General features: G+C 71.6%; 42 protein-coding genes, 1 tRNA gene and 1 pseudogene (1 of these 44 only partly in view). 11 read left to right on the forward strand and 33 right to left on the reverse strand.

Annotated elements, in window-relative coordinates; genetic code table 11:
• Positions 1 to 46: 46 nt before the first annotated feature.
• The 3 genes from EES42_RS19360 to EES42_RS19370 all read right to left on the reverse strand — a co-directional run bounded on the left by EES42_RS19360 (position 47) and on the right by EES42_RS19370 (position 3,516).
• A complete protein-coding gene (locus EES42_RS19360; protein WP_124719524.1) occupies positions 47 to 1,285 on the reverse strand; it encodes a serine hydrolase domain-containing protein in 1,239 nt (412 codons plus the stop codon).
• Between the two features lie 141 nt (positions 1,286 to 1,426).
• On the reverse strand, positions 1,427 to 2,530 hold the full coding sequence (locus EES42_RS19365; protein ID WP_124719525.1) for a winged helix DNA-binding domain-containing protein: 1,104 nt from the start codon (positions 2,528 to 2,530) through the stop codon (positions 1,427 to 1,429).
• A complete protein-coding gene (locus tag EES42_RS19370) occupies positions 2,527 to 3,516 on the reverse strand; it encodes an MDR family NADP-dependent oxidoreductase (protein ID WP_124719526.1) in 990 nt (329 codons plus the stop codon). Before EES42_RS19370 ends, EES42_RS19365 begins: the two co-directional genes overlap by 4 nt.
• 96 nt (positions 3,517 to 3,612) lie before the next feature.
• Here EES42_RS19370 and EES42_RS19375 point away from each other — a divergent pair, with 96 nt between their 5' ends.
• The gene (locus tag EES42_RS19375; RefSeq protein ID WP_124719527.1) at positions 3,613 to 4,569 is read left to right on the forward strand and encodes a helix-turn-helix transcriptional regulator; all 957 of its coding nucleotides are present in this window, start codon (positions 3,613 to 3,615) and stop codon (positions 4,567 to 4,569) included.
• A gap of 69 nt (positions 4,570 to 4,638) precedes the next feature.
• Here EES42_RS19375 and EES42_RS19380 read toward each other — a convergent pair whose 3' ends face one another.
• The 15 genes from EES42_RS19380 to EES42_RS19455 all read right to left on the reverse strand — a co-directional run bounded on the left by EES42_RS19380 (position 4,639) and on the right by EES42_RS19455 (position 29,056).
• Entirely contained in the window at positions 4,639 to 7,644 is a 3,006-nt protein-coding gene (locus EES42_RS19380; RefSeq protein WP_124719528.1) for a tetratricopeptide repeat protein, read from the reverse strand.
• A gap of 2 nt (positions 7,645 to 7,646) precedes the next feature.
• A complete protein-coding gene (locus EES42_RS19385) occupies positions 7,647 to 9,494 on the reverse strand; it encodes an HSP90 family protein (RefSeq protein WP_124719529.1) in 1,848 nt (615 codons plus the stop codon).
• Positions 9,495 to 9,584: 90 nt separating this feature from the next.
• Positions 9,585 to 10,571 carry a hypothetical protein gene (locus EES42_RS19390; protein ID WP_124719530.1) on the reverse strand — a complete coding sequence of 329 codons (987 nt, stop codon included), beginning with the start codon at positions 10,569 to 10,571 and terminating at the stop codon, positions 9,585 to 9,587.
• Between the two features lie 240 nt (positions 10,572 to 10,811).
• Entirely contained in the window at positions 10,812 to 11,339 is a 528-nt protein-coding gene (locus tag EES42_RS19395; protein ID WP_124719531.1) for a hypothetical protein, read from the reverse strand.
• 241 nt (positions 11,340 to 11,580) lie between these two features.
• A tRNA-Thr gene (locus EES42_RS19400) sits at positions 11,581 to 11,654 on the reverse strand.
• 118 nt (positions 11,655 to 11,772) lie between these two features.
• A complete protein-coding gene (locus EES42_RS19405) occupies positions 11,773 to 13,317 on the reverse strand; it encodes an alpha/beta hydrolase (RefSeq protein WP_124719532.1) in 1,545 nt (514 codons plus the stop codon).
• A gap of 133 nt (positions 13,318 to 13,450) precedes the next feature.
• Positions 13,451 to 14,656, reverse strand: a complete 1,206-nt coding sequence (locus EES42_RS19410) for a DNA polymerase III subunit delta' (RefSeq protein WP_124719533.1) — start codon at positions 14,654 to 14,656, stop codon at positions 13,451 to 13,453.
• 232 nt (positions 14,657 to 14,888) lie between these two features.
• A complete protein-coding gene (gene tmk / locus EES42_RS19415) occupies positions 14,889 to 18,047 on the reverse strand; it encodes a dTMP kinase (RefSeq protein ID WP_124719534.1) in 3,159 nt (1,052 codons plus the stop codon).
• Positions 18,048 to 18,270: 223 nt separating this feature from the next.
• Positions 18,271 to 21,135: a type I DNA topoisomerase gene (gene topA / locus EES42_RS19420; protein WP_124719535.1), complete on the reverse strand. Its 2,865-nt coding sequence runs from the start codon at positions 21,133 to 21,135 to the stop codon at positions 18,271 to 18,273.
• A 446-nt stretch (positions 21,136 to 21,581) separates the two neighbouring features.
• A complete protein-coding gene (locus EES42_RS19430; RefSeq protein WP_124719537.1) occupies positions 21,582 to 21,779 on the reverse strand; it encodes a hypothetical protein in 198 nt (65 codons plus the stop codon).
• Positions 21,780 to 22,302: 523 nt separating this feature from the next.
• Positions 22,303 to 23,817, reverse strand: coding sequence for a N5-glutamine methyltransferase family protein (locus tag EES42_RS19435; RefSeq protein WP_124719538.1), 1,515 nt, complete (start codon positions 23,815 to 23,817; stop codon positions 22,303 to 22,305).
• A 141-nt stretch (positions 23,818 to 23,958) separates the two neighbouring features.
• The gene (locus tag EES42_RS19440; protein ID WP_124719539.1) at positions 23,959 to 24,576 is read right to left on the reverse strand and encodes a prolipoprotein diacylglyceryl transferase; all 618 of its coding nucleotides are present in this window, start codon (positions 24,574 to 24,576) and stop codon (positions 23,959 to 23,961) included.
• A 356-nt stretch (positions 24,577 to 24,932) separates the two neighbouring features.
• Complete coding sequence (locus EES42_RS19445; protein ID WP_124719540.1) at positions 24,933 to 27,380, reverse strand: sodium-translocating pyrophosphatase; 2,448 nt, start codon at positions 27,378 to 27,380, stop codon at positions 24,933 to 24,935.
• 352 nt (positions 27,381 to 27,732) lie between these two features.
• Entirely contained in the window at positions 27,733 to 28,215 is a 483-nt protein-coding gene (locus EES42_RS19450) for an ATP-binding protein (protein WP_124719541.1), read from the reverse strand.
• 487 nt (positions 28,216 to 28,702) lie between these two features.
• A complete protein-coding gene (locus EES42_RS19455; protein ID WP_003967428.1) occupies positions 28,703 to 29,056 on the reverse strand; it encodes an STAS domain-containing protein in 354 nt (117 codons plus the stop codon).
• A 78-nt stretch (positions 29,057 to 29,134) separates the two neighbouring features.
• Between EES42_RS19455 and EES42_RS19460 the strand changes: the two genes are divergently transcribed.
• Positions 29,135 to 31,714 (forward strand): DEAD/DEAH box helicase, encoded by a 2,580-nt coding sequence (locus EES42_RS19460; protein ID WP_241196472.1) that lies wholly within the window; start codon positions 29,135 to 29,137, stop codon positions 31,712 to 31,714.
• Between the two features lie 40 nt (positions 31,715 to 31,754).
• On the opposite strand, the pseudogene EES42_RS47605 reads toward EES42_RS19460, so the two are convergent.
• The 7 genes and pseudogenes from EES42_RS47605 to ssd all read right to left on the reverse strand — a co-directional run.
• Positions 31,755 to 32,102 (reverse strand): annotated as a pseudogene (locus tag EES42_RS47605) (Rv3654c family TadE-like protein); the annotation flags it as partial.
• Entirely contained in the window at positions 32,099 to 32,539 is a 441-nt protein-coding gene (locus EES42_RS19470) for a TadE family type IV pilus minor pilin (RefSeq protein ID WP_124719542.1), read from the reverse strand. The pseudogene EES42_RS47605 and the gene EES42_RS19470, both read right to left, overlap by 4 nt.
• On the reverse strand, positions 32,526 to 32,726 hold the full coding sequence (locus EES42_RS19475; protein WP_124720133.1) for a DUF4244 domain-containing protein: 201 nt from the start codon (positions 32,724 to 32,726) through the stop codon (positions 32,526 to 32,528). The genes EES42_RS19470 and EES42_RS19475 overlap by 14 nt, the downstream gene beginning before the upstream one ends.
• 57 nt (positions 32,727 to 32,783) lie before the next feature.
• A complete protein-coding gene (locus EES42_RS19480) occupies positions 32,784 to 33,596 on the reverse strand; it encodes a type II secretion system F family protein (protein WP_124719543.1) in 813 nt (270 codons plus the stop codon).
• On the reverse strand, positions 33,593 to 34,456 hold the full coding sequence (locus EES42_RS19485) for a type II secretion system F family protein (RefSeq protein WP_124719544.1): 864 nt from the start codon (positions 34,454 to 34,456) through the stop codon (positions 33,593 to 33,595). Before EES42_RS19485 ends, EES42_RS19480 begins: the two co-directional genes overlap by 4 nt.
• A gap of 14 nt (positions 34,457 to 34,470) precedes the next feature.
• Entirely contained in the window at positions 34,471 to 35,619 is a 1,149-nt protein-coding gene (locus EES42_RS19490; protein ID WP_124719545.1) for a TadA family conjugal transfer-associated ATPase, read from the reverse strand.
• Entirely contained in the window at positions 35,616 to 36,677 is a 1,062-nt protein-coding gene (gene ssd, locus EES42_RS19495; RefSeq protein ID WP_241196525.1) for a septum site-determining protein Ssd, read from the reverse strand. Before ssd ends, EES42_RS19490 begins: the two co-directional genes overlap by 4 nt.
• A gap of 566 nt (positions 36,678 to 37,243) precedes the next feature.
• On the opposite strand from ssd, the gene EES42_RS19500 reads away from it, so the two are divergent.
• A complete protein-coding gene (locus EES42_RS19500) occupies positions 37,244 to 38,080 on the forward strand; it encodes an HAD family hydrolase (protein WP_124719547.1) in 837 nt (278 codons plus the stop codon).
• A 615-nt stretch (positions 38,081 to 38,695) separates the two neighbouring features.
• Here EES42_RS19500 and EES42_RS19505 read toward each other — a convergent pair.
• Positions 38,696 to 39,520: a Fic family protein gene (locus EES42_RS19505; RefSeq protein WP_124719548.1), complete on the reverse strand. Its 825-nt coding sequence runs from the start codon at positions 39,518 to 39,520 to the stop codon at positions 38,696 to 38,698.
• 102 nt (positions 39,521 to 39,622) lie between these two features.
• Between EES42_RS19505 and EES42_RS19510 the strand changes: the two genes are divergently transcribed.
• Positions 39,623 to 40,618 carry an ATP-binding protein gene (locus EES42_RS19510; RefSeq protein ID WP_124719549.1) on the forward strand — a complete coding sequence of 332 codons (996 nt, stop codon included), beginning with the start codon at positions 39,623 to 39,625 and terminating at the stop codon, positions 40,616 to 40,618.
• Between the two features lie 220 nt (positions 40,619 to 40,838).
• Here EES42_RS19510 and EES42_RS19515 read toward each other — a convergent pair whose 3' ends face one another.
• Positions 40,839 to 42,260, reverse strand: a complete 1,422-nt coding sequence (locus EES42_RS19515) for a polysaccharide deacetylase family protein (protein ID WP_241196526.1) — start codon at positions 42,258 to 42,260, stop codon at positions 40,839 to 40,841.
• 286 nt (positions 42,261 to 42,546) lie between these two features.
• Between EES42_RS19515 and EES42_RS19520 the strand changes: the two genes are divergently transcribed.
• The 6 genes from EES42_RS19520 (at position 42,547) to EES42_RS46225 (ending at position 51,205) form a co-directional block, all read left to right on the forward strand.
• A complete protein-coding gene (locus EES42_RS19520) occupies positions 42,547 to 45,291 on the forward strand; it encodes a SulP family inorganic anion transporter (protein ID WP_124719550.1) in 2,745 nt (914 codons plus the stop codon).
• Positions 45,292 to 45,517: 226 nt separating this feature from the next.
• On the forward strand, positions 45,518 to 47,515 hold the full coding sequence (gene acs, locus EES42_RS19525) for an acetate--CoA ligase (protein ID WP_124719551.1): 1,998 nt from the start codon (positions 45,518 to 45,520) through the stop codon (positions 47,513 to 47,515).
• Between the two features lie 241 nt (positions 47,516 to 47,756).
• On the forward strand, positions 47,757 to 49,163 hold the full coding sequence (nhaA, locus tag EES42_RS19530) for a Na+/H+ antiporter NhaA (RefSeq protein WP_124719552.1): 1,407 nt from the start codon (positions 47,757 to 47,759) through the stop codon (positions 49,161 to 49,163).
• A gap of 47 nt (positions 49,164 to 49,210) precedes the next feature.
• On the forward strand, positions 49,211 to 49,744 hold the full coding sequence (locus tag EES42_RS19535; RefSeq protein WP_124719553.1) for a phage holin family protein: 534 nt from the start codon (positions 49,211 to 49,213) through the stop codon (positions 49,742 to 49,744).
• On the forward strand, positions 49,741 to 50,895 hold the full coding sequence (locus tag EES42_RS19540) for an alpha/beta fold hydrolase (RefSeq protein ID WP_124719554.1): 1,155 nt from the start codon (positions 49,741 to 49,743) through the stop codon (positions 50,893 to 50,895). The genes EES42_RS19535 and EES42_RS19540 overlap by 4 nt, the downstream gene beginning before the upstream one ends.
• 106 nt (positions 50,896 to 51,001) lie before the next feature.
• On the forward strand, positions 51,002 to 51,205 hold the full coding sequence (locus EES42_RS46225) for a hypothetical protein (protein ID WP_124719555.1): 204 nt from the start codon (positions 51,002 to 51,004) through the stop codon (positions 51,203 to 51,205).
• A gap of 139 nt (positions 51,206 to 51,344) precedes the next feature.
• Here EES42_RS46225 and EES42_RS19550 read toward each other — a convergent pair whose 3' ends face one another.
• From EES42_RS19550 to nth, 3 genes are all read right to left on the reverse strand, one after another.
• Positions 51,345 to 52,550 carry a MarP family serine protease gene (locus EES42_RS19550; protein WP_124719556.1) on the reverse strand — a complete coding sequence of 402 codons (1,206 nt, stop codon included), beginning with the start codon at positions 52,548 to 52,550 and terminating at the stop codon, positions 51,345 to 51,347.
• 88 nt (positions 52,551 to 52,638) lie between these two features.
• On the reverse strand, positions 52,639 to 53,301 hold the full coding sequence (locus EES42_RS19555; RefSeq protein ID WP_241196527.1) for an NUDIX hydrolase: 663 nt from the start codon (positions 53,299 to 53,301) through the stop codon (positions 52,639 to 52,641).
• 338 nt (positions 53,302 to 53,639) lie between these two features.
• The gene (gene nth, locus EES42_RS19560) at positions 53,640 to 54,434 is read right to left on the reverse strand and encodes an endonuclease III (protein WP_323138579.1); all 795 of its coding nucleotides are present in this window, start codon (positions 54,432 to 54,434) and stop codon (positions 53,640 to 53,642) included.
• A gap of 364 nt (positions 54,435 to 54,798) precedes the next feature.
• Between nth and EES42_RS19565 the strand changes: the two genes are divergently transcribed.
• The gene (locus EES42_RS19565) at positions 54,799 to 55,473 is read left to right on the forward strand and encodes a Crp/Fnr family transcriptional regulator (RefSeq protein WP_014046869.1); all 675 of its coding nucleotides are present in this window, start codon (positions 54,799 to 54,801) and stop codon (positions 55,471 to 55,473) included.
• A gap of 127 nt (positions 55,474 to 55,600) precedes the next feature.
• Here the strand turns inward: EES42_RS19565 and EES42_RS19570 are convergent, their stop codons facing one another.
• From EES42_RS19570 to EES42_RS19580, 3 genes are all read right to left on the reverse strand, one after another.
• Positions 55,601 to 56,431, reverse strand: coding sequence for an MBL fold metallo-hydrolase (locus EES42_RS19570; RefSeq protein WP_124719559.1), 831 nt, complete (start codon positions 56,429 to 56,431; stop codon positions 55,601 to 55,603).
• A complete protein-coding gene (locus EES42_RS19575; protein ID WP_124719560.1) occupies positions 56,428 to 57,402 on the reverse strand; it encodes an NUDIX hydrolase in 975 nt (324 codons plus the stop codon). The genes EES42_RS19570 and EES42_RS19575 overlap by 4 nt, the downstream gene beginning before the upstream one ends.
• A 195-nt stretch (positions 57,403 to 57,597) precedes the next feature.
• On the reverse strand, positions 57,598 to 57,671 hold the final stretch of the coding sequence (locus EES42_RS19580) for a RidA family protein (RefSeq protein WP_093900512.1). The gene runs 397 nt beyond the window's last position; only the last 74 of its 471 coding nucleotides appear in the window; the start codon falls outside the window, past its right edge; the stop codon is at positions 57,598 to 57,600.

A 57,671-nucleotide genomic window follows, 5' to 3' on the forward strand; every position in this document is an offset into this window, starting at 1 on the left:
TCCCCCGCCCCCTTCCCCTCCCCGCGTCCCCTTCCCCCTCCTCGCGCTACCGCCCGGCGGGCTGGGCCGGCAGCGTATAGACGTGCTGCGGGGTCACGACGCGGGTGATCGCCTCGCCGAAGAGGGTGCTCGGTTCCGAACCCCGGTAGTCGGTGTCGGTGTTGAGGAGCACGACCAGGGTCGCCTTCGTGTCCGGCATGTGGACGACCAGCGACTCGTACCCCGGCAGCGAGCCGTTGTGCCCCACCCAGCCGTGGACGTCGAAGATGCCCAGGCCGTAGCCGGTGTCCGGAAGACCGCTCGGGCCCGTCCTCAGCCGCTCGGCCTGGGTGGCCGGGCTGAGCAGAGTGCCGGTGGCCAGCACCCGCGCCCAGATCCGCAGATCGCGCTGGTCGGAGATCGCGCCCCCGGCGGCCCACGCCCAGGAGGGGTTCCAGTTCGTGGCGTTCCCGGTCCTGCCGCTCGCGGTCTGGTCGGTGTAGCCCTGGGCGTGCGGGGCGGGGAACGCCGCGGTCCTCGGCAGGAACGTGTGGCTCATGCCCGCCGGCTCGAAGACGTTCCGTTCGAGGTAGTCCGCCAGCGGCCGGCCACTCGCCTTCTCCACCACGAGCCCCAGCAGAATCGCGTTGGTGTTGGAGTACTCGAACTTCTTCCCCGGCTGGAACCGCAAGGGGTGCTTGAAGGAGTACTCCAGCAACTCCCGCGGTGTGAACGGCCGTTGCGGGTCGCTCGTCAGCGCCTTGAAGAAGTCCGGATCCATGGAGTAGTTGAAGAGCCCGCTGCGCATACCCGCCAGCTCGCGCAAGGTGATCCGGTCCCCGTCGGGAACCCCCTTCACGTACTTCCCGATCGGGTCGTCCAGCCCGGCCTTGCCCTGGTCGACCAGGGTGAGCAGCGCCGTCACCGTGAACGTCTTGGTCACACTCCCGACCCGCATGTTGAGGCCGGCCGACATGGGCGCCCCCGAACTCTTGTCGGCGACCCCGAAGGCCCGGACGTAACTCCCCTTGCCCGGAACCCACAGCCCGACCGTGACCCCGGGCACCCGCGCATCCCCCATGACCTGCCGCACCGCCTGGTCCAGTTGCTCGGCCACGGCGGGGGTGAGCGGCGGGAACCCCTCGGACGGCGACGCCGACGAAGCGGATGGAGCAGATGAAGCGGACACGGGGGGTGTCGGGACCGTCTCGGGCCAGGCCGCCCCCACCGGCACCGTGACGGCCAACAGCCCGGCGGCCGCTGCGGCCGCGGCCGCCCTGCGCAGTCGTGTGTGCGAGCGCGCCATGGGCCGACTCCCGTCACGAGAGAACAGAGCTCCACAAGCAGCGTAGGTCCGGAGCACCGGTGGCGCACGGACGGGACCCGCCGCCGGGATCGGGACGCGGCGCCGCGTCCGCGCACGGTTGCGCCGCGGCACCCGGACCGCTCAGGACGACCAGTTCACCGCCGCACCGCCCACGAACGGCAACAGCCGTTCCGCCTCCTGCTCCAGGGCCGCCCGGTCGGGATCGGCAAGCGGGCGGAGCGGGGTGAGCCGCAGTGTGCCGGCGTCCAGGGACCACGTTCCGTGGACCCGGCCGTCGACCAGGAAGGTGGGGCGCACCCGGGCCTGGCCGGGCATCACGTGCTTGCGGTCCTCGTCGCTGATGACGCGGGTGCGGTCGGCGTGGCCGAGCAGGACGTTGTCGAAGGCCGGCAGCAGCCGCACCGGGGCGGGGGTCCCGGGGTCGGGCAGCTCCGCGTCGGCCAGGTCGAACAGTTCCCGGCCGTCCGGGTCGCGGTAGCGGCGCAGCTCGCCGCGCATCTCCGCGACGACCTCGCCGAGGCGGGTCAGCCCGCACCAGGCCTGGGCGTCCTTCACCCCGGCGGGGCCGAAGGCGGCCAGATAGCGGCGGATCAGCTCCTTCGCCGATTCCCCGGCGGCGGCCGTCGGCGCCGCGACCGCCATCGGGCGGCCCAGCCAGGCGTCGGCGGGCGTGACGGAGACCGCCGACCGATTGCCCCAGGAGCCCCACGCGCCGGTGGCCGCGCCATGGACGAGGGGGGTGCTCAGCTCCGCCTGGCCGGCCAGGATCCGCCCGTCGCGTCCCGGGTGGCGTCCGGCCAGCCGCCGGGCCAGCTCCTTGCGTGACAGGGTTCCGCCCGCGAGCAGGCCGAGCGCGTCGGACACCAGGGACGCCGGGTCCAGGCCGGTGCTGTTCCGGGTGAAGTGCGGCGAGGCCGCGGTGCGGTCGAGCACGGGTTGCAGCAGCGGCCGCAGCCGACGGAAGTCGTCGGCCGCGGCGAGGTGCTGGGTGCTGCGGAGCAGGCCGGACCGGACCACCCGCCGGTCCTCCAGCAGTGCGGTGAGCAGGGGCTGTGTGAAGCCGTCGATCCTGCTCCACAGCCCTACGTAGGCCCAGTTGGGCTCCTGCGCCTGGAGCGCGACCAGCCGCCCGATCACCTCCAGCGGTGTGCGATCGGTGCGGGCCAGCAGGAACTGGCGGTCCATCAGTGCCCGGTTCAGCGCCCGGAGGGAGAGGGTGGTCACGACAGCCGCACCGACACATTGCCCCGGTAGGACCCCTGGAGCAGGGCGAGGAACGCCGCCGGCACGTCCTCGATCCCGCCCTCGACGACCGTCTGCGGGTAGACGAACCGGCCCTCGGCCAGCCAGGTGCCGAAGTGCTCCTGCCAGGCCGCGATCTGATCGGGCGTGTGGTAGCAGGAGAACGGCAGCAGCTCCACGTTCCGGGCCTCGGCCGCCGCGCGGTCGGGCTTCGGGAAGCGCTCCGCGGCGTCACCGAGCTGGCTCGACAGCGAGCCGCACAGCGCGAAGCGCGCCCCGGGCCGGGCCACCTGCAACGCCGCCTCGTACTGCGCACCGCCCACGACGTCGAAGAACACCGAGACGCCGTCGGGCGCGAGCTCCCTCAACCGGTCGGCCACGGAACCGTCGTGGTAGTCGAACGCGGCGTCGTACCCGAGCTCGTTCACCAGGTAGTCGGCCTTCGCCGGGCTTCCGGCGCTGCCGATCACCCGCGCCGCGCCGAGGCACCTGGCGATCTGCCCGGCCAGCGAACCGATCCCGCCCGCCGCACCGGAGACGAACACCACGTCGCCCTCGCCCACGGCCGCCACGTCGGCCATTCCGTAGTACGCGGTCGGCCCCTGGCCGAGGTGGTGGCCGGGGTCGGGGAAGAGCCCGCGGTCGAGCTTGGCGTACCCGGAGGCCGGGCCCGCCGAGTACTCGCTCCAGCCGGTCATCGACCGGACCAGGTCACCGACCGCGAGCTCGGGGCTGTCGGACCGGACGACGGTGCCGACGGTGGCCACGCCCACCCGCTGTCCGGGCTGCCAGGCGGGCACCGGGATGGTGCAGTCGGCCCGCATCAGCTCCAGATACGTCGCGGCGAGCCCCACCTGGTCGGTCCGCACCAGGACCTCGCCCGCCACCTCCGTCTCGGCGACGGTGAAGTGGCCGGGCGTGGGGATGCCGGTGATCTGCGCGGCCAGCTGGATCTCACGGGTGATCATTTCTTGGTCCTCACGTCGGTCCTGTTCGGCCTTCGAGATCGACCCTAGGGAGGCTTCCGGTCACTTTCCGGCCGGAAGTCGCGAGAGGATCCCGGCATGGCGAACACCAGCTCACGGACGCTCAGACTGCTCTCGCTGCTGCAGACCCACCGCCACTGGCCCGGCCTGGAACTGGCCGGCCGGCTCGGGGTGTCCGAGCGGACCCTGCGCCGCGACATCGACCGGCTGCGCGAGCTCGGCTACCCGGTCAGCGCGGCCCGGGGCACGGACGGCGGCTACCAGCTCGCGCCCGGCGCCGTACTGCCACCGCTGCTGCTGGACGACGAGGAGGCGGTGGCTCTCGCGGTCGGCATCGGCGACGCCGCGCAGAGCGGGATCGCCGGGATGGAGGAGGCGTCCCTGCGGGCACTGACCAAGGTGGTGCGGGTCCTGCCGCCCCGGCTCCGGGCCAGGGTGGACGCCCTGCGCGCGGTGACCGTCTCCGCCTCCGCGTCCGGGCCGGCCGTCGCGGCGGGCGTGCTCACCGCGATCGCCCAGGCGTGCCGGGACGAGGAGCGGCTGCGGTTCGGCTACACGTCCAGGGGCTCGGCACCGGCCGAGCGCGAGGTCGAGCCGCACCGCGTCGTCGCCACCGGCGGCCGCTGGTACCTGGTCGCCTACGACCTGCACCGGCACGACTGGCGCAGCTTCCGCCTCGACCGGCTGACGGGTCCGACGGCGACCGGGACCCGCTTCCGCCCCCGCCCGCTCCCGGCCGAGGACGCCGCGGCCTTCGTCCGGGCGGCGAGCGGTGCCCCGGCCCCGTACACGGTCGAGGCCCTGGTCCACGCGCCCGCCGCGCGGGTCCGGCAGGCGGTCGGCCAGTGGGGCACGGTCCAGCCGCTCGGCCCGGACAGCTGCCGCCTGACCATGACCTCCACCTCCCTCGACTGGCCGGCCCAGGCGCTGGGCAACGTGGGCGCGGAATTCGAGGTCCTGGGGCCGCCGGAGTTCGCCGCGCATGTCCAGGACTGGGGCGCCCGCTTCCTCCGGGCCGTCCCCGCGCCCCGGTGATCCGCCCCGCCACCGCGCGGGCAGATCACTCGGCGCGTCCCTCCGCCGCACGCGGGGGCGGCCGGGTCGTCACCCCCCGTCGCGCAGCCGGTTCGCCAGGGAGGACAGCGGCTCGGCCTCCTCGGTGTGGCCCAGGGCGGTCAGCCGGGAGACCGCCGCGTCGAGGCGGTTGAGGGCGGGGGCGGGGCGTTCCAGGTAGATGCCCTCCACAGCAGCCGTGAGGCGGAGGCACTCGGCCCACTCACCGGCGTGGTCCTCGCCCTTCTCCGGCGTCGGCCCGCCGAGCAGGGCGAGGGCCTTCTCCAGAGCGGCGAGGGCGTCCTCGTACGCACCGGCGTAGGCATTGACCCGCCCGTGCTCGTAGGCCAGGGCGGTGTCCAGGGAACGGCCCTGGGCCTCGTACTCGGCGGCGCGGGCCTCGTCGGCGATCCGGCCGGCGTCGGCGAGGCGGGCGAGGGCGTCGGCCAGGCCTTCGGGGCCCTGCCGCTCCGCCTGGAGACGGGCGAGTTCGCGCAGGCAGCCGCTGAGCTGCTCGTAGCGCGGGGCGCGGGCATGGGCTGCGATCGCCTGCTCCGCGGCCTCGCGCGCCCGGCCGAACTCGCCGGACTCACCGAGGAGTACGGCCGTCTCCGCGGCGATCATGACATGGCTCCCCGGGTCGTCGTCCCAGCGTGCCGACTCGGCCGCGAGCGCGACGAACTCCGTCGTGGCGGCCTTGAGGTCCTCCCCCGTGTGCAGCGCGCGGGCCCGGGTCAGGCGCAGTTGGGCGACGAGCCGGTCGTCCACCTCTCCGGCGGCGACGTCCGGTTCGGCCAGGAGCGAGTCGAGCAGTGCGATGCAGTCCTCGACCCGGCCCAGGTCGAGGCAGAGCTGAGCGGCGTTGCTGTAGGCGCAGTACGCGTCCGTCCGGCTGCCCCGGCGCAGCTCCAGCTCCGCCGAGCGCGTCAGGTGCCGCAGTGCCTCGTCGGGGCGGCCGAGGTGCATGCAGACCTCGGCCAGATCGGCGTGGAGGCGGGCGGTGTCGACGACGTCGGCCGGCCAGTCGGCGGCCAGTCGCAGTCCCTCGGCCAGGTCGGCCTGCGCGGCCTGCGCGTCCCGGAGGCCGAGCTGGATCCGACCGCGCAGCGCGAGCGTACGGGGCAGGTGCCAGGCGGGGCCGTGCGCCTTCAGCCGGTCGCGGACGCCGTCGATCACGGTGACCGCGGCGGGCAGGTCGCCGGAGAGGGCGTGGGTGGTGGCCCGCAGCAGCAGGGCACCGGAGATCTGCCCGCCGAGTTCGTGCCGGGTGGCGAACGCGAGCAGCAGGTCGGCCTCGGCGAGAACCGGCGCGACGTGCGCCTCGTCCCCCGACGTCTGCAGCCGCATGCCCAGCGCGGTCGCCCGCAACCGCAGCAGGCGGGCCTCCTGGTGCGGGGCGAGGCCGGACGCCTCCTCGTGCAGGCGGACCATGGCCGCGTGGGCGGAGGCCAGCGCGGCAGCCTTCACCGCGGCCCCACCGGCACCGTCCGCCCCATCGGCACTACCAGCCCCCTCGGCCCCCTCGGCCCCCTCGGCCCCCTCGGCAGGGATCTCCGCGGGGATCTCCGCGGCGGCGAGCAGGGCGCAGGCACGCGCGACCGCCGCGTCGCCCGGCGCTCCGGCGTCCTCGTACAGGCCCGCGGCCTCCTCATGGAGAGCGGCGGCCTCGGCGAACTCGTCCTTCTCGCCCGTCCGGCTCGCCTCGTCGCTCAGCAGGTCCGCCCGCAGCCGTGCGAGCGGACCGACGGCCGGGTCGTCGGGGTGGGCGTAGTCGCGGGAGGCGGCGAGCGTGCGCAGTTTCGACCAGCACGCCCGCGCGTCCGGGTGCCCCTGCTCGTCCAGCGTCCGTGCCCGGAGGATGAGTTCGGGCAGCGATTCCGGGACCTCGGCGGCCGTACGGGCGGCGGGCGCGGCGACCGGGGCGGCCGGGGCCACTTCGTCGAGGCCACGGGTACGCAGGGTCAGTTCCAGCGCGTCCACGAGCGGCGCGCGGTCGAGGCGGGCCCTGCGGCGGTCGGTGTGGGCCGTGGTTCCGTTGCGGGCGTCGAAGCGGGCGGCGAGGTCGTCGGCGCGGCCCCGCACCTCGGCGCGCAGGCCGGCCACCGTCCAGGTGCGGCCCGCGTATCCGGCGGCGGGCAGCTCACCGTGCCCCAGGGACTCGACGCGCTGGAGGAGCACCTCCGCACCGGTGAGGAAGTCGAACAGGTCCAGCGGCGACTCCACCTCGCCGAACAGATTCCGGTTCTCGGCGAGCAGTTCCAGGCCGCGCGCCTCGTTGCCGGTCAGCGCGCAGAACTCCAGGTGCCGGCCGACCTCTCCGGACATCGAGGGATTGCGGCGGCAGTTGCGGTAGCCGGCCAGGTGCAGTTCGCGGGCCCGGTCGACGCGGCCGCTGCGCAGCAGGGGCAGCAGCGCGTACGAGACGGAACGGGCCGGCTCCTCCTGGCAGGACTCCTTCCCGGCCAGGACGGGTTCCCAGTCGTTCAGCGCCCGCTCGTCGTCGCCCGCCGCGAGGTGGTACAGGGCGCGCTCGCAGATCTCGCAGGCCTCGCAGTCGCTGAGCCCGGTCCGGGAGCGGCCCGCCCACAGCTCGTAGGCGAGGGTGGTGCCCTCACCGATGTGGGCGGCGAGCTGGTACGCCTGCCCGTAGTAGGGCTGGAGGCCCAGTCCGGCCTTCTCGTACCGGTCGCGCATCTCCGTCAGCCACTGGCGCAGGCCGGCCAGCGGTATCTCGGGCAGCACGCGCAGCGCGTCGGCCACCCACTTGAAACGCCAGAACAGCGTGTGGCGCCGGCGCTCGTCGAACACGTCGGGCTGCTCGTCGAACAGGTTGAGCAGACGGGCGAAGACGACGGGCGACTTCCGGGGCTCGGAGCCGTAGGTGTACGCCTCCTGGAGCTCGAAGAGCGCGTGGACGAGCGGGACGGGCTCCGCGAGCTGTTCGGCGGCGTCCACCAGTTCCTCGGCGGTGACCGTGCGGGTGCGGCCGTAGGGGAGCCGGTCGTTCTCCTCCAGCGCCTGGTACAGCTCGTCGGTGTTCTGGGGTGCGGTCGGCATCGTCAGCTGTCCTTGCGGAGGGCGTGGGCGAGGAGGTCGAGGAAGGAGCGGTTGATGAGGCTCGATTCGGCGGCCCTGAGCGGGCGCCGGGACAGCAGCGCGGCCTGCCCGTAGAGAGCTTCGGCGCTGGTACGGGCCAGCTCGGGCTCCTCGATGGCGACGGCGGCGCGGACCAGCGGGTTCAGCTGGTTGAGGATCAGCTGGGCCCGCGGGGCCTCCTGGCGCAGGGCACCGAGGATGTCACCCCACACGCCGCCCTCCTGCTCACGGGCGAGCTGGGAGCGGGTGCGCTCGTGCCGGGCCTCGCGGCTGTCGACGAGGAGGGCGGGGGCGGAGGCGGGCTGGAAGGTGCGCAGCGCGACATCGCAGTCGAAGACGGCGAGGGCGTCGCGGGCCAGGGCGAGGTAGGCCACGGCGGCCAGTTCGGTCTCGCGGTCGACGGGGTCGAGGTGGGCGGTGAGGGTCGCCGGGTCGAGGTCGGCGACACTGACCTCGGGCCTGATCTCGGGCAGCCGGTGGACCAGTTCACGGTCGTACGTGTAGCCGCCGTTGACGACGCCGAGCCCGGCGGCCGAGGCGATCGCCGCGACCTGGCGGAACTCCTCCACGCTCGACGTCACGAGCACGGTGCGGTGGGTGCGCGCGAACTCGTCGAGAGTGGTGTGCCCGTCGGTGGTCTCGAACGGCAGCCAGGGCAGCAGCATCCGCAGGATCTCGTCGTCGTGCACCGCGAGCGACTTCACGGCCAGGTGGTGGGCCTGGAGGAACCGGCCCAGCAGGTCCGGATCGCTGGCGGCGGCCCGGGCTATCCAGTCGCGCAGCCGGTCGGCGAGGGCGTCGCGGACGGCGGCGAGCGTGTCGTCCTCGTACAGGGACTCGCGGGAAGCCGTCGGGCGCAGGCTCTCGGCATCGATGACACAGCGGACGAAGAACGCCCACTCGGGCAGGAGTTCCTCGGCCTGCTCGGACAGCAGCATGCCCTTGACGTGCACGCGATGGCCGTGACGGCGCCCGGCCGGCACCGCCTCGGGCAGCACGCACGCGATGCCCTTCAGGCCGACGGCCGGCAGGTCCAGTTCGATGGTGTCCAGCGGCGTGAACCCGAAGACCCCCTGCCCGTACGCGGCCAGCGCCCGGGAACGGGAGCCCGGGGTGGGGTACGTACGGGCCCAGGGTGCGGGCTCCGGATTGACGGCCACGTCCTGACCGACCGTGCCGTCGTCGAAGGTCACCGGGTGGCGCAGCAGGGAGCCGAAGTGCCGGGCCAGCGCGTGCACCTGCGTCGGCCGGGTCCACTCGCCGGCGTCGGCGCGCGGCGTCAGCGTGACGGTGGTCCCGGGGCGGGGGCGGGCGGACGCGGGCAGGGCGCGCACGGTGTAGCTGCCGTCGCCGCGCCCCCGCCACTCCACGGCGGGTGCGTCGGGGGTACGGGCGGAGCGGCTCAGGACGTGGATCTCGTCCGCCACCAGGAAGCAGGAGAGCAGCCCGATGCCGAACTGGCCGATGAAGTCCCCGCGTTGCTCGGCGATCCGCTCGGCGCGCTTGCTGCTGCGGCCGATCGTGGCGAGGAAGCTGTGTACGTCGGCCTCGGTGAGACCGACGCCGTCGTCCTCGACGCGTACCACCGAACCGTCGGCGTACAGGCGGATCCCGAAGGCATCGGCGGGGGCGTCCGGTGCGAGTCCGCGCCGGGCGGTCAGCGCGTCCACCGCGTTCTGCAGGAGCTCGCGGAGGTAGACGCGTGGGCTGGAGTAGAGGTGGTGGGAGAGGAGGTCGACGAGGCCGCGCAGATCCACCTGGAAGGTGCGATCGGCGCCGGCCGGGTTCGCTGCGGTGTCGGGCAGAGTCATCGGGCAGTCCGGGGTGAAGGGGGCGACGGGTGGCGGGGGTGCGGCCGCAAGCGGCTCCGGCAGCAGCCGGGAACCGGGACCGGCGTGCGCTCAGGCGCGGCGCTGGTGGCGGGCGAACTGCTTCTCGGGCTCCGCGAAGTAGGACCAGGGCCATTCGGTGCGGGCGCCGTCGAGCGCCTGGAAGACGCGCCGGACCGTGTGGCGCTCACCGGCCAGCGACAGGGCCATGGCGAACATGTTGAAGTCCTGCTGCCAGCCCGGCCGACGTACGTAGGCGGGGTGGAGGATGCTGTGATCGGCCGCGTTGCGCAACTCGGCCTGGATCTCGGGGGTTTCGAGGCACCCCGCGTGTTCCGACTCGACCCATTCCTCGATGTGCGCCATGGCGATCACACAGCCGATCCGGTGCCCCTGCGGAGCACGGGCGAACGCGTCGCGGGCGAATGCCAGGGCCTGGCCCGGTTCGCCGCTCCAGCGGGGCTGCAACTGCGACACCCAGTCGATGTGGGTCTCCAGGTCCAGCGGATCGCGGCGCAGGGCGGCGTCGAGCCGGGTCCTGTTGACGACCGGGCCCAGCGACATGCCCCGGCCGGAGGTGAGCAGGCAACGCCACGGCGTGATCCACTCCGGCCGCAGCTCGGCGGCTTCGAACAGCTGCTCCTCGGCGAGGTCGAGCCGCTCGTGGAAGACCCGCCACTGTTCCTGCGTGACGTTGGCCGCGCGCTCGGCCGTACGCGCCTCCCAGCCCCAGACGACGTGGCGCGCCCCGGATATCAGCAGGGCCGTGGCCCGGTGCTCCTTGTCCTCCTCGACGGCACGGCCGATCCAGTCCTGCACACCGTCCAGGTCGGACAACTGGCCCAGGACCTTGTGGTCGTGGCCGAGATCGAAGGGAACCAGCGCCGCCTTGACCGCCTCCCAGTCCCCCGCATCGGCCGCCTCCACCAGCGCGAGCACCCGCACGTCCCCGAGCGCGCGCAGCGTGTACGCCCCGTTCCTCCGCCGCCGCGGAACGGGCAGGGCATACGAATCCGCCTCCGGTCTCTCCCCGCCCCCGCCGAACAGCCTGCCGAACATACCGAGCCCTCCCCTGGTCCCGCGCGATCGTCGGGTGCAGCATAGGCGCCCCCACCGACATCGCTTCCACAGAGTATTCACGGGTGCTTCACGCCCCGGCCCGAAGACCATCCATGACGGGGCGGGTGCGGGCTTGAACACCGGTTCGGCCGGTGCACGCTCCACGACGCCTTCGTCTCTCTGGCCTGAAGCCTTCCCGCGCTGTTCGACCGACCGGGCGCAGGCGCGGGCCCGAGGGCCTCAATGGGCCGGTGCCGGGGGCAGGCAGCCCGTCTCCGGGAAGTGGCCGTTGACGTCCGACCAGACGCGCTCCGCGGTGACGGCACCGGTGACACAGGCGGTCCTGCCGATCCAGATTCCGTACACGCTGCCCCGAACAGGGCTTTGGTCTCCTGATGTGGTCCGCTCCGTCACCTCCAGGCGGGCGGGAGCGGTGAGGGGCGCAAGGGCCTCCCGCACCTGGGCGGGCCGGGTCCGATGCTGACGCCGCAGATCCTCAAGGGCCTGAGTGATGTCCTTGACCTTCTCCCGGGCTCGTTTCTCGTCCGCCGGGTCCGGACGGTCCGGGCGTCGTGCCCGGCTGTTGTCTCCGTAGAACGGCGCCGCGTCCAGGCCGGCCGTGCCGCTGCTCGGGGTTTCGTGCTCGGAGGCGTTGGACGAACTGGTGCCGTTGAGATTGGAGAAGAGATCGTCCGCGTCCTTCCCGCAGCTCGTCAGAGCGAGGACGCAGAGCACCGCGACCACGGCCGTGCCAGTGCGACAGGTCATGACTCCAGTGTCCCTTCGCGGTCGCGGCAGGGGCGTGAGTACGCATGCTCAACCGTGGCGCGAGACCGGGCCCACCTACACCGTCACCAGCAGCCCGGAGCGATCACCGCAGATGTCGGTCGTCGATGCCAGCGGCAGTTCTTCCGGCCGTCTGCGCTCGCGCGGCCCGCGCCCGACGCCGCCGCATCCAGTAAAAGCAAAAGCCCCAGGTCACGGCGAGTGAGTCCTGAGGCTTCCACAGAGCCGCCTTCGGGATTCGAACCCGAGACCTACGCATTACGAGTGCGTTGCTCTGGCCAACTGAGCTAAGGCGGCACGCCCTGTCGCACCATGGTGCGATCAGCAGCGTCGCCAAGTCTACACAGTTTCCGGGAGTGCTCCGTACCAGCCTCGTTCCGGGGGATATGCGCAGGTCAGTGGCGAGGTGGGGTGGTCAGGAGCACTTCTTGTCCTCCGCCGGCGGGGTGCCTTCCAGGAGGTAGGTGTTGATCGCCGAGTCGATGCAGTCGCTGCCGCGGCCGTACGCCGTGTGGCCGTCGCCCTGGTAGGTGAGGAGGGTGCCGGAGGAGAGCTGGCCGGCGAGGGACTGGGCCCACTTGTACGGGGTGGCCGGGTCGCGGGTCGTGCCGACCACCACGATCGGGGCGGCGCCCTTCGCCTCGATGCGGTGCGGGGTGCCGGTGGGCGGGACCGGCCAGTGGGCGCAGTTCAGGGCGGCCCAGGCGAAGGCCTTGCCGAAGACCGGGGATGCCTTCTCGAAGCTGGGAACGGCCTGGGTGACGGCCTTGGCGTCGGCGAAGGCGGGTGGCTGGTCCAGGCAGTTCACGGCGGCGTTGGCGAACATGAGGTTGGCGTACGTGCCGTTCGGCCGGCGCTCGTAGTAGCTGTCCGACAGGGCCAGGAGGCCGGAGCCGTCGCCCTTCTGCGCGCCGGCGAGGGCCTCGCGGAGCTGGGGCCAGGCCGACTCGTCGTACATGGCGGCGATGACCCCGGTCGTGCCCAGGGACTCGGTGAGCCTGCGGGACTCGCCGGTGGCGATCGGCCGGGCGTCGAGGTCGGCGAAGAGCCGCTTCAGGCGGGTCGCCGCATCGGCGGTCGAGGTGGTGCCGAGCGGGCAGTCCGCCTTCTTCACGCAGTCGGCGGCGAAGGCCTGGAACGCGGTCTCGAAGCCGGCGGTCTGGTCGCGGTTCAGCTCGACGGCATCCAGCGACGGGTCCATCGCGCCGTCGAGGACCAGCCGGCCGACCCGGGCGGGGAAGAGCCCCGCGTACGTCGCACCGAGGAAGGTGCCGTACGACGCCCCGACGTAGTGCAGCCGCTCGTCACCGAGCAGGGCTCGCAGCATGTCCATGTCGCGGGCGGTCTCGACGGTGGAGACATGGGGCAGGATCTCGCCGGAGCGCTGCTCGCAGCCGTCCGCGAACTTCGTGTACGCGCCGCCCAGCTCGGTGACCTCGGCAGCGTCGTCCGGGGTCTGGTCGACCTGGGTGTACGTATCCATCTGCGGACCGGTGAGGCACACGACGGGCTCGCTGCGGGCCACCCCGCGCGGGTCGATGGCGACCATGTCGTAGCGGGCCCGGACCTGGGCCGGGTAGCCGACGGCCGCGTAGCTCTGGAGGTATTCGATGGCCGACCCGCCGGGGCCGCCCGGGTTCACCAGGAGGGAGCCGATCCGCTTGCCGGGGCCGGTGGCCTTCTTGCGGGCGACGGCCAGCTTGATCTCGCCGCCGTCCGGCTTCTTGTAGTCCAGTGGCGCCTTCATCGTGGTGCACTGGAACCCCTCGACGCCGCAGTCCCGCCACTCCAGTTGCTGCGCGTAGTACGGCTTGAGCCCGGCGGGGACGGCCGGCGCGGACGACGCGGGTGGTGTGGACGTCGAGGCGTTCGTCGAACTGCCGCTGCTGCAGCCGGAGATGAGAAGGCCGGCGGTGCCGAGCGTGGTGGCGAGAATCCGGAACGAGCGCCTGGTGTCCATCCTCGGAGCGTAGTCGCCATGTGACAACTCGCCCCGATTCGTTCCCCGTACGGGTGAACACACGATCATGAATGAGCGATCGTGAACGGGGTGATTCGGGTGTGTGGGTGGGGTTGGCGGGTCGGCCCCGGTGTCAGCCCGCGCGCAGCGCCATCGTCATCGCCTCCACCGCGAGCAGCGGCGCCACGTTGCGGTCCAGCGCCCGGCGGCAGGCGATCACCGCCTCTATCCGGCGCAGGGTGCGCTCGGGTGTGGAGGAGCGGGCGATGCGGTCGAGCGCGTCCTCGGCGTCCGCGTTGGCGATGGCGATCCGCGAGCCCAGCTGGATGGCCAGGACGTCGCGGTAGAAGCCGGTCAGATCGGTGAGCGCCAGATCCAGGCTGTCGCGCTGGGTACGCGTCTTGCGGCGCTTCTGCCGGTCCTCCAGCTCCTTCATCACGCCCGCGGTACCCCGCGGCAGCCGTCCCCCGGCGACGGCGCCGAGCGCGGCCTTCATCTCCTCCGTCTCCTTGACGTCGACCTCCTCGGAGACCTGCTTGGCGTCGTCGGTGGCGGTGTCGATCAGCTCCTGGGCGGCCTTGAGGCAGCCCCCGATGTCCTCGACCCGCAGCGGGAGCTTGAGCACGGCGGCGCGGCGCGAGCGGGCCCGCTCGTCGGTGGCGAGGCGGCGGGCCCTGCCGATGTGGCCCTGCGTGGCCCGGGCGGCGGAGGCGGCCCGCTCCGGGTCGATGCCGTCACGCCTGATCAGGACATCGGCGACCGCGTCGACCGGGGGCGTGCGCAGCGTGAGGTGGCGGCAGCGGGAGCGGATGGTGGGCAGCACGTCTTCGAGGGAGGGCGCGCAGAGCAGCCACACCGTGCGGGGCGCGGGCTCCTCGACCGCCTTCAGCAGTACGTTCCCCGCGCCTTCGGTGAGCCGGTCGGCGTCCTCCAGGACGATGACCTGCCAGCGGCCGACGGCCGGGGAGAGCTGGGCGCGGCGGACCAGCTCGCGGGTCTCCTTCACACCGATGGAGAGCAGGTCCGTACGGACCACCTCTACGTCGGCGTGCGTACCGATGAGGCTGGTGTGGCAGCCGTCGCAGAAGCCGCAGCCGGGTGCTCCGCCCAGGGCTCGGTCGGGGCTGGTGCACTGGAGGGCGGCGGCGAAGGCCCGGGCGGCGGTGGAACGGCCGGAGCCCGGGGGGCCCGTGAACAGCCAGGCGTGGGTCATCTTCGACCCCGGCGGGACCGATTCCCCCGCCGAATGGGCGGTGACCAGCGCATCGGCGTCCCGGGCGGCGGCACCGAGCTGCTCCTGCACCCGGTCCTGGCCGACCAGGTCGTCCCATACGGTCATGGGTCACCGCCCTCCTGCTCGTCGCTGCTTGTTGCTACCGGCTTGTCGCTACCGGCTCGTTGCCTGCCGGTGGCTGTCTGTGAGCCGCTGCCTGTCGGTCCGGCTTCCCCGATCCGGTTCCCATTGTGGGGGACGGGTCTGACAATCCCGGCAACAAGGCGTCCCGGCTCCGGAACCGGCCACCGGAGCCGGCCACCGGAACGGGAAGCCCCGCCCCGGCGGCCGGCGCGGATCAGCGGCGCGGGCGGCGTCCCCGGCCCGAGCGGCCCTGGCCCCCGTCGTCCTGCTGGTCGCGGTGGTCGCCCAGCAGCTCGTCCGCCAGCGTCGGCAGATCGTCCAGCGGGGTCTCCTCGGCCCAGTCGGGACGAGGGCGCCGGCCGGAGCGCTCCTGGTGCTCCGAATGCTGCCGGCCCTCCCAGCCGCCGACCTGCGGAAGCTCACGGGTGCGCTCGTTCTCGCCCTCCGGAGCGGAGCCCGCCGGGCGCTCGTCGCGGAACATGCCCCGCGGAATCCGGTCCGCCGGATCCGTGTCCCGTACCGGAGGAAGCACCGTCGTCTCGTCGGCGGCACCCGCCGCACCGGAGCCGCCGGACCGGCCGGAGCCGCCCGGACGGTCGTGGATCTTGGGGATCATCGCCGTCTCGGCCTCGTCCGAGGAGGGAGAGGACGACGACGCGGACGAGGACGAGCCGTCCGGCGCGGGCACCTGCTGCGTCACGTCGTTCGGGTTGACGATCGGCGTCGGCACCGTGATCTCGTTCTCCGGCACGGACGCCGCCGCGGCGGCCTCCGCCCGGGCCTTCTCCGCCGCCGCGGCGGCCTCGGCCTCGGCACGCCGACGGGCCTCCTCGGCCCGCAGCAGTGCTTCCTCGGCCTTGCGCTGCTTCTCCAGCCGCAGGGCCTCGGCCTCCTTGCGCAGCCGCGCCTCCTCCTCGGCCTGCCTGCGCAGCCTGGCCTGCTCGGCCTCGCGGGCCGCCTCCTCGGCCTCCCGCCGGACCCGCTCCTCCTCGGCCACCCGGCGCGCTTCCTCGGCCCGCTGCCGGGCCTCTTCCGCCTGGCGTTCGGCCTCGCGACGACGCGCTTCCTCCAGCTCGCGGGCCTTGCGCTCCTCCTCCTCGGCACGGAGCTTGGCGAGCTGTTCCTGCCGCTCGCGCTCCAGCCGCTCCTCCTCGGCCTTGCGGGCGGCCTCTTCCTCGGCCTTGCGCCTGGCCTCCTCCTCGGCGGCCTTGCGCGCCTCCTCCTGGGCCTTGATCTCGGCCTCGGAGAGGGGCAGGAGCTGGTCCAGCCGGTGACGTACGACCGTGGTGATCGACTCCGGGTCCTGGCCCGCGTCCACGACCAGGTAACGGGTCGAGTCGGCGGCAGCCAGGGTCAGGAAGCCGGACCGTACCCGGGCGTGGAACTCCGGCGGCTCGGACTCCAGCCGGTCGGGGGCCTCGGTGAACCGTTCCCGCGCGGTCTCCGGGTCGACGTCCAGCAGCACCGTCAGATGCGGTACGAGCCCGCTCGTCGCCCAGCGCGAGATCCGGGCGATCTCGGTCGCGGAGAGGTCACGGCCCGCACCCTGGTAGGCGACGGACGAGTCGATGTAACGGTCGGAGATGACGATCGCGCCGCGCTCCAGCGCGGGGCGGACGACCGAGTCGACGTGCTCGGCGCGGTCGGCGGCGTACAGCAGCGCCTCGGCCCGGTTGGACAGCCCGGCCGACGAGACGTCGAGCAGGATCGAGCGCAGCCGCTTGCCGACCGGTGTCGCGCCCGGCTCGCGGGTGACGACGACCTCGTGGCCCTTGGCGCGGATCCAGTCGGCGAGCGCCTCGACCTGGGTGGACTTGCCCGCGCCGTCGCCGCCCTCCAGGGCGATGAAGAAACCGGTCGCGGCGGGGGCGACCACCGGGTCGCCGCCGCGCAGCGCCTCGCGCAGATCGCGGCGCAGCGGTACTCCGGAACGGTCGTCCGTCCTGGCCAGGACGATCACGGCGACCGGCAGCAGCAGCGCGCCGATCAGCATCAGGGCGAAGGCCGCCCCGCCGTGCTCGAAGACGAAGTCGCCCGAGCCCAGCCGGTGGGCGCCGATCCCGGCGGCCAGCAGCGGGCCCCCGAGCGCGCCGAGCGCGATGAGGACCCGTACGACGGCCTGGAGGTGCTCGGTGGTCCTGGCCCGGCGGAACTCCTCGGTCTCCTGGTCGACCAGGACATGACCGGTGTTGGCGGCGACGCCCGCGGCGTATCCCGCCAGCACCGCGATCATCAGCACGGTCGCCGTGTCCGGCACCAGGCCCATGGCGAGCAGCGCGATACCGGTGACGGCGGTGGCCAGCGAGAGCAGCCGGCGCCGCGAAAGGGTCGGCAGCACCTTCCCCGCGGTCCGGATGCCGACGCCGGTGGCGCCGGTCAGGCCGAGGACCAGCAGGGCGAAGGTGGCCGGTCCGCCGCCCAGGTCGGCGGCGTGCAGCACCGACACGGCGGCGGCCGCGGCGATGGCCCCGGCGACCGCGGCCGACGCGCCGACGACCAGCGGGACGGATCCGGTGCGGCCCTTGTCGGGTCCGCCGCCGGCCGACGGGCGCCGCAGGCCCTCCAGCGGCGAGCGCGGGCGCGGGGTCTGCGTACCTGGAAGTTCCAGGAAGTACAGGGTGGAGATCGACGCCGAGAACAGCCCGGCCGCGACGTACGAGCCGAGGGCCGCCTGGTGGATCGAGAACCATTCCAGGCCCGAGCCCAGCAGGTTGCCGACGAGGGTGGCGATCAGCAGGGCGACCGCCGCGGCCGGGATCGCGGCGAAGTCGGTACGTACGGAGAGCCGGCGCAGTGCGTCGAGGTGGTCGGGCAGCGGGCGCACCGCGGCGCCCTCGGGGGGCGGGGCGGGCAGCAGCGCGGGGGCGGCACCGTCCTTGGCGACCGTCCACAGGCGCTCGGCCGCGCCGGTGACGAAGACGGTGATCAGGATCATCATGAGTGCCCGGTCGGGCATCCAGTCGATCCACAGGGGCGCGACGACCAGCAGCGCCAGCCGCAGCCCGTCCGTCCCGATCATCAGCCACCGCCGGTCCAGCGGTCCGCCGGGTGCGGTGAGCGTCGTCAGCGGCCCCAGGAGTACGGCTCCGAAGAGCAGGGTGGCAAGGATCCGGGCACCGAACACCGCGGCGACGGCAAAGGCCGCACCTCGGTACCCGGTTCCGAATGAGCCCTCAAGGACCGCCGCTTGCAGCGACATCAGCACCAGCACGAGAAGGGCGAGTGCATCGCCGGTACTGCCGACGAGCTGCGCGCTCCACAACCGCTTCAGCGGGGGAACACGCAACAGTGCTCGTACGGCGCGCTCGCGTGAGTCTGCGGCAAGTGTGTCGGAGGTGGGGCTCACGACCGTTGGCTGCTCGGCTCGCGTCATCCGCCCAGCCTATCCGGAGCCGTGGGGTCCCCGGAGGCCCCGTCCGAACATATGGGCGCCCGCCCCCTCCCGGCGCTACCCTGCCGTCCGCCGGAGCCCCGGCCACGAGCCACCCGCCCGCAGCCACTCGCCCACGTACACCCAGGTACGCGCGAACGCCGGAGGGGGCCGGAATCGCCCGGCCCCCTCCGGCGTGCTCGACGCATGCGGTCGACGCGTACGGTCAGTCCTCCGCGGACGCCGCGGTCGTCGTCTTCTTCGCGGCCGTCGCCTTCTTGGCGGCGGTCGTGGTCTTCTTCGCGGTCGTCGTCTTCTTCGCCGCGGTCTTCTTGGCGGTCGCCGTGGTCTTCTTGGCGGCCGTCTTCTTCGCGGTCGCCTTCTTGGCCGGGGCCTTCTTCGCCGTCTTCTTCTTGGCGGGTCCCTTGGCACGCTTCTCGGCGAGCAGCTCGTAGCCGCGCTCCGGCGTGATGTCCTCGACGCTGTCGGCGGTCCGCAGCGTCGCGTTGGTCTCGCCGTCGGTGACGTAGGCGCCGAAGCGACCGTCCTTGACCACGACCGGGGCCCCGCTCACCGGGTCCGTGCCCAGCTCCTTCAGCGGCGGCTTGGCCGCTGCCCGGCCGCGCTGCTTGGGCTGGGCGTAGATCGCGAGGGCCTCTTCGAGCGTGATGTCGAAGAGCTGGTCCTCGGAGGTGAGCGAACGCGAGTCCGTGCCCTTCTTCAGGTACGGGCCGTAGCGGCCGTTCTGCGCGGTGATCTCGACGCCCTCGGCGTCCTCGCCGACGACCCGCGGCAGCGACATCAGCTTGAGCGCGTCGGCCAGCGTCACCGTGTCCAGGGACATGGTCTTGAAGAGCGAGGCGGTCCGCGGCTTCACCGCGTTCTTGCCGGTCTTCGGGGTGCCCTCGGGCAGCACCTCGGTGACGTACGGGCCGTAGCGCCCGTCCTTGGCGATGATCTGGTTCCCGGAGACCGGGTCCGCGCCGAGCTCGAAGTCGCCGCTCGGCTTGGCCAGCAGCTCCTCCGCGTACTCGACGGACAGTTCGTCGGGCGCCAGGTCCTCCGGCACGTCCGCGCGCTGGTGGCCCTCGGCGTCCTTCTCACCGCGCTCGATGTACGGGCCGTAGCGGCCGACCCGGAGCTTGATGTCGTTGCCGACGGGGAACGAGGAGATCTCGCGGGCGTCGATCGCGCCGAGGTCGGTGACGAGTTCCTTCAGACCGCCGAGGTGATCGCCATCGCCGTTGCCCGCGTCGGAGGCCGCCCCCGCTCCGGCCGTGTCGCCGGCGCCCGCACCGAAGTAGAAGCGCTTCAGCCACGGCACGGACTGGGCCTCACCGCGTGCGATGCGGTCGAGGTCGTCCTCCATCTTCGCGGTGAAGTCGTAGTCGACGAGCCGGCCGAAGTGCTTCTCCAGCAGGTTGACCACGGCGAAGGAGAGGAACGACGGGACGAGCGCCGTGCCCTTCTTGAAGACGTAGCCGCGGTCCAGGATCGTGCCGATGATCGACGCGTACGTCGACGGGCGGCCGATCTCGCGCTCTTCCAGCTCCTTGACCAGCGAGGCCTCGGTGTACCGGGCCGGCGGCTTGGTGGCGTGGCCGTCGACCGAGATCTCCTCGGCGGACAGCGCGTCGCCCTCGGCGACCTGCGGCAGACGCCGCTCGCGGTCGTCCAACTCGGCGTTCGGGTCGTCGGCGCCCTCGACGTACGCCTTCATGAAGCCGTGGAAGGTGATCGTCTTGCCGGATGCGGAGAACTCGGCGTCCCGGCCGTCGCTCGCCCGGCCGCCGATCTTGACGGTGACCGAGTTGCCGACCGCGTCCTTCATCTGGGAGGCGACGGTCCGCTTCCAGATCAGCTCGTAGAGCCGGAACTGGTCACCGGTGAGGCCGGTCTCGGCGGGGGTGCGGAAGCGGTCGCCGGAGGGGCGGATCGCCTCGTGCGCCTCCTGCGCGTTCTTGACCTTCCCGGCGTACGTGCGCGGCTTGTCCGGCAGGTAGTCGGCGCCGTAGAGCTGGGTGACCTGCGCCCGGGCCGCGGAGACCGCGGTGTCCGAGAGGGTCGTGGAGTCGGTACGCATATAGGTGATGAAGCCGTTCTCGTACAGCTTCTGCGCGACCTGCATGGTGGCCTTGGCCCCGAAGCCCAGCTTGCGGCTCGCCTCCTGCTGGAGGGTCGTCGTACGGAAGGGGGCGTACGGGGAGCGGCGGTACGGCTTCGACTCGACGGACCGGACGGCGAACGAGGAGTCGGCGAGCGCGGCGGCCAGGGCGCGGGCGTTCGTCTCGTCCAGGTGCAGTGTCTGGCCGGAGGCGGACTTCAGCTGCCCGTCCGGACCGAAGTCACGGCCCTGGGCGATGCGCCGGCCGTCGACCGCGCTGAGGCGGGCGGTGAGGTTCGACGGGTCGGAGGCGTCACCGGTGCGGCCGGTGGCGAAGGTGCCGGTGAGGTCCCAGTACTCGGCGGAGCGGAAGGCGATGCGCTCGCGCTCGCGCTCGACGACGAGCCGGGTCGCCACGGACTGGACACGGCCGGCCGACAGGCGCGGCATGACCTTCTTCCACAGGACCGGCGAGACCTCGTAGCCGTAGAGGCGGTCGAGGATACGGCGGGTCTCCTGGGCGTCGACCATGCGCTGGTTGAGCTCGCGCGGGTTGGCGACGGCCGCCCGGATCGCGTCCTTGGTGATCTCGTGGAAGACCATCCGGTGGACCGGGACCTTGGGCTTCAGGACTTCCTGCAGGTGCCACGCGATGGCTTCGCCCTCGCGGTCCTCATCGGTGGCGAGGAAGAGTTCGTCGGACTCGGCCAGCAGCTGCTTGAGCTTCCTGACCTGCGCCTTCTTGTCCGCGTTGACGACATAGACGGGCTGGAAGTCATGCTCGACGTCGACGCCGAGCCGACGGACCTCGCCGGTGTACTCGTCCGGAACCTCTGCGGCGCCGTTCGGCAGGTCGCGGATGTGCCCGACGCTCGCCTCGACGACGTATCCGGGGCCGAGGTAGCCCTTGATCGTCTTCGCCTTGGCAGGCGACTCGACGATGACGAGTCGGCGGCCGCCCTGTGCGGTCTCGCTGGTCGGGGACAACTTCGCTCTTCTCTCCGGTCGACGCTCGGTGGGCATCCGGGCAGCGCGATGACGCTGCCGAAGGTGCTGTCGCTGCGGAGTGTGACGGTACAACCCGCCCCCGTGTCAAACGGCAAAAGCCCGCAACGGCCACTCGAACGGTAACCCGACTTCCGCCATTCCTGCCGCCCGGACCGCCCGGTCCGCCGTGTGCACGGTCGCTGCCTGCGGGTTTCCGGGGTGCTGTGGCGGCGCTGCGGGCGTCGGCAGCGGGCCGCGTACGGTCCGGGCGTGTTCCCCGCCACTGTCCGCCGTGCGCCGCCGGTTTCCCGGCAGAGCCGGTGGGCCGGTGGGCCGGTGGGCCGGGCCGGGCCGGGCCTGCGGGCGGCGGATCGGGCAGGCCCTGTGCGCGGTGGAGCGGGCCGGGCCCATGAGCCACGGATCTGACCGGGCCTGTGAGCAGTGGATCAGATACGGGTGAAGCACCACACACCGAGGACGAGAAAAAGTACGCCGAACACAGTGGCGAGCGCGGCGGAGGCGACGGGGCTCACGCCGTGCGCCACCGGCGCGCGGTGCAGCACACGCGCCCCCGTCCACAGCAGCAGCGCGGCACCGAACAGCGCGAACGCCGATCCGGCGAAGATCGCAGGTCCGCTCTCCATGCCGTACGCCTCCCTCTCCCTGCCCGGGCCGGGGCGTGTGCCGTCCGGCCAGGGGGAGGCTGCCACCCCAGGGCATCGACCATGCGAACCCCGGGTGAATGGCCGGTTCCGCCCGCCTCTCGGCGACGCCGCCCGGAGCCCATCGAGGATCCGGCAGAGCCCCCATCGGGGTTCCGGCAGAGTCCTGCCGGGGTTCTGCCAGGGCTCCGCTCAGGGTTCCGGCCGGGTTCCGGCCCGGTGCCGGCCGGTTCCGGCCCGGTGCCGGCCGGTTCCGGCCCGGTGCCGCCAAGGCTCCGCCGGGACTCCGTCCGGCGTCCCATCCGGAATCCGCCCCCTCCTCGGCGCACCGCCGGCGGCGAGCCCGAATCCGCTGCTCGCGGGGCCTCTCCTTACCTACGGCGGTACGTGCCCGAACGGAACGGGAACGGAGACCTGGACGGGGCTGGACCGGGTTGGACGGCCAATCGGACCTGCAATCGGGCCGGCCAATCGGGCGCGCGGAGGCAAGCGACCGGGCGAGCGCTCAGCCCGCCGGAGGAACCGGCTCCAGGAAGCCCTCCTCGACCAGCAGCCGGATCGCCTGCGGCGTCCGGTCGCGCAGCAGCACCGGGTCCTCGTTCATCAACTGGGCGATCGCGTCCAGGATCCGGCCCGCGGGAAGCGTTCCGTCGCACACCCCCGCGAAGCCGGCGCCCACGGCATCGACCTTCGTCGCGCGCCGCATGCCCCGGTGCTGACGGAGCACCACGTGTTCCGGATCCTCCGCGCCGGGCAGGCCGACCTGCTCCTGCACCACCTCGGCGGCCAGGGTGAAGTGCCCGGCCAGGAGCGCCGCGTCGTCCTGCTCGCGGAGGTAGTCCTGACGGGCGAAGTGGGCCTCGACGGCCGGTCCGAGCGGCTGCTCCACCGCGTGCGGCCACTCCTCGATCACGACCGACGGATTGCCCGCGGCGGCTGCGGCGGACTTGCGCAGGGTGATCCAGCCGAAGCCGACGCCCTTGGTCTTGCGGGCCTCGAACTCGTCCAGCCAGGCGTCGTACCGCGCGGCGTACTCGGCGGAGTCCGTGCGGTGGTCGCCGCTGTCGCGCAGCCACAGCTCCGCGTACTGCGTGACGTCCTGGACCTCGCGCTGCACGATCCAGGCGTCGCAGCCGAACGGAACCCAGGCGCTCAGCCGGCTCTGCCAGTCCTCGCCCTCGACGTGCTGCCAGTTGGCGAGGAAGTGGGCGTATCCGCCCTCGTTCAGCCGGTCGCCCGTCTGCTGCACCAGGGTCCGGCACAGGTCGTCACCGCCCATGCCGCCGTCGCGGTAGGTGAGCCGGGCACCGGGCGAGATGACGAACGGGGGGTTGGAGACGATCAGGTCGTACGTCTCGGTGCCGACCGGTTCGTACAACGAGCCCTGGCGCAGCTCGGCCGGGGCGACTCCGGACAGCGCGAGGGTCAGCCGGGTGAAGTCCAGCGCGCGCGGGTTGAGGTCGGTGGCCGTGACCCGGGAGGCGTGCTGCGAGGCGTGCAGCGCCTGAATGCCGGAGCCGGTGCCGACATCCAGCGCGGAAGCGACAGGCGTACGGACGGTGATCCCGGCGAGCGTGGTGGAAGCCCCTCCGACACCCAGGACCACGCCTTCCTCGCGCGAGCCGATGCCGCCCGCGCCACCGACGGCGCAGCCCAGGTCGGAGACGATGTACCAGTCCTGTCCCTCGGGCCCGCTGTACGGCCGTACGTCGACCGTGGCCCGCACCTCGTCGCCGACGCGGGTCACCCAGCCGTCCTCGGCGCACTCGGCCAGCGGGAGCGCGGCGGCGGCCCGCTCGTACGGCACCGGCTGCTGGAGCAGGAAGAGCCGCACCAGCGTGTCGAGCGGGGCGTCGCCCCGGGTGGCACGGAGCGCCGGGACCGTCTCGCTGCGGGCGAGCGCGGCGTAGGCGGGGGCACCGAGCAGGTCGAGGAGCCCGTCCGCGGTGAAGGCGGCGGCGAGCAGGGCTTCGCGGAGCCGGGGCGAACGGTCGGGCACGGGGAGGCTGGTCGTACTCACCCACCCATTGTGGCCGCTCCCACCGACAACGGCAGCGGCCCGGCGCCCATCGGGGCGGCCGGGCCGCTGTACGACAGATGTCGTGCCACCGGCAGGCACCAACAGCCGCGCATCACCAGGGCCGCCGTCGCTGCCGTCCGGTCACGCCTTCTTGCTGGGCGAGGCGGACGGTGCCTCGGACGGCTCCGTGGAGGCCTTCGGCGGCGTCGAGGCCGTCGGCTTCTGGCAGCCCTTCTGCTTGGCCATCGCGGTGCCGACCTCGCCGGACTGAAGCTTCTTCAGCGCCTCGTCACCACTGGTGCTGATCTTGTTCAGCTCGTCCGCGATGCCCTTGAGACCGTCGGCGAACTTCGCCTGGTCCTTCGTCTCCAGCGCGTCGACCTTCTTCTGCAGGTTCCCGTACGCCGCGGAGGAGGCGTTGAGTTCCTTCACGGCCTCCTTGTGCGTGGCCTCACCGCCGTCGACCGGCGGCGCACCCGCGGAGTCGACGGCCGTGCCCAGTGCCTTGTACGCCTGCGAGATCTGCTGGAAGGCGGCCGAGTCGGTCTTCTGGACGTCGGCGGGCTTGCTGTTGTCCGCGGTCTGCTGCTGGATGGCGGCGTTGGCGTTCGCGATCTTCTGAAGCTGGGGCTGGACCTGGTCGCAGACCTTCTTCGCCCAGTCGTTCACCTTGTCGCTGTTGTCGTCGCTGCTGCAGCCCGACAGCGTAAGTACCAGTACCGCACCGCCGGACAGTGCGGCCGCAAGCTTCTTGTTCACCGGATCGGTCCCTTCCAAGGCTCTCGGCCCCGGAACTTACACGGCGAGCGCCCTCCGCCCGGGCGCCGGGCGTCCGATGAGTAGCCTTTTGCAGCCATTTGCACCAAGGGAAATGAGGGAGATGCCACTCACCCGCACAGCCCTCACCGCTCGGGAACACACGCACGAACAAACACCCGGACGGCTTACGGATCGACCGCCGACGGGCACCCGCGCGAAAATGTGAGCGGGCGGACGACACATCAGAATGCGTCGCCCGCCCGGTTATTGAGCGGGACCGGTTACGTGCCACCGCCCGTCCACCGAGCCGGGGACGGACTACGGATCACCGCCCGGCCCCGGCCCCGGCCACTGGTTCACGAAACGGCTGCTTGGCCCGGCGACTTGGCCGGCGCGTCCCCGCCTCCGTCCCCGTCGCCGGGATCCTCGTCGCCCACGGCGATTCCGCGCCGCTTGGATACGTAGACCGCGCCGACGATGACCGCGACGGCGAGCACCGCCACCACCGCGCGCACTCCGGCGCTCGCGTCCTGCCCGTAGCTGAACTGCACCACCGCCGGGGCGATGAGCAGGGCTACCAGGTTCATCACCTTGAGCAAGGGGTTGATCGCCGGCCCGGCCGTGTCCTTGAAGGGGTCGCCGACCGTGTCGCCGATGACGGTCGCGGCATGGGCCTCGCTGCCCTTGCCGCCGTAGTGACCGTCCTCGACGAGCTTCTTGGCGTTGTCCCACGCGCCGCCGGAGTTGGCGAGGAAGACCGCCATCAGGGTGCCGGTCCCGATGGCACCCGCGAGATAGGAGCCGAGCGCTCCGACGCCGAGCGTGAACCCGACGGCGATCGGCGCCAGGACGGCCAGCAGACCGGGCGTGGCGAGCTCACGCAGGGCGTCCTTGGTGCAGATGTCGACGACGCGCCCGTACTCCGGCTTCTCGCTGTAGTCCATGATCCCGGGATGCTCGCGGAACTGCCGCCGCACCTCGTAGACCACGGCCCCGGCGGACCGCGACACCGCGTTGATCGCCAGCCCGGAGAAGAGGAAGACGACCGCGGCACCGAGGATCAGGCCCACCAGGTTGTTGGGCTGCGAGATGTCCAGACTGAGCGTCATCTCGCCGGCCTTGGCGCCCACGTCATCGACCGCCGTGGCGATCGCGTCGCGGTACGAACCGAAGAGCGCCGACGCCGCCAGCACGGCGGTGGCGATGGCGATGCCCTTGGTGATGGCCTTGGTCGTGTTGCCGACGGCGTCCAGGTCGGTGAGGACCTGCGCGCCGGCGCCCGTGACATCACCGGACATCTCGGCGATGCCCTGCGCGTTGTCCGAGACCGGGCCGAAGGTGTCCATGGCGACAATGACACCGACGGTGGTGAGCAGCCCGGTCCCCGCCAGGGCCACCGCGAAGAGCGCCAGCATGATCGACGTACCGCCGAGCAGGAACGCCCCGTAGACTCCCAGACCGATCAGCAGCGCCGTGTAGACGGCGGACTCCAGACCGATGGAGATGCCCGCGAGCACGACGGTGGCCGGGCCGGTCAGCGAGGACTTGCCGATGTCCCTGACGGGGCGCCTGCTCGTCTCGGTGAAGTACCCGGTCAGCTGCTGGATCAGGGCGGCCAGCACGATACCGATGGCGACGGCCACCAGGGCGAAGATCCGCGGGTCGCCACCGTGCGAGGTGATGGCGCTGTCGGTCACACCGTCCAGATCCGCGTACGAGGACGGCAGGTAGACGAACACGCCCACGGCCACCAGCACCAGCGAGATCACCGCGGAGATGAAGAATCCGCGGTTGATCGCGGTCATTCCGCTGCGGTCGGTGCGCCGGGGGGCGACCGCGAAGATGCCGATCATCGCGGTGACCACGCCGATCGCCGGAACGATCAGCGGAAAGGCCAGTCCGGCATCGCCGAAGGCGGCCTTGCCGAGGATGAGCGCGGCGACGAGTGTCACGGCGTACGACTCGAAGAGGTCGGCCGCCATTCCGGCGCAGTCACCGACGTTGTCGCCCACGTTGTCGGCGATGGTGGCGGCGTTGCGCGGATCGTCCTCCGGGATGCCCTGCTCGACCTTGCCGACGAGGTCGGCGCCGACGTCCGCGGCCTTGGTGAAGATGCCACCGCCGACCCTCATGAACATGGCGATCAGCGCGGCCCCGAGCCCGAAGCCCTCCAGCACCTTCGGGGCGTCGGCGGCATAGACGAGCACGACACAGGACGCGCCGAGCAGGCCGAGGCCCACGGTGATCATCCCGACCACGCCACCGGTACGAAAAGCGATCTTCATCGCTTTGTGCGAAACAGCGGTGAGATCCTTTTCCGGCTCGCCTTCCGCGGGAGTCGCCTCACGCGCAGCCGCAGCCACACGGACATTGCTGCGCACCGCGAGCCGCATCCCGATGTATCCGGTGGCCGCCGAGAAAAGCGCACCCACCAGGAAGAACAACGAACGGCCCGCTCGCTGCGACCAGTTGTCGGCCGGTAGCAGCAGAAGCAGGAAGAAGACCACGACGGCAAAGATGCCGACGGTGCGCAACTGCCGGGCCAGATAGGCATTCGCGCCTTCCTGGACGGCGGCCGCGATCTCCTTCATGCGGTCGGTGCCCTCGCCGGCCGCCAGCACCTGACGCACCAGCAGTCTGGCGACGACCAGGGCGGCGACGGCCACCACTGCGACGACGATCACGATGACACGGTTGTCATCGGTGAGAACGGCGGCCGCCAGAGAAGTGGACCGGCCGGCAGGTGCGGAAAATGCGGAATCTTGCGCGGGTCCTGCCAGTGGGGTGTTGAAGAACTCCGCCATACGTCCTCCTTGACGCTCAGCGCTCAAGACGTGGACGGATTGTAGGGAGCGGGAGCTGATCAAAACAGTGCGCCGTAAATGTAATTGACCTCCACCCTTCGATCGATAAATGATCGCCCTCTCGGAGAGGCCCGAATGCAGTAATGGGGCAGGCACATTTTCCGTAGATCATCGATCACGCATAAATGAAAAAAGGCCCTGCTCAGCAGGGCCTCGAAACATGGATCAAGAAATGGGCCGGAGAAACCGGGGAACAGGTTCGACCGGGCCGGGGCAGGCGGACCGGGGCGGGCGGCTCGGGCGGCGGACCGCCCGAGGCATGCGGCGCCCGGGATGTCTCAGGGGAGCAGCGTCATGGCAGCACGGTCGCGGGCGTCTTCGGCCAGCTCATGCGGATCACGCCGCCCTTGGCTCCCGATCTGACTTCCACATCATCGACGAGGCCGCTGATGACCGCGAGACCCATCTCGTCCTCGCCGTCGGCGTCGCTCTCGTGATCCGGCACATCGAGTCCCGCGCCGGGCGTGGCGCCGCGTGTCGCGGAGGCTCCGACCGGTCCTCCGAGGGCGGGATCGTCCCCGGGGCCGGGCACCTCGTCGGCGACCTCGACGGAGAAGGACTTCTCCTCCTCGATCAGGGCGACGGAGACCGGTGCGGTGATGCCATGGCTGCGGTGCAGCCCGACAGCGCGGCTGCAGGCTTCACCGACGGCGAGTCTGACCTCGTCGAGCACGGCTTCATCGACCCCTGCCCGGCGCGCCACGGCGGCCGCCACGAGGCGGGCCGTCCTGACGTGTTCGGGCTGGGCGCTGAAGCGGAGTTCAACGGTGGCCATGTGATCCCCCTCAGACGTACGGGCGTGCATCCCAGGGGCCCGGGCGCGCTGCCCGGCGTCCCTGCTCTTCTTCCAGATCCGGCGTGGAACCACCGGCACCGACGGGCCGACGGACTCCCGTCCGGCAGCCGGACCGCCCGCGAGCGGTCCGATCACCGAGCGACCGATCGCCGCACGGACGGAACGGACCGAACCGCACCGCGCGAACGGCCTCGGCCGACAGCCCGTCGAACGACGGACCCCCGACCAGCCGCGAACGGGCCGCGCCGACCGGCCGACTCCTCGACCGACCGTCCGGCCACCCGGTCGGCAGCCCGACCGTGCGATCGGCCTGCCTCACGGCAGTCGGCAGCCGGCCGTCGGGCACGCCCGCGTCGCACCGGCCGCCTGGCGGGCCACCGGTGCGCCGACTGCGTGCCGATCCGGCCTGCAGACCGACCTCGGACCGACTGTCAGTCGGTAGTCGGTCTGACAGTCAGGTCGGTCGTCAGTCGGTGGCCGCAACGGCCTCGTCGACCGTGGTGTGAATCGGGAACACCTTGGTCAGGCCGGTGATCCGGAAGATCTTGAGAATGCGCTCCTGGTTGCAGACCAGGCGCAGCGAGCCCTCATGGGCCCGGACACGCTTCAAGCCACCCACGAGCACGCCGAGGCCGGTGGAGTCGAGGAAATCGACGCCTTCCATGTCGACAACCAGGTGGTAGCTGCCGTCATTCACCAACTCGACCAACTGCTCGCGCAGCTTGGGCGCGGTATACACATCAATCTCGCCACCGACCTCGACGACCGTACGGTCGCCACCAGGGCCGGACACATTGCGAGTCGACAAGGACAGGTCCACGGATCCTCCAGCACCTTGCTATCGAGCGGTCGCCCCTCGGTCTCCCCGGCGGAGCCAGGGAACGGATCGCCAGCCGCGATGGCATTCAATCACTTACCAGCAGCCATGCACGACGCCTTGGGACCATTGTCCGTCCTGCCAGTGACACACTCGGTGCCGATGGCCAAGAATCACCGCCCCAGTCGACCACCCGGGAACAGCGACACCAGCCACTCTCCCGCCATGGTCCTCGACCGGCTCGCCGCAGTGGCGGGCCGGTCCGCGCGCATCACTCATACGGAGCACTTGCCCCCGCGTGCGGGAACCCATGCCATCTGGCCCGATCGCATCCGGCCGGAAGTTGTCGCCGCGATCCAGAAGGCCGGAATCGAACATCCGTGGGCGCACCAGTCGGCCGCCGCCGAGCACGCCCTGGACGGCGAATCCGTGGTCATCGCCACCGGCACCGCGTCCGGCAAGTCTCTCGCCTACCTCGCCCCGGTCCTCAGCGCCCTGCTCGACGGCTCCGAGGCCCCGAACGGCCGTGGGGCCACCGCCCTGTACCTGGCGCCCACCAAGGCCCTGGCGGCCGACCAGAGGCGTGCCGTGAAGCAGCTCGCGGCGCCGCTCGGCAACGCCATCAGGCCCGCGGTCTACGACGGTGACACCCCGGTCGAGGAACGCGAGTGGGTGCGCCAGTACGCCAACTACGTCCTGACCAACCCCGACATGCTGCACCGCGGGATACTCCCGTCCCACCCCCGCTGGTCCTCCTTCCTGCGCGCCCTGCGCTTCGTCGTCATCGACGAGTGCCACACCTACCGCGGCGTCTTCGGCTCCCACGTCGCCCAGGTCGTACGCCGGCTCCGCCGCCTGTGCGCCCGTTACGGCGCCGACCCGGTCTTCCTCCTCGCCTCCGCCACTGCGGCGGAACCCTCCGTCGCGGCCGGCCGCCTCACTGGCCTCCCGGTCAAGGAGGTCGCCGACGACTCCTCGCCGCGCGGCGAGCTGGTCTTCGCGCTGTGGGAGCCGCCCCTGACCGAACTGCACGGCGAGAAGGGCGCCCCCGTCCGCCGCACCGCCACCGCCGAGACCGCCGACCTCCTCACCGATCTCACCGTCCAGGGCGTCCGCTCGGTCGCCTTCGTGCGTTCCCGGCGTGGCGCCGAGCTGATCTCCGTCATCGCGAAGGAGCGCCTCGCCGAGGTGGACCGCTCGCTGCCGGCCCGGGTCGCCGCCTACCGCGGGGGCTACCTCCCCGAGGAACGCCGAGCCCTGGAGCGCGCCCTGCATTCCGGGGAACTGCTCGGACTGGCCGCCACCACCGCCCTCGAACTCGGCATCGACGTCTCCGGCCTGGATGCCGTCGTCATCGCCGGCTACCCTGGTACCAGGGCGTCGCTGTGGCAGCAGGCGGGCCGCGCCGGGCGCTCCGGCCAGGGCGCCCTGGCCGTCCTGGTGGCCCGCGACGACCCGCTGGACACCTTTCTCGTCCACCATCCCGAGGCGCTGTTCCAGCAGCCCGTGGAGTCGACCGTCCTGGATCCGGACAATCCGTACGTCCTCGCCCCCCATCTGTGCGCCGCCGCCGCGGAGCTCCCCCTCACCGCGCCCGACCTGGAGCTGTTCGGCCCGGCCGTGGCGGAACTGCTGCCGCAGCTGGAGGCCGCGAAGCTGCTCCGCAAGCGGGCATCGGGCTGGCACTGGACCCGCCGCGAGCGTGCCGCCGATCTCACCGACATCCGCGGCGAGGGCGGCCGCCCCGTCCAGATCGTCGAGGAGGGCACTGGCCGGCTGCTGGGCACCGTCGACGATGCGGCCGCGCACACCGCCGTCCACGAGGGTGCCGTCCACCTCCATCAGGGCCGCACCTACCTGGTCCGGAAACTGGACCTGGAGGATTCGGTGGCCCTGGTCGAGGAAGCCGTCCCGCCGTACTCGACCACCGCCCGCGACACCACCTCCATCGCCGTCCTGGAGACCGACACCGAGATCCCGTGGGGCGACGGGCGGCTCTGCTACGGCTCCGTGGAGGTCACCAGCCAGGTCGTCTCCTTCCTGCGCCGAAGGCTGATCACCGGCGAGGTCCTCGGCGAGACCAAACTGGACCTGCCGCCCCGCACTCTGCGTACCCGCGCCGTCTGGTGGACGGTCACCGAGGACCAGCTCGACGCCGCCCGTATCAACCCGGAGATCCTGGGCGGCGCCCTGCACGCCGCGGAGCACGCGTCGATCGGGATGCTGCCGCTCTTCGCCACCTGCGACCGGTGGGACATCGGTGGCGTCGCCGTACCCCTGCACCCGGACACCCTGCTGCCCACGGTCTTCGTGTACGACGGCCACCCGGGCGGTGCCGGATTCGCCGAACGGGCCTTCCACACCGCCCGTGCCTGGCTGACCGCGACCCGCCAGGCGATCGCGTCCTGCGAGTGCGAGGCCGGCTGCCCGTCCTGTGTCCAGTCCCCCAAGTGCGGCAACGGCAACGAACCCCTGCACAAGCGCGGCGCCGTACGGCTCCTCACCGAACTCCTCCGATACGCACCCCCGCCTCCCGGGGAACCGAGCTCTGCGCAGCCGCCGGACCCGGACCCGGAGCCGGCCCCGGAGGGAGGGGCTGGGGCGGAGGCAACGGCTCCGGAGAGCCCGGAGCGGCCGCCGGAGGACCGGCCCGGGACCTGACTGCCGGTTCGTACGGCCCGAAACTCACCCGGGCCGTCACATCGGCGATCTCCCCGCTCACCGCACACCGGACCACCACGGCTCCCTGGGCCGCGGCCACCTTCCCAGCGGCCCCACATGCCTCCCCAGGGCCTTGCAGGGCCCGGTCGGCCGCGGCCAGGGCCGCCAGGTCCGCCGCACCGCCCGCCCTGTGCCGGACGGCCACCACCTGCCCGAGGGCCAGCACGACCGCGAACACCGCGCACAACGTGGCCGTGGTCATGGCCACCCACACCGTGGCCAGCCCCCTGTCCCCGTCCCCGCCGCTGCCGCTGTCCCTGCCCAGCCACGCGAGGACAGCCGCACGCCGTCCCCCGCCAGTGCTGCCGGCCCCGCCGGTCCCGCTCATTGCGTCACCCCCACCGTGTCCTCGCCCACCGTGTCCTCGGCCATTGCCGCCGCCTCCGCGTGAAGCGTCAGGGACAGCGGGCCCGGCCCCGGTATCGGCGCCGCCACCCGTACCCGCCACAGCTCCCCGGTCCGTTCCATCGCGACTTCGGCCCCGCCGGGTGCCGCCGAACGAGTCACCTCCAGCACCTGCGCCTCCGGCTCGGAGCGGGCTGCCGCCCTCGCCCCGGCCCTCGCCGCGTCCACGCAGCGGATCTGGGCGGAGGCGGCCATCAGCGCCCAGACCAGCGCCAGGGCGAAGATCGCCAGCACCGGAACCGCCATGGCCGCTTCCGCGGTCACCGCGCCGCGATCCGACGCCCGGGCGCCTGGTCCCCCGTCCGCGGTACGGAAACGGCCTCCGGCGCACGCTCCGGGACCGCTCTCAGAACTTCGCATCGAGCGCGTCCTTCAGCAATGACTGCAATGCGGACATGACCGGCTGGCTGGTGACCACCTTGTAGAGCACCGCCGCGAACGCACAGGCCGCGATCGTCCCCACCGCATATTCGGATGTCGTCATTCCGCTGTCCTGCCGGACCCGACGAGCCATGCCCCGCACCCAGGTCCTGATTCGCTGCACCATTCCGACCCCCGCCATTTCTTAATTCATACTGAATGGATATTTACTTACTTGTTTCGGTCAAGCGGTCTTAAGCAGTCCGGTCGCCAGACCGATCACCACGGGTGCCACTCCGACCGCCAGGAAGGCGGGCAGAAAGCAGAGCCCGACCGGACCGGTGATCAGAACGCCCGCCCGTTGGGCGCGGGCCACGGCGGCACTCGCACGTTCGGCCCGCATCGCCTCGGCCAGCCGTGCGACCGGCTCCGCCGCCGGAGCCCCGGTCGACCCCGCCCGTTCCAGACACCGGGCCAGCGCGCTCGCACCCGGCATATCCCCGAACCGCCCCCAGGCCGCCGCAGGTTCACCACCGAGACGGATCTCCGCGGCTGTCCGTGCCAGACACCTGCCGACCGGCCCGCCGAGCGACTCCCCCACCGCCTCGGCCGCCTCCCGGGGCCCGGCTCCGGCTGAGATACAGGCCGCCAACAGATCGGCAGCCAACGGGAGCTGGTGTGCGGCCTCCGCCATCTCCGCGAGCCCTGCCCCTTGTTCGGGTCTGCGTCGGCCCCGCTGCCACCGCCAAGCGCCGTACGCTCCCGCCAGCCCCGCCAAGAACCCCGGCAGGCCGCCGATCAGGACCCAGCCCACCGCCACGACGCCGAGCGGCGCGATCCACTCCTTCACCCGGGCAGCGAACGCCGTACGTCCGCGCCCACCCCTGCGCCCGCGCCGGCGTTCCGGCCCGCCCATCGCCAGCAGTGCCGCGCCCCGGCGGCGTACCGCCCGCCTACGTCCGAGCCCTGCCAGGGCAAATGCCGGACAAGCGACCGCACCCAGTACCGCGCACACTGCCGCCACCCGATGAGCGGCTTCGCCGGCGACCCCGCTCATGCCGCCTCCCCCGCCCGTACGATCCGGGCCGCCCAGCAGAGCCCGGCCGCCTCCAGCAGTCCGCCCGTCACCAGACAGGTCAGCCCGGCCGGGGTGTGCAGCAACACCCGCAGCGGATCGGCCCCGAGCGCCGCGCCCAGCCCCAGGCCCAACACCGGAAGCAGCGCCAGCACAGCCACCGTCGACCAGGCGCCCGCCAGTTGGGCCCGCAACTCCTCCCGTCTGCGCCGCTCGGCCCGCAACGCGCCCTCCAGGCGGTCCAGACCCGCCGCGAGCCCGGCCCCGCCGTCGACCGCCACCCGCCAGCAGGCCGCCACCCCGGCGAGCCCGTCCAGCCCCGGCTCCCGCGCCGCCTGCGTCAGCGCCCCCGGCACATCGCCACCGAACCGCGCCGCGGCGATCACACCGGCCTCGGCCGCCCCCATCACCGCGGTGCCACGCAGAGCGACCAGCAACGCCTGCCCGGGTTCGTGTCCGGCCCGCAGCTCGCCCACGACCGCACCGCACAGCGCCACCACCCCGGCCGCCCGTCGCTCCCGCTCCTTGCCCAGGGCCCGCCCGCACAGCCACCTCCGCACCAGCGGCACGGCCGCCGCCCCGGCCAGCAGCGGCAGCACCGACTCCCCCAGCACGGCGACGAGCAGCGCCACCGGGACGCACAGCCACTCCCGCCGCTCCCCCGACCACTTCCGCAGCCACACCCCGGCCTGCTCCGAGCGCGCCCGCAGCGACGGCCGGACCGCCCCGTCGACGAACAGCACCCGGGCCCTCCGCCGCCCGTGGTCCTGCGCCGCAGCCAGCCAGGCGGCCACCCCGGCACACAGGGCCACCGCACAACTCACGCCGGCCGACAGCCCCATCGGCGCACCACCGGTCACAGCGCACCCCCGATCAGCGACCGCAGCCGCTCCCAGCCCCGCTCCCGTACGAATCCGTCGGCGCCCCAGCGCAGCGCGGGTACGGTCACCACCAGCCCTGCCGCGTCCCGCTCCAGAACCTGCACCTCGGCGATCCGCCGCTGCCCGGCCCGGTCCCGTACGAGATGGACCACCACCGACAGCGCGGCCGCCAACTGGCTGTGCAGCGCCGTCCGGTCCAGCCCCGCCGCCGTCCCCAGGGCCTCAAGACGGGCCGGTACGTGCTCGGCCGCATTGGCGTGAACCGTCCCGCAGCCGCCCTCATGGCCGGTGTTCAGCGCGGCCAGGAGCTCGGTGACCTCGGCGCCGCGCACTTCTCCGACCACCAGCCGGTCGGGCCGCATCCGCAGCGCCTGCCGCACCAGGTCCCGGAGGGTCACCCGGCCCGCACCCTCCTGGTTGGCAGGACGCGACTCCAGGCGCACCACATGCGGATGGTCCGGCCGTAACTCCGCCGAGTCCTCGGCGAGCACGATGCGCTCCCGCTCCCCGACCGCACCCAGCAGACTCGACAGAAGCGTCGTCTTCCCGGCACCCGTACCTCCGCTGATCAGGTACGAGACCCGGGCCTCCACCAGAGCCCGCAGCACCCGGTCACCGCCCGGTGGCACCGTCCCCGCAGTGACCAGCTCCGCCAGTGAGAAGGCCCTGGGCCGAACCACCCGCAACGACAGGCACGTCGAGCCCACGGACACCGGGGGAAGCACGGCATGCATTCGGGTGCCGTCCGGCAGCCTCGCGTCCACCCAGGGGCGGGCGTCGTCCAGCCGCCGCCCCGCCACGGCGGCCAGCCGCTGCGCCAGCCTGCGCACCGCTGCGGCGTCCGTGAAGGTCACCCCGGTGAGTTCGAGGCCCCTGCCCCGGTCCACCCACACCCGGTCCGGCGCGGAGACCAGCACATCCGTGACCCCAGGATCGGCGAGCAGGGGCTCCAGAACACCAATCCCGACCAGCTCGCCGCGCAACTCGGCGGCCGCACCGAGCACTTCGGCGTCCCCGAGAAGCCGCCCCTGGGCCCGCAGCGCGGCCGCGACCCCGGCCGGTGTCGGCGCGGTGCCGCTCTGCGCGAGCCGCTGCCGTACGGCATCGAGCAGCGTCTCCGTCATGACGCACCCCCACCGGTGCGTCCCCCCGCTCCCTCCGGGGCGAGCGCCCGTTCCCAGAACGCCGCGCAGAACCTGGCCAGCGGACCGCGCGCACTGCCGCCCGGGGGTGCACCGTCGTCCTGAGCGGCCAGCAGCCCGGCGTCGAGCGGGAGTTCACCGGCGAGCGGCAGCCTCAGTGCCTGTGCCACCCACCGCTCGTCGAGGCCCGCCGCGTACGGCCCGCGGGACACGACTCGCAGGTCGCCCAGGATCATCCCGGCCATCGACGCCACACGCTTGGCCGCCGCGACCGCGCGAAGCTCCCCCGGGACCACCAGCAGTCCGAGGTCCAGCTGCGCGAGCGCCTCGGCCACCGATTCGTCGACCCTGCGCGGCAGATCGACGACCACCACCCCGCCGAGCCTGCGTGCGGCGGCCAGCACGGCCTGTATGGCCTGCGGCGGGATGACCACCCAGTCGTCGCGGCCCCAGCTGAGCACCCGCAGCCCGTGCAGCGCCGGCAGTGACTCCTCCAGCGCACCCCCGCCGACCCGCCCCTTAGAATGGGCGAAATCCGGCCATCGCATTCCCTCGGCCCGTTCACCCCCGAGCAGCACGTCGATGCCTCCGCCGAGCGGATCGCCGTCGATCAGCATGGTCCGCCGCCCCGCCCTGGCCGCCGTCACCGCGAGGGCACAGGCCAGCGTGGACGCGCCCGAGCCGCCCCGGCCGCCGATCACCCCCACAGTGAGCGCCGGCCGGCCCACCCCCTCCGCCGCATTGGCGATCTGGTCGACGAGCCAGCCCTCCGCATCGGGCAGCCTCAGCACATATTCGGCCCCGATCTCCACGGCCCGGCGCCAGACATCCGGTGTGTCCTGGTCCCGGCCGACGAGCATCACACCCCGCCTGCGCACCGCTCCTCGGCATCGCCGGGCGGCATCGTCGCCCACGAGAACCATCGGCGCCTGTTCCCAGCCGCCCCTGTTTTCGGGCGGCGAGTGATGAACTTCCGGTTCCGCTCCGGCGGCGGCACACAGCCGCAGCAGATCGTCGAGCAGTTCCACATCCTCGGTCACGATCAGCGGTCCGCCCCGCCGCCCTCCGGCGGCGGGCAGAGGATCCCGTGCGATGGACTCGGCCACGATCTCCGCCCCCTTCTCACTGCACCTTCATCGCGGTTCGCGGTGATCTCGGAGTGTTCCGGGATCGGCGATTCCACAACCCGCGGACTTCGCGGCTGGAATCACCGTGCAGCGCTTCGGAAAATCGTGTGGATCTTGCTCGAAAACTGTGGACAACTCCACCGTTGTGAATATCTCCGTCGCTCATACCGGCGACTTCCGGAGTGCAGCACTTCCGCTACGCACCGTGACGAGTCATGGTGGTGGGGGACGGAACGAGAAGCGAGCCGTCGCGATCGAAATGGGGGCGGAATGCTTGATTCCGAACGACAGAAACGCGTCCGGACATGCGACGACCCCCGCCGGGGGGGAGAGCGGGGGTCGTCCCCACGGCCGACTCGGGGGGGGAGGAGCCGGACCGGGTTAGCACGGTCGCGAACGATCCGTGACTTCCATGGTGTACCCGAGAGCCTTCTCAGGCAAACCCACGCGCCAGAGTTTACGCCGAATGGTGTCCCCCTATGCTCTGCCTTGTGGAAAACCGCTTCTTGCCGCGCACAGCCGCCTTCTTTGACCTGGACAAGACGGTCATTGCGAAGTCTTCGACGCTGACCTTCAGCAAGTCCTTCTACCAAGGCGGACTGATCAACCGCCGCGCTGTACTGCGCACTGCGTACGCACAGTTCGTGTTCCTTGCCGGGGGTGCAGATCACGACCAGATGGAGCGGATGCGGGAATATCTCTCCGCACTCTGCAAGGGCTGGAACGTCCAGCAAGTGAAGGAAATCGTCGCCGAGACCCTGCACGAGCTGATCGACCCCATCATCTATGACGAAGCGGCGACGCTCATCGAGGAGCATCACACCGCCGGGCGCGATGTGGTGATCGTTTCGACCTCGGGCGCCGAGGTCGTCGAACCGATCGGCGAGCTGCTCGGCGCCGACCGGGTCGTCGCCACCCGAATGGTCGTCGGTGACGACGGCTGCTTCACTGGCGAGGTCGAGTACTACGCCTACGGGCCGACGAAGGCCGAGGCGATCAAGGCCCTCGCGGTGTCGGAGGGGTACGACCTCTCACGCTGCTACGCCTACAGCGACTCCGCCACGGATGTACCGATGCTGGAGTCGGTCGGCCAGCCGCACGCGGTCAATCCGGATCGCGCCCTACGGCGTGAGGCGACCCTCCGAGAGTGGCCGATTCTCGTCTTCGACCGGCCGGTCCGGCTCAAGCAGCGACTGCCCGCGTTCTCGTTGCCGCCACGTCCAGCTTTGGTCGCGGCGGCAGCGGTGGGAGCGGCCGCCGTCACGGCGGGACTGGTCTGGTACACCTCACGCCGTCGCACCGCGGCATCCGCCTGACGCACCCCCGGGCGGCGGTCCGGGGGCGCCGAGCCGACGGTCGGTGTGAAATATCCAACTCGCCCGTAATTGAACCAAAAAGTAAAGAAGTGGGGCCAGCACTACCGCTCACCCCGGCCCTGGAGTACAAATGACTCAACGGCCCGCGAGACCAAGGACATCCGAGAGGATTACCTGTAACGCAGAGACGGCCCCACGGACCGAGCATGAAAACCGAGCACCCACGCGACGTCGACCCGTCGATTACGGGCCAGCCGCACCAGGGAACGGGCAAAGCATCCCGACCTGATGGGCACATATCGAGGACGCATGGTAACTGGGTAGACATGCCAGCGGCGGTACCGAGGACGGTACCGCCGCAACCCTTTTCCCGGGCAGTGAAGCCAATCGGGCAGCGAAGCCGACGCAGTGAGCCAATGCGGCAAGTCGAAGCGATAAGTCGACACGGCGAAGACATTCGTGAAGTTACCGGGATGAAGTTACTTCGGTGGATTTATCTCGACGCACACCGCGAAAGCGGCGCCCGGCGAACTCGAAACCGGCGCCCGAACAGCTCCCGGCCCAGGGCCGGGAGCCGGCCGTTCCCCATTGAACGACTTCCGCACGAACGGGTTTCTACGCGGCGCCGCGCTGCAGCGCCTCGCACACCGCCGTCGACTCCCTGACGCCCAGTTCCACGGAGCGTCCGCAATGCGCGATCCAGGCCGCCATCCCCTCCGGCGTCCCCGACAGATAGCCCTCGAACGCCGCGACATACGCCGCCCGCCCCTGCTCGGCATGGCCCACCTCGGTGGGACAGATCGACTTGGGGTCGAGCCCGCTCCCGATCAGCACGATCCGCTCGGCAGTCCGCGCGACCAGGCCGTTGTACGAGCCGAAGGGACGCAGGGCCAGCAGTTCGCCGTGCACGACCGCCGAGGTCACCAGCGCGGGCGCCGAAGTGCCGGAAAGAATCAGCCCGGAAAGCCCCTCCAACCGCCCGGCCACCTCGTCGGCGTCCGGCAACGGCGCCTCGACCAGTGGCTCGTCCACCGGCTCGCCCGCCAGCCTCGGCCGTCCGACGGCGTCGTCGGGTGCCGCCCCGCCGGCCGCGACCAGATGCAGCCTCGCCAGCACCCGCAGCGGTGACTGCCGCCAGATGGAGAGCAGTTGGCCCGCTTCGGCGGTCAGCCGCAGGGCCGCCCCGATCACGTGCGCCTCGCCGTCGCCGCTGAAGTCGGTACGCCGGCGCACCTCCTCCAGGTTCCAGTCGGCGCCCGACAGCGCCGCCGAGCCACGGGCACCGCGAAGTGCCGCTTCCGCGGTGACCTCATTGCTGCGGCGCCGCATGACGCGGTGACCGTAGACCCGGTCGACGGCCTTGCGTACGGAGTCCACCGCGTCGGTGACCCCGGGCAGGGTGCCCAGGGCGGCGAGCGGGTCAGAGGCAGTCGTACTCATAGGTAACGAGGCTACGCGTCCACCGCGCCGATACCGCCCGGGAGTGGCCTTCTTCACGAAGTGTGACAGCAGAACGCGATCGCGCCGCTACCCTAGGTGAACATGAAGATCGCTTTCGTAGGGAAGGGCGGCAGCGGCAAGACAACGCTGTCCTCGCTCTTCATCCGCCACCTCGCAGCCAATGAAGCCCATGTCGTCGCGGTGGACGCCGACATCAACCAGCACCTCGGGGCCGCGCTCGGTCTCGATGACCAGGAAGCCGCCGCGCTGCCCGCCATGGGAGCGCACCTGCCTCTGATCAAGGAATATCTGCGCGGCAGCAATCCCCGCATCGCCTCCGGCGAGACGATGATCAAGACGACTCCGCCGGGCGAGGGCTCGCGGCTGCTGCGGGTCCGCGAGGACAACCCGATCTACGACGCGTGCGCGCGCACGGTCCGGCTCGACGACGGGGAGATCCGGCTGATGGCCACCGGGCCGTTCACCGAGTCGGATCTGGGCGTGGCCTGCTATCACTCCAAGGTCGGCGCGGTCGAACTCTGCCTGAACCATCTCGTCGACGGCCCCGACGACTATGTCGTCGTCGACATGACAGCGGGTTCGGACTCCTTCGCTTCGGGGATGTTCACCCGCTTCGACATGACGTTCCTGGTCGCGGAGCCGACCCGTAAGGGCGTCTCGGTCTACCGCCAGTACAAGGAGTACGCACGGGACTTCGGGGTCGCCCTGAAGGTCATCGGCAACAAGGTGCAGGGCGAGGACGACCTGGAGTTCCTGCGTGCCGAGGTGGGCGACGACCTGCTGGTCAGCGTCGGGCACTCCGACTGGGTGCGTTCGATGGAGAAGGGCCGCCCCGCTCGCTTCGAGCTGCTGGAGGCGGACAACCGGATGGCGCTGCAGGCGTTGCAGAACGCCGCCGAGGACTCGTACGAGCAGCGGAACTGGCAGCGCTACACGCAGCAGATGGTCCATTTCCATCTGAAGAACGCGGAGAGCTGGGGCAACGAGAAGACGGGCGCCGATCTGGCCGCCCAGGTCGACCCCGCCTTCGTACTCGACGAGCGGTACGCGCAGGACGGCGCCGCTCAGCCCGCCTGAACCTCGGTACCCCGCCGGGCCCTCGGCGCCCCGCCGGACGGACTCACTCCGCCCGGCGGGAGCCGTCGCCTCCCCGAGCGCCGGACAAGAACGGGTCCCCGACCCGCCCGGCGCTCGACGCGCGGCCCCGCTGCCCGACCCGTCCGGCGCTCGACGCGCGGCCCCGCTGCCCGGCCGGTCCGGCGCATGACGCGCCGGCCATGCCCGAAGGCCGCACGGCTCAGCGGCCGGACTTGTCCCCGCCGGGCCCCGCGTGAGCCTTGCCGGCGCCCGTGGTCCGGCCGGTTCCGGAAGTTCCCGCTCCGTCGAGGAACGCGGTCCATCCCTTCTCGGGCGCCTGGCCGACATCGAGCGTGCCGAGCTTCGCCAGCGTCGCCGGGTCCTGGGCGTCCAGCCAGTCGGCCAGCTGCCGGAAGGAAACGCAGCGGACGCCCTCCTTGGTGCAGACCGTCGCGATGGTGTCCTCGACGGCGCGCATGTACGTACCGCCGTTCCAGGACTCGAAGTGGTTGCCGATGATCAGCGGGGCGCGGTTTCCGTCGTACGAGCGGTCGAATGCCTGGAGCAGGCCGTCACGCATCTGGTTGCCCCAGTACTCGTGCATGTCCGGGTCGCCCTGCGTCGTCGTACCGGACTGGTTGAACATGAAGTTGTAGTCCATCGAAAGGGTCTCGAACTCGCGGCCCGGCACGGGCACGAGCTGCATCGAGAGGTCCCAGATGCCGTCCTTCTTCTTCGGCCAGACCTGGTTGTTGACCCCACTGGAGTCGTAGCGGAAACCCATCGTCCGTGCCGCTGCCACCATGTTCTTCTGCCCTTCCAGGCAGGGGGTTCGGCCGCCGATGAGTTCCTTGTCGTAGTCGAAGGGGAGCGGCTTCTCCTCTTCGAGGCCCGGGTCGTTGGTCTTCCAGTGCTTCACGAAGGACTTGGCCTGGCTGATCTCGCTCTTCCACTGGTCGACGGACCAGGTTCCGACGCCGCCCTCGGGGCCGCAGAAGTGCCCGTTGAAGTGGGTGCCGATCTCGTCACCGTCCTCCCAGGCCCCGCGCACCTGGGTGATGGTGTCCCGGATTCCCTCGGTGTCGTTGAAGCCGATGTCGGAGCTGCCGGCGTTGTGCTTCGGCGGGTCGTAGAGCTCCCGCTTGTCCTCCGGCAGCATGTACACGCCGCTGAGGAAGTACGTCATGTTCGCGTGGTACTTCTTGCCGACCTCACGGAAGTGCGAGAACAGCTTCTGGCTGTCCTCACCCGCACCGTCCCACGAGAACACCACGAACTGCGGGGGTTTCTGACCCGGCGCCAGACGCTTGGCCACGGGCTGCTTCGGCTGGCTGCCGGTGAACGCGGTGGACCCGTCGCCGATGAGCCGGAGGACACTGCCGGGCGCGGCGGGGGCCTTGGGGGCCCCGGGGACCTTCTTCTTCGGGGCGGGGGCCTTCTCCGCCGCCCCCGGACCGGCGGCCCCGACATCTCCGCCGGAACCGGAGGAGCACCCGGCCACTCCCGCGGTCAGCGCGACGGCCACAACACCCAGGGCGACCCGCCCGGCGGCGGCCCTCCTCGCGACGGCCTTCTTCGTATCGACGTTCGCGGCGGCTCTCCTGGCGACTCTCCTCGTGGCGACTCTCCTCGTGGCGGCCATCATCCGCCCACCTCTTCCCTGCAGGTAATTTGCGTCGAAGTGCCGACACGGCGCGGTCAAGTTCGCACGCGGCCCGGCCGCGATCGATGCGACATGCCAAAGAAAAAGATGCTTATTCACTTCAATGGGTGACCGAATGGCCCATTTGATCGCAAGTGTGGACGCACGTCTTTACTCTCCATTACGATCTGTTTACTGAGAGTTGAGAAATCCCGCCGCTGCACGCCGTGACCCACGGCCGCGTCCCCACGTTCCGCGACCGCGCTGCCCCGGAGGAGACGGGAACATGTCTGCTTGCGTCCCCACTCGTCACAACCGCACATCCCGTAGTTCGCGTCCACCACGCGCCTCGGGAGTCAAACGACCACACAGCCCGCCGCCACCGCGCGGTGGACGATTCCGTATCGCGGGCGCCGATCTGTCCGCATCGATCACGGTCTTCCTGCTCGCCGTCCCCATGTCGCTCGGCCTCGCCGTCGCCATGGACGCCCCGCTGGAAGCCGGCCTCATCTCCGCCGCGATCGGCGGCATCGTCGCCGGACTGCTCGGCGGCACCCCACTCCAGGTCAGCGGCCCGTCCGCCGGACTGACCGTCGTCACAGCCGAGTTGATCCAGATCTACGGCTGGCGCACCACCTGCGCGATCACCATCGGCGCCGGACTCCTCCAGATCCTGCTCGGCTCACTGCGGGCGGCGCGCAGCGCCCTCGCCGTCAGCCCCGCCATCGTCCACGGCACCCTCGCTGGTATCGGTGTGGCCATCGCGCTCGCCCAGCTGCACATCGTGCTCGGCGGCTCACCGCAGAGTTCAGCCGTAGCCAACGCCCTCGCGCTCCCCGACCAGTTGGGCCGGGTGAGCCCTGCCGCCCCACTCATCGGAACGCTGACCATCACCGTCCTGATCCTGTGGCCCCGGATTCCGGGCCGGGTCGGCAGATCCGTACGCCGGATTCCGGCTGCCCTCGCCGCGGTGGTGACCGCTACGACGGTGGCTGCGATCGTCGCGCCCGGTATCGCCCGGGTCGATCTGCCGTCCTGGCGCTCGCACGCCCTGCCGGAAATGCCGCACGGGCCCGTACTCGCCCTGGCCACCGCCGTGTTCACGGTGATGCTGGTGGCCAGCCTGGAGTCGCTGCTCGCCGCGGTGGCCGTCGACAAGCTGTCGGCCGACCGTGCCGCCGGGCAGACGGCCGCCCGGCCCGCGGCCGGCTCGGCGCCGCCGCCCACATCGGCCACGCCCGCACTCGCACTCGCACTCCCGTCCGGGACATCGGCTCCGGCCGCGTCCCTCGCCCTGCCCGCCAGACGCTCCGATCTCGACCGGGAGCTGCGCGCCCAGGGCATCGCCAACACGCTGTCCGGACTGGTGGGCGGGCTGGCCGTGTCCGGTGGTGCGGTGCGCAGCTCGGCGAACGTACGCGCCGGGGCGACCGGTCGCGCCTCCACCGTGCTGCACGGCGTCTGGGTGCTGCTCGCCACCGGGCTGCTGGTCACCGTGCTGGAGTGGATCCCGTTGGCCGCGCTCGCCGCGCTGGTGATGATGGTCGGTATCCAGATGGTGAGTTTCGCCCACATTCGCAACGTCCATAAGCACCGCGAATTCCTGGTGTACGGGGCGACGATCACCGGCGTGGTCCTCTTCGGCGTGCTCAAGGGCGTGGCCATCGGCATCGCGGTGGCGGTGACGGTCGCCCTGCACCGGCTGGCCCGGACCAGGATCACGGTCACCGATCAGGGCGGCCGGCATCTGGTCGTCGTACGAGGCCAGTTGACGTTCCTCGCGGTGCCCCGGCTCAGCCGTACGCTCGGCCAACTGCCCCAGGGCGGGGACGCCGTCGTCGAACTGGACGGCTTCTTCATGGACCACGCGGCGTACGAGGCGATCCAGGGCTGGAGCACCGCCCAGACCGCCCATGGCGGCAGGGTCGTGTTCACCGGCAGGTCCGGCGGCCGGATCGCCGAGCCCGCCTCGGCGGCGCACTCCTGTTGCCGCCCCTGGACTCCGTGGCGCAACCACCACTGCCACGACGAGCCCGGCCGTGTGCCGGAAACGAGCCATGACCTCGCCCCCGGCCCTGCCCTCGGCAAACGGTCCACCGGCCGCATCCGCCGTGCTGCCCATACCGGCAGCACTGCCAACACCGGCAGCGTCGGCAGCACCGATCGCATCAGCCCCACCGACCGCGACGCCAACCGTCCCGCCGACCACCCTGCCGACCGCCCCGCATCCCACGACGCGAGCCACGACATGACCATCGACAGCCCGGACAACGCCCCCACCCCCGCACCGGCCCCCGAGGCCCCCCGACTGGCCGGCGGCAATCGGCTGATCAGCGGTCTGAGTTCGTTCCAGCGCAACACCGCTCCGCTGGTGCGCGACGAGCTGGCCCGTCTGGCCATCGAGGGGCAGCGCCCGTCCCAGCTCTTCATCACCTGCGCCGACTCCCGCCTCGTCACCAGCATGATCACGGCGAGCGGCCCCGGCGACCTGTTCACCGTGCGGAACATCGGCAATCTGGTGCCCCTGCCGGACGCCGAATCCGGGGACCACTCGGTGGGCGCGGCGATCGAGTACGCGGTGGATGTACTGAAGGTGGAGTCCATCACCATCTGCGGGCATTCCGGCTGCGGAGCGATGCAGGCGCTGCTCGGCGGCGAACCGGACCGGGAGGCTCCGCCCACGTCCCTGTGGCGGTGGCTGAGACACGGGCTGCCCAGCCTGGAGCGGATGGCGTCCCGGCACCACGCCTGGGCCCGGATCTCCGGGCGGCTGCCGGCCGATGCGCTGGAGCAGCTCTGCCTCACCAACGTGGTCCAGCAGTTGGACCATCTGCGGGCACACGAATCGGTGGCTCGGCGGCTCGCCGAAGGCACGATCCGACTGCACGGCATGTACTTCCACGTGGGCGAGGCCCAGGCCTATCTGCTGACCGAGGGCGCGAGCAGCGGGCTGGAGCTCGACGAGGTCTTCGACCGAGTGGACCCCGGCGACGCTCCCGGCTCCGGCGAGTTGGAACGCACCGGCGTCTGAACCTCGTTCGCCCCCGGTCCGTGAGACCTTGTGGTCCTGCCTCCGCGCTGCTGCGCGGCGCATTGCACCGCTCCGTGCCGCTCTGCGGCGCATTGCACAGCTCCCCGCACTGCGCCGTACCGCGTCGCGCCGCACGTGGATGCGGGGCCGTGTCTCCATACACGAGACACAGGTCTAAACCAATTCCGGGCAGACACTTGTCACCCGGCCTTTGGCCTGATGAGCTATGCCCCGGGACACAACGGACACCCTGGGAATGGGAGATGTCGTGAGCAACGAAAGCTTGGCCAATCTGCTTCGTGAGGAGCGGCGGTTCGCACCGCCTGCCGATCTGGCCGCGAACGCCAACGTCAAGGCGGAGGCGTACGAGCAGGCCGAGGCGGACCGGCTGGGCTTCTGGGCCGAGCAGGCCCGTCGCCTGACCTGGGCCACGGAGCCGACCGAGACGCTCGACTGGAGCAACCCGCCCTTCGCGAAGTGGTTCGCGGACGGCAAGCTCAACGTCGCGTACAACTGCGTGGACCGCCATGTCGAGGCGGGCAACGGCGACCGGGTCGCCATCCACTTCGAGGGCGAGCCCGGCGACAGCCGCGCCATCACCTACGCACAGCTCAAGGACGAGGTCTCCCGCGCCGCCAACGCGCTCATCGAGCTCGGTGTCGGCAAGGGCGACCGGGTCGCCGTCTATCTGCCGATGATCCCCGAGGCCGCCATCGCGATGCTGGCCTGCGCCCGCATCGGCGCCGCCCACTCGGTGGTCTTCGGCGGCTTCTCCGCCGACGCCATCGCCGCCCGCATCCAGGACGCGGACGCCAAGGTCGTCATCACCGCCGACGGCGGCTACCGCCGGGGCAAGCCGTCCGCGCTGAAGCCCGCCGTGGACGACGCCGTCTCCCGTATCGACAGCGTCGAGCACGTCCTCGTGGTCCGGCGCACCGGCCAGGACACCGCGTGGACCGACGGCCGCGACGTCTGGTGGCACGAGATCACCGGCCGGCAGTCCGCCGAGCACACCCCCGAGGCCTTCGAGGCGGAGCAGCCGCTCTTCATCCTCTACACCTCCGGCACGACGGGTAAGCCGAAGGGCATCCTGCACACGTCCGGCGGCTACCTCACGCAGGCGGCGTACACCCACAACGCGGTCTTCGACCTCAAGCCGGAGACCGATGTCTTCTGGTGCACCGCCGACATCGGCTGGGTGACCGGCCACTCGTACATCGTCTACGGCCCGCTGGCCAACGGCGCGACGCAGGTCATGTACGAGGGCACGCCCGACTCCCCGCACCAGGGGCGTTTCTGGGAGATCGTGCAGAAGTACGGCGTCACGATCCTCTACACCGCGCCGACCGCGATCCGTACGTTCATGAAGTGGGGTGACGACATCCCCGCCAAGTTCGACCTGAGCAGTCTCCGGGTCCTCGGTTCGGTCGGTGAGCCGATCAACCCCGAGGCGTGGATGTGGTACCGCAAGCACATCGGCGCCGACAAGTGCCCGATCGTGGACACCTGGTGGCAGACCGAGACCGGCGCGATGATGATCGCGCCGCTGCCGGGCGTGACGGAGACCAAGCCGGGCAGCGCCCAGCGCGCCCTGCCCGGTATCGCGGCCACTGTCGTCGACGACGAGGCCAACGAGGTTCCCAACGGCGGGGGCGGCTACCTCGTCCTCACCGAGCCGTGGCCGTCGATGCTCCGCACCATCTGGGGCGACGACCAGCGATTCATCGACACCTACTGGTCGCGCTTCGAGGGCAAGTACTTCGCGGGTGACGGTGCCAAGAAGGACGAGGACGGCGACATCTGGCTGCTCGGCCGGGTCGACGACGTGATGCTCGTGTCCGGGCACAACATCTCGACCACCGAGGTCGAGTCGGCGCTCGTGTCGCACCCCTCGGTCGCCGAGGCGGCCGTGGTCGGCGCCGCCGACGAGACGACCGGCCAGTCCATCGTCGCGTTCGTGATCCTGCGCGGTACGGCCGAGCCCTCCGACGAGCTGGTCGCGGAGCTGCGCAACCACGTCGGTGCCACGCTCGGCCCGATCGCCAAGCCGAAGCGGATCCTGCCGGTCGCCGAACTGCCGAAGACCCGCTCCGGCAAGATCATGCGGCGCCTGCTGCGTGACGTCGCCGAGAACCGCGAGCTGGGCGACGTGACGACGCTGACCGACTCCTCGGTCATGGATCTCATCCAGACCCAGCTGCCGTCGTCCTCCTCCGAGGACTGATCCGGTAGAGAACTGATCCGGCAGACACGGAAGCACGTCCCCGAGGGGCATCCGGCAACGCGCCGGGTGCCCCTCGGGCATCTAAGGTGAAGATCACCGCATAGATCCCCGCGCACCCCGGGTACAGTGGCAGACGCGTCAACAAAGCAATAAGAAATCTCCACAGGGTGTGCCGGGAAGTCTGGTCGGCAAGTGCATCAGCCATGCCATCGCTGCCGTACCGACCCGGAGGTCTCCACTCGTGGCCGCGCCCACCCCCGCACCCCCTTCGCCCCGCCGCACCCTGCTCGGACGGCTTTCCCTCCCCGAGCGGAACTACCTCGCGGAGGCCCTGCGCACCGAGACCGTGGGCGGCGTGATCCTGCTGGTCGCCGCGGTTGCCGCGCTGGTGTGGGCAAACACCTTCGGCTCCGGCTACGCCTCGGTCAGCAACTTCCACTTCGGGCCGGATTCGCTGGGTCTCAACCTCTCCGTGGCGCACTGGGCAGCTGACGGGCTGCTCGCGATCTTCTTCTTCGTCGCAGGCGTCGAACTCAAGCGGGAACTGGTCGCGGGCGAACTGCGCGACCCCAGGGCGGCCGCCCTCCCGGTCGTCGCCGCGCTGTGCGGAATGGCGGTTCCGGCCGTCGTCTACACGCTGGTGAACGTGGTCGGCGGAGGTTCGACGGACGGCTGGGCCGTCCCCACCGCCACCGACATCGCCTTCGCGCTCGCCGTCCTCGCGGTCATCGGCACCTCGCTGCCGAACGCGCTGCGCGCCTTCCTGCTGACCCTCGCCGTCGTCGACGACCTCTTCGCGATCCTGATCATCGCGGTCTTCTTCACCGAGCAGATCAACTTCACGGCGCTGATCGGCGCCTTCATCGGCCTGGCCGTCTTCTATCTGCTGCTGCGCAGGAACGTGCGCGGCTGGTACATCTACATACCGCTCGCCCTGGTCATCTGGGGCCTGATGTACAACAGCGGCATCCACGCCACGATCGCCGGCGTCGCCATGGGCCTGATGCTCCGCTGCACCCGGCGGGAGGGCGAGAACCACTCGCCCGGCGAGCACATCGAGCACCTGATCCGCCCGCTGTCGGCCGGTCTCGCCGTGCCGCTGTTCGCCCTCTTCTCGGCCGGGGTCTCCCTCTCCGGCGGCGCGCTGGCGGACGTCTTCACCCGGCCCGAGACGCTCGGTGTCGTCCTGGGCCTCGTCGTCGGCAAGACCGTGGGCATCTTCGGCGGTACGTGGCTGGCCACCCGGTTCACCAAGGCGGAGCTGAACAAGGAGCTGGCCTGGGCCGATGTCTTCGCGGTCGCCTCACTCGCCGGCATCGGTTTCACCGTCTCGCTGCTCATCGGCGAGCTGGCCTTCGTCGGCAACGAGGAAACGATCAACGAGATCAAGGCAGCCGTGCTGATCGGCTCCCTGACGGCCGCCGTGTTCTCCGGCGTACTGCTCAAGCTCCGTGTACGCAGGCACCGCGAGCTGCACGAGGCGGAGGAGCTCGACGAGGACCAGGACGGGGTGCCCGACATCTACGAACAGGACGACCCGGCGTACCACCTGCGGATGGCCGCGATCTACGAGAAGAAGGCGGCCGAGCACCGCCGCCTTGCCCAACTGGCGGGGGCGGCGAGCAACGAGCCGGACAGTCCGGCATGATCTGACACCAGATGTGTTCAGCAGCAGGACTGGAGAGGGAGTCAGGGATGAGCGACCCCGGCAACAACGCGGGCAGCGCCGACCGCAGTCTCGGGCAGCTGGTCGCCTCGGCGACGGCGGAGATGTCCGCACTGGTGCACGACGAGATCGCCCTGGCCAAGGCCGAGGTACGGCAGGACGTCAAGCGCGGCGTCATCGGCAGTGTGGCGTTCATCGTCGCGGGCGTGCTGGCTCTGTTCGCGGTCCCCGTGCTGAGCTTCGGAGCCGCCTACTGGATCCACACCACGGGACTCGGCCTCGCCTGGTGCTTCGGGATCGTGGGTCTTGCCTTCATCATGCTGGCGCTGCTGCTCGCACTGTTCGCCGTCGCCAAGATCAAGAAGGTCAAGCCGCCGGAGAAGTCCATCGCCTCGGCGAAGCAGACGGCGGCCGTGCTGCAGGGCGTCAAGCCGCACCCGAGGCCCGCCGTCACGGCGGGGACGAGCTTTCCGGCCGCCTCGGGCAGCACGCTGACGGGCAAGGCCATGGAGAAGGCTCCGGTCCAGGACAAGGCCTCCGCTGTGGCACGCTCGTCCACATGACGGTCCCCGATTCCAGCGCATTCGGCCCGGTAGGCCCCGTAGGCCCGGAAGGTCAGGCACCCCCTGCGGACAGGGGCGACCGGGCAGGCTCGGACAGCCCGGCAGGCTCGGGCAGCAGCTCAGGCCCTGCGGGCTCACCCGGCTCGACCGGCCCAACGACCCCGCCCGGCACGACCGGCTCCCCCGTCCCGAGCGACTCGCCCGCACCAGCCGACTCACCCGCCCCGGCCGGCGCCGGCGGGCCCGTGCGGATCGACGGGCCCTGGACCCACCGCGACGTGGCGGCCAACGGCGCCCGTTTCCATATCGCCGAGCTCGGCGAGGGGCCGCTGGTGCTGCTGCTGCACGGCTTCCCGCAGTTCTGGTGGACCTGGCGCCACCAGCTCACCGCGCTGGCCGACGCCGGCTTCCGGGCCGTGGCGATGGACCTGCGCGGGGTCGGCGGCAGCGACCGCACGCCCCGGGGTTACGACCCCGCCAACCTGGCGCTGGACATCACCGGCGTGATCCGCTCGCTCGGCGAACCGGACGCGGCCCTGGTCGGCCACGACATGGGCGGATACCTCGCCTGGACCGCCGCGGTGATGCGTCCGAAGCTGGTGCGCCGCCTCGTGGTCTCCTCGATGCCGCATCCGCGCCGCTGGCGTTCCTCGATGCTCTCCGACTTCGCTCAGTCCCGGGCCGGCTCGTACATCTGGGGCTTCCAGCGGCCGTGGGTGCCGGAACGTCAGCTCGTCGCGGATGACGCGGCGTTGGTCGGCCGGCTGATCCACGAGTGGGCGGGCCCCCGGACCCCGGAGTTCCCCGACGAGGCGACGGTGGACGTCTACCGGCGCGCGATGTGCATCCCGTCGACGGCGCACTGCTCGATCGAGCCGTACCGCTGGCTGGTGCGGTCCCTGGCCCGTCCGGACGGCATCCAGTTCAACCGGCGGATGAAACTGCCGGTGCGGGTACCTACTCTGCATCTGCACGGTTCACTCGATCCGGCGATCCGTACCCGAAGCGCGGCGGGGTCCGGCAAGTACGTCGAAGCTCCCTACCGTTGGCGACTTTTCGACGGTCTGGGACACTTCCCCCACGAGGAGGACCCGGACGGGTTCTCGGCCGAACTCATCAACTGGCTCAAGGATCCCGAGCCCGACCGGTAGCCACCGGGGCACAGTTGTCCGTCGAACGGCCAATTGCCCGGCGCATAGGCCAATTGGCTGACGGATGGGCGGTTACCGACCATGAGGCACGGGCAGACGTCCCGGTATGGGCTGGACGCACGACTTCGGTGACGCAGCACGCAACCGCCGCTCGACCGCCACGGCGAGTCCGAGCACTCATGAGGGGGGCGGCCCCCAGGGCCGGGTGCACGATATGCAGGTTCTGCACGATCCCCAGCTCGGTATTCCGCGCATTCTGCGCCGCAGGGCCCGCTGGGTCTCGGCGCGGCTGCGCCATCCACGCGGATGATCTCCGCCCCGGTCGGCCGGTGAAGACTCACCGGCCGGGCGGGACTTCATCACACTTCTCCCGGCTTCGACGGGCCGCGCTTCGACGGGCCGCGTCGTGCCCGGGCCCTGTCTGCCCCGGGCCGGCGCTCAGCGGGCACTCAGAGCGCGCACACCTGGCTGTCGACCTGCTGGTTGGCAGCGCGGCCGCGCGCGATGTCCTGGCGGATCTCGTCGGCCGTCAGCGCGTAGCCGGTGTCGGGGTCGTCGAGCGACTTGGCGAACACCACGCCGTACACCTCGCCCGCCGGGGTCAGCAGCGGTCCGCCGGAGTTGCCCTGGCGGACCGTCGCGTAGAGCGAGTACACATCGCGGTGGACGGTGCCCCGGTGGTAGATGTCCGGGCCGCCCGCGTTGATACGGCCCCGGACCCGCGCCGCCCGTACGTCGTACGAGCCGTTCTCCGGGAACCCCGCGACAATGGCGCTGTTCCCCGTCCGGGCGTCGCTGTCGGGGCCGGCGAACCGCAGCGGCTTCGCGTCGAGGTCCGGTACGTCGAGCACGGCGATGTCGCGCCGCCAGTCGTACAGGACGACCTTCGCGTCGTACACCCGGCCCTGGCCGCCGATCTGGACGGTCGGCTCGTCGACGCCTCCGACGACGTGCGCGTTGGTCATCACCCGGCGGTCGGAGAAGACGAAGCCGGTGCCTTCGAGGACCTTGCCGCAGCCCGGCGCCGTGCCGACGACCTTGACGATGGACTTCTTGGCGCGGGCCGCGACGGGGCTGCCCACCAGCGCCGGATCCGGGGCCTTGACCTCGGTGATCGGCTCGTTGGCGAACGGGCTGAAGACCTGCGGGAAGCCGTTCTGCGCGAGGACCGAGGAGAAGTCCGTGAACCAGGTGGAGGCCTGCGTGGGCATCACCCGGGAGATGCCGAGCAGGACCGAGGAGCTGCGGACCTCCTTGCCCAGCGTCGGCAGCGTGGTGCCGGCCAGCGCGGAGCCGATCAGCCAGGCGACCAGCAGCATCGCGACGACGTTGACCAGGGCGCCGCCGGTGGCATCGAGGGCGCGCGCGGGCGACCATGTGATGTACCGGCGGAGCTTGTTGCCCAGGTGGGTGGTGAACGCCTGGCCCACCGAGGCGCAGACGATCACGATGACGACGGCGACTACGGCAGCCGTCGACGAGACCTCGGAGCCGTCCGTCAGCTGGTCCCACAGGATCGGCAGCAGGTAGACGGCGACGAGGCCGCCGCCCAGGAACCCGATCACCGACAGGATGCCGACGACGAACCCCTGTCGGTAGCCGATGACCGCGAACCACACGGCGCCGGCCAGCAGCAGGATGTCCAGCACGTTCACCGTCTATAGCCTCGCAGATTCGTCACCGGGCCCGTTCCTTCGGCTGGCTCCGGGCGGGGCCGGACAGCGCAGCACGGGAGTCAGACTGTCATGCGCGCCAGTCGAGCGGCACCTGCTTGGCCCTGTCCCAGGGGCGTTCCCAGCCCGCGAAGTGCAGAATCCGGTCGATCACCCCGGCCGTGAATCCCCAGACCAGGGCGGATTCGACCAGAAATGCCGGACCCCGGTGGCCGCTCGGGTGGACCGCGGTCGCGCGGTTGGCCGGATCCGTGAGATCCGCCACGGGAACGGTGAAGACCCGGGCCGTCTCACCCGGATCGACGACGCCGACCGGACTCGGCGAGCGCCACCAGCCGAGGACCGGCGTCACGACGAAGCCGCTCACGGGGATGTAGAGCCGGGGCAGCACACCGAAGAGCTGGACCCCTCGCGGATCGAGACCGGTCTCTTCCCTGGCCTCTCGCAGCGCGGCCCTGAGCGGCCCCGTCGTCGCCTGGTCGCCGTCTTCCGGGTCCAGGGAGCCACCGGGGAAGGACGGCTGCCCGGCGTGGGAACGCAGGCTTCCGGATCGCTCCATGAGGAGCAGCTCGGGGCCGCGCTCGCCCTCGCCGAACAGTACGAGCACGGCGGACTGCCGCCCGGCACCGCTCTCCGGCGGCAGGAAGCGGCTGAGCTGGTCGGGCTCGATGGTCCGCGCTGCGCTGGCCACGGGGTCGAGCCAGGTGGGCAGCCCCTCGGTCGTGACGGTGATCGCGGCGTCCTCATCGGCGGCGGTCGTGGCCGTGGCCGCGGCCGCCGCGACCGCCGCCGCGGGGCTGACCGCCGCAGGGCCTGTCACTGCCCGGTTTCCCGCTGCCGGGTTTCCCGCTTCCTGGCTTCCCGCGACGGGTGCGGTGGGTCTTGCGGCTGCGGTGCCGGTCGCTGTCTGGTCCGCAGCCGCGGGAGCGGCTGGCGTGTCCGTGCTCTTTTCGTGCGTCTTCATAGGCACCCCTCGTTTCACAACGCCTGTCATCACGCATTTCGTTCCGGCCGCTCCGGTCACCCCTGCCGTTCCGGCCGTCCCGGCCGCCCTGCGGCCGGTGCCGGGCGTCAGCCCGCCCCGAGGGCCGGAGCGGGCCTGCCCGGGTAGTCGGCGGGCGGGCTCAGCCGCTGGCCCGGCTGACCGCCCATCTCGTACTTCAGCAGCTTCCTGGCCTTTTCGGGGTCCGTCTCGCCCTCGCCGTACGCCGGGCAGAGCGGGGCGATCGGGCAGGCGCCGCAGGCGGGCTTACGGGCATGGCAGATGCGGCGGCCGTGGAAGACGACCCGGTGCGAGAGCATCGTCCACTCGCTCTTGGGGAAGATCGCGGCGATCTCGGCCTCGACCTTCTCCGGGTCCTCCTGCTCGGTCCACTTCCAGCGGCGGACCAGACGGCCGAAGTGTGTGTCGACGGTGATCCCGGGGACGCCGAACGCATTGCCGAGAACGACGTTGGCGGTCTTGCGGCCGACCCCCGGAAGCTTGACGAGATCGGCGAGCCGGCCCGGTACCTCACCGCCGTAGTTGTCCCTGAGCGCCGCGGAGAGGCCTATCAGCGACTTGGTCTTGGCCCGGAAGAATCCGGTCGGCCGGATGAGCTCCTCCATCTCCTCGGGGACGGCGGCGGCCATGTCCTCGGGGGTGGGGTAGGCGGCGAAGAGTGCGGGAGTGGTCTGGTTGACCCTCAGATCGGTGGTCTGGGCGGAGAGGACCGTGGCGACCAGGAGCTCGAAAGGGTTACGGAAATCCAGCTCGGGATGGGCGTACGGGTACAGCTCGGCGAGCTCGCGGTTGATCTTGCGGGCACGGCGCACCATCGCCAGACGCGACTCCGGCTTCCATCCCGACCCTGCCGCGGCCTTCACCGTCGCCTTCGCGGCCGGCTTTCGTGCCGACTTGCCCACCGGCCTCTCCACCGACTTCCTCGTGGAGCGTTTTGTCGCTTTTTCCGGGCGAATCGCACCCTGTTCGCCCACAGCGGAATCACGGCCCTCCGACACCCCATCAGCCCCCTTGGCCTGCGCTCTCACCGGCGATTTGGACACCCGGCCAGCCTAGAGCCACGCGCTGACATCTGCGCCCGTCACCGTGTATCCGCCCCCAATCGGCCCCCTGCCGCACGATTGGGCACGCCCGTGCGTCAAACTGGTTTGTGATCGATCGCACTGTTTTACCGTCCGGCATGATGGGGACCACGGTTCCCTGAACAGGCCGACAAGGAGAGAACTCGTGGACGACGTTCTGCGGCGCGCCCCGCTTTTCGCGGCGCTCGATGATGAGCAGGCCGCGGAGCTCCGCGCCTCGATGAGTGAGGTGACCCTCGCACGCGGCGACGCGCTCTTCCATGAGGGCGACCCGGGCGACCGCCTCTACGTGGTCACCGAGGGCAAGGTGAAGCTCCACCGCACCTCCCCCGACGGGCGCGAGAACATGCTGGCGGTACTCGGCCCCGGCGAGCTGATCGGTGAGCTGTCGCTCTTCGACCCGGGCCCCCGCACCGCCACCGCGACCGCGCTGACCGAGGTCAAGCTCCTCGGCCTCGGCCACGGCGACCTCCAGCCCTGGCTGAACGCCCGCCCCGAGGTGGCCACGGCCCTGCTGCGCGCCGTCGCCCGCCGCCTGCGCAAGACCAACGACCAGATGTCCGACCTGGTCTTCTCCGACGTACCGGGCCGCGTCGCCCGCGCCCTTCTCGACCTGTCGCGCCGCTTCGGCGTCCAGTCCGAGGAAGGCATCCACGTCGTCCACGACCTGACGCAGGAAGAGCTGGCCCAGCTGGTCGGCGCCTCCCGCGAGACGGTCAACAAGGCACTCGCCGACTTCGCCGGACGCGGCTGGCTGCGCCTGGAGGCGCGCGCCGTGATCCTGCTGGACGTGGAGCGCCTGGCCAAGCGGTCCCGCTAGCCGGACCGGGGCCCCGGCCTCATCGGTACCCGTACGCAAGGCCCCGCCACCACCCGGCGGGGCCTTGCCGCGTTCCCGCCCCGCCCGCGCCCGCGTACGGCGGCCCGAGTCCCTGGAACCCGGGGCCCTAGATGAGCCCGTGCTCGCCCAGGTATTCCAGCTGGGCCAGTACCGAGAGTTCCGCGGCGGGCCACAGGGACCGGTCCACGTCCGCGTACACCTGCGCGACCACCGCCGACGCCGTACGGTGCCCGGCCTCGACCGCCGTCTCCACCTGGGCCAGCCGGTGCGCCCGGTGCGCGAGGTAGAACTCGACCGCGCCCTGCGCGTCGTCCAGCACCGGACCGTGCCCCGGCAGCACCGTGTGCACGCCGTCGTCGACGGTCAGCGAGCGCAGCCTCCGCAGCGAGTCGAGGTAGTCGCCGAGCCGCCCGTCCGGATGCGCGACGACCGTGGTGCCGCGCCCGAGGATCGTGTCCCCCGTCAGCACCGCCCGGTCGGCGAGCAGATGGAAGGAGAGCGAGTCCGCGGTGTGTCCGGGGGTCGGTACGACACGGAGTTCCAGGCCGCCGGTGGTGATCACATCGCCCGCGGTCAGCCCCTCGTCGCCCAGCCGCAGCGCCGGGTCCAGGGCGCGCACCTTGGTGCGGGTCAGCTCGGCGAACCGCGCCGCGCCCTCCGCGTGGTCGGGGTGCCCGTGGGTGAGCAGGGTGAGCGCGATCCGGCGGCCGGCCCGCTCCGCGACGTCGATGACGGCCCGCAGATGCGTGTCGTCCAGCGGGCCCGGGTCGATGACGACCGCGAGGTCCGAGTCGGGCTCGGCGACGATCCAGGTGTTGGTGCCGTCCAGCGTCATCGGCGAGGCGTTGGGGGCGAGGACGTTGACGGCGCGGGCCGTGGCCGGGCCGGACAGGACCGCGCCGCGCGGCTGTCCGGGCAGTGCTGCCGCATTGCTCATATGAATCCGCCTCCCGCACCACCGGATCCGTCACTGGAGCCGCTCCCGGAACCACCACCGGAGCCGCCACCGGGACCGCCACCGGCCCCGTCACCCGCCGGCCCGCTCGGGATGTGCTTGGTGAACTCGTCGTGTCCCGGCCAGCTCAGCACCAACTCGCCGCCCTCCAGCCTCGCCTGTGCCAGCACCGGCGTGAGGTCCTGGGAATCCGCCGCCTTCAGGGCCTCGGCGGCTGTCCCGTACGGCCTCAGCGCCCGCAGCGTCGACACAGTCGGCGGCATCATCAGCAGCTCGCCCCGGTCGTACCCGTCGGCCGCCTCGCCCGGCTCGATCCACACCGTGCGGTCGGCCTCCGTGGAGGCGTTGCGGGTGCGCTGGCCCTCGGGCAGCGCGGCGACGAAGAACCAGGTGTCGTAGCGGCGGGGCTCGAACTCCGGGGTGATCCAGCGCGCCCACGCGCCCAGCAGGTCCGAGCGCAGCACCAGGCCGCGCCGGTCCAGGAACTCGGCGAAGGAGAGCTCCCGGGCGACCAGTGCCTCGCGGTCGGCCTCCCAGTCGGCACCGGTGGTGTCGCTGACCACCGTGTCGGCGCTCGGCCCCGCGAGAAGGACGCCCGCCTCCTCGTACGTCTCCCGGACCGCCGCGCAGACGATGGCCTGGGCCTCGGCCGGGGTGCCGACGCCGAGCCGCTCGGCCCAGCTCTCCAGCGCGGGTCCGGACCAGCCGACGTGCCGGTCGTCGTCGCGCGGGTCGACCCCGCCACCCGGATAGGCGTACGCCCCACCGGCAAAAGCCATGGAGGCCCGGCGGCGCAGCATGTGGACGGCGGGACCGCCCTCGGTGTCAGCGGCGGAATCCCGGAGCAGCATCACGGTGGCGGCCCGCTTCGGGGTCGCGGCGCTCAGCTCACCTGCGGCGAGTGCCCGGATCCGGTCGGGCCATTCCGGTGGGTACCACTGACCATTGGACATGGCCGGAGGCTATCCGGAACCGCGCCGATGTTCGAGAGGTGCAGTGATCCGTACATGCCCCGTACACAGATGATCCCGCCCGGTCATCGTGACCGGACGGGATCGAAGAGGTTCTGAACGGGACCGGAGAAGATCCGACCGGGGCCGAAGAAGATCCGGACGGGATCGGAAAGGGTTACGAAGGGAACGTGCGGCTCAGGCCCCGACCAGCTCGACCTGGACCTCGACCTCCACCGGAGCGTCCAGCGGCAGCACCGCGACGCCCACCG

It is taken from the genome of Streptomyces sp. ADI95-17 (assembly GCF_003846175.1).
GTDB classification, from domain to species: Bacteria; Actinomycetota; Actinomycetes; order Streptomycetales; family Streptomycetaceae; genus Streptomyces; species Streptomyces sanglieri.

Coding starts and splice junctions, on each gene's coding strand:
- EES42_RS19450 (WP_124719541.1), bottom strand. CDS start 28,215: ATGGCCACCGTTGAACTCCGCTTCAGCGCCCAGCCCGAACACGTCAGG.
- EES42_RS19395 (WP_124719531.1), bottom strand. CDS start 11,339: ATGACCTGTCGCACTGGCACGGCCGTGGTCGCGGTGCTCTGCGTCCTC.
- EES42_RS19475 (WP_124720133.1), bottom strand. CDS start 32,726: ATGGTGCAGCGAATCAGGACCTGGGTGCGGGGCATGGCTCGTCGGGTC.
- EES42_RS19505 (WP_124719548.1), bottom strand. CDS start 39,520: ATGAGTACGACTGCCTCTGACCCGCTCGCCGCCCTGGGCACCCTGCCC.
- EES42_RS19390 (WP_124719530.1), bottom strand. CDS start 10,571: ATGTTCGGCAGGCTGTTCGGCGGGGGCGGGGAGAGACCGGAGGCGGAT.
- EES42_RS46225 (WP_124719555.1), top strand. CDS start 51,002: ATGGGCTGGACGCACGACTTCGGTGACGCAGCACGCAACCGCCGCTCG.
- EES42_RS19485 (WP_124719544.1), bottom strand. CDS start 34,456: ATGGGGCTGTCGGCCGGCGTGAGTTGTGCGGTGGCCCTGTGTGCCGGG.
- EES42_RS19375 (WP_124719527.1), top strand. CDS start 3,613: ATGGCGAACACCAGCTCACGGACGCTCAGACTGCTCTCGCTGCTGCAG.
- EES42_RS19430 (WP_124719537.1), bottom strand. CDS start 21,779: ATGGAGAGCGGACCTGCGATCTTCGCCGGATCGGCGTTCGCGCTGTTC.
- EES42_RS19510 (WP_124719549.1), top strand. CDS start 39,623: ATGAAGATCGCTTTCGTAGGGAAGGGCGGCAGCGGCAAGACAACGCTG.
- EES42_RS19410 (WP_124719533.1), bottom strand. CDS start 14,656: ATGACCGTATGGGACGACCTGGTCGGCCAGGACCGGGTGCAGGAGCAG.
- tmk (WP_124719534.1), bottom strand. CDS start 18,047: ATGACGCGAGCCGAGCAGCCAACGGTCGTGAGCCCCACCTCCGACACA.
- EES42_RS19515 (WP_241196526.1), bottom strand. CDS start 42,260: ATGGCCGCCACGAGGAGAGTCGCCACGAGGAGAGTCGCCAGGAGAGCC.
- EES42_RS19570 (WP_124719559.1), bottom strand. CDS start 56,431: ATGAGCAATGCGGCAGCACTGCCCGGACAGCCGCGCGGCGCGGTCCTG.
- EES42_RS19385 (WP_124719529.1), bottom strand. CDS start 9,494: ATGACTCTGCCCGACACCGCAGCGAACCCGGCCGGCGCCGATCGCACC.
- EES42_RS19575 (WP_124719560.1), bottom strand. CDS start 57,402: ATGTCCAATGGTCAGTGGTACCCACCGGAATGGCCCGACCGGATCCGG.
- EES42_RS19405 (WP_124719532.1), bottom strand. CDS start 13,317: ATGGACACCAGGCGCTCGTTCCGGATTCTCGCCACCACGCTCGGCACC.
- EES42_RS19520 (WP_124719550.1), top strand. CDS start 42,547: ATGTCTGCTTGCGTCCCCACTCGTCACAACCGCACATCCCGTAGTTCG.
- EES42_RS19535 (WP_124719553.1), top strand. CDS start 49,211: ATGAGCGACCCCGGCAACAACGCGGGCAGCGCCGACCGCAGTCTCGGG.
- acs (WP_124719551.1), top strand. CDS start 45,518: ATGCCCCGGGACACAACGGACACCCTGGGAATGGGAGATGTCGTGAGC.
- EES42_RS19460 (WP_241196472.1), top strand. CDS start 29,135: ATGGCATTCAATCACTTACCAGCAGCCATGCACGACGCCTTGGGACCA.
- EES42_RS19470 (WP_124719542.1), bottom strand. CDS start 32,539: ATGCGAAGTTCTGAGAGCGGTCCCGGAGCGTGCGCCGGAGGCCGTTTC.
- EES42_RS19380 (WP_124719528.1), bottom strand. CDS start 7,644: ATGCCGACCGCACCCCAGAACACCGACGAGCTGTACCAGGCGCTGGAG.
- EES42_RS19445 (WP_124719540.1), bottom strand. CDS start 27,380: ATGGCGGAGTTCTTCAACACCCCACTGGCAGGACCCGCGCAAGATTCC.
- EES42_RS19360 (WP_124719524.1), bottom strand. CDS start 1,285: ATGGCGCGCTCGCACACACGACTGCGCAGGGCGGCCGCGGCCGCAGCG.
- EES42_RS19370 (WP_124719526.1), bottom strand. CDS start 3,516: ATGATCACCCGTGAGATCCAGCTGGCCGCGCAGATCACCGGCATCCCC.
- EES42_RS19480 (WP_124719543.1), bottom strand. CDS start 33,596: ATGAGCGGGGTCGCCGGCGAAGCCGCTCATCGGGTGGCGGCAGTGTGC.
- EES42_RS19540 (WP_124719554.1), top strand. CDS start 49,741: ATGACGGTCCCCGATTCCAGCGCATTCGGCCCGGTAGGCCCCGTAGGC.
- EES42_RS19500 (WP_124719547.1), top strand. CDS start 37,244: ATGCTCTGCCTTGTGGAAAACCGCTTCTTGCCGCGCACAGCCGCCTTC.
- EES42_RS19490 (WP_124719545.1), bottom strand. CDS start 35,619: ATGACGGAGACGCTGCTCGATGCCGTACGGCAGCGGCTCGCGCAGAGC.